The organism is Mesorhizobium sp. B2-4-19 (assembly GCF_006441315.1).
Taxonomy (GTDB): Bacteria; Pseudomonadota; Alphaproteobacteria; order Rhizobiales; family Rhizobiaceae; genus Mesorhizobium.
In genome coordinates this window covers 1-44,814 of the sequence record NZ_VFUV01000029.1, presented here as the reverse complement: position 1 = coordinate 44,814, position 44,814 = coordinate 1, and the positions used below count along the sequence as shown (strand labels likewise).

Annotated in this window: 43 protein-coding genes; 17 read left to right on the top strand and 26 right to left on the bottom strand. The window is 63.9% G+C overall.

The window, feature by feature from the left end; genetic code table 11:
• The first annotated feature begins 341 nt into the window (after nt 1-341).
• Entirely contained in the window at nt 342-1,328 is a 987-nt protein-coding gene (locus FJ546_RS30070; protein WP_140892837.1) for a sulfate ABC transporter substrate-binding protein, read from the top strand.
• Nucleotides 1,329-1,575: 247 nt separating this feature from the next.
• Nucleotides 1,576-2,025, top strand: a complete 450-nt coding sequence (locus FJ546_RS30065) for an Rrf2 family transcriptional regulator (protein ID WP_140892835.1) — start codon at nt 1,576-1,578, stop codon at nt 2,023-2,025.
• A gap of 80 nt (nt 2,026-2,105) precedes the next feature.
• Here FJ546_RS30065 and FJ546_RS30060 read toward each other — a convergent pair whose 3' ends face one another.
• The 7 genes from FJ546_RS30060 to FJ546_RS30030 form a co-directional block, all read right to left on the bottom strand.
• On the bottom strand, nt 2,106-2,588 hold the full coding sequence (locus FJ546_RS30060) for a gluconokinase (protein ID WP_246687020.1): 483 nt from the start codon (nt 2,586-2,588) through the stop codon (nt 2,106-2,108).
• Between the two features lie 164 nt (nt 2,589-2,752).
• Nucleotides 2,753-3,739, bottom strand: a complete 987-nt coding sequence (locus FJ546_RS30055; protein ID WP_140892832.1) for an ABC transporter permease — start codon at nt 3,737-3,739, stop codon at nt 2,753-2,755.
• Nucleotides 3,736-4,716: an ABC transporter permease gene (locus FJ546_RS30050; protein WP_140892830.1), complete on the bottom strand. Its 981-nt coding sequence runs from the start codon at nt 4,714-4,716 to the stop codon at nt 3,736-3,738. Before FJ546_RS30050 ends, FJ546_RS30055 begins: the two co-directional genes overlap by 4 nt.
• The gene (locus tag FJ546_RS30045) at nt 4,713-6,260 is read right to left on the bottom strand and encodes a sugar ABC transporter ATP-binding protein (protein WP_140892828.1); all 1,548 of its coding nucleotides are present in this window, start codon (nt 6,258-6,260) and stop codon (nt 4,713-4,715) included. Before FJ546_RS30045 ends, FJ546_RS30050 begins: the two co-directional genes overlap by 4 nt.
• 77 nt (nt 6,261-6,337) lie before the next feature.
• Nucleotides 6,338-7,465, bottom strand: coding sequence for a sugar ABC transporter substrate-binding protein (locus FJ546_RS30040; protein ID WP_140892827.1), 1,128 nt, complete (start codon nt 7,463-7,465; stop codon nt 6,338-6,340).
• A 307-nt stretch (nt 7,466-7,772) separates the two neighbouring features.
• On the bottom strand, nt 7,773-8,801 hold the full coding sequence (locus FJ546_RS30035; RefSeq protein ID WP_140892825.1) for a LacI family DNA-binding transcriptional regulator: 1,029 nt from the start codon (nt 8,799-8,801) through the stop codon (nt 7,773-7,775).
• Nucleotides 8,802-8,939: 138 nt separating this feature from the next.
• A complete protein-coding gene (locus tag FJ546_RS30030) occupies nt 8,940-10,169 on the bottom strand; it encodes an MFS transporter (protein ID WP_140892823.1) in 1,230 nt (409 codons plus the stop codon).
• Nucleotides 10,170-10,347: 178 nt separating this feature from the next.
• Here FJ546_RS30030 and FJ546_RS30025 point away from each other — a divergent pair, with 178 nt between their 5' ends.
• Nucleotides 10,348-10,638: a DUF3175 domain-containing protein gene (locus FJ546_RS30025; RefSeq protein WP_181168147.1), complete on the top strand. Its 291-nt coding sequence runs from the start codon at nt 10,348-10,350 to the stop codon at nt 10,636-10,638.
• Between the two features lie 29 nt (nt 10,639-10,667).
• Here the strand turns inward: FJ546_RS30025 and FJ546_RS30020 are convergent, their stop codons facing one another.
• On the bottom strand, nt 10,668-11,444 hold the full coding sequence (locus tag FJ546_RS30020) for a FadR/GntR family transcriptional regulator (protein ID WP_140892820.1): 777 nt from the start codon (nt 11,442-11,444) through the stop codon (nt 10,668-10,670).
• A 107-nt stretch (nt 11,445-11,551) separates the two neighbouring features.
• A complete protein-coding gene (locus FJ546_RS30015; RefSeq protein ID WP_140892819.1) occupies nt 11,552-12,442 on the bottom strand; it encodes an NAD(P)-dependent oxidoreductase in 891 nt (296 codons plus the stop codon).
• Nucleotides 12,443-12,560: 118 nt separating this feature from the next.
• Between FJ546_RS30015 and FJ546_RS30010 the strand changes: the two genes are divergently transcribed.
• Entirely contained in the window at nt 12,561-13,499 is a 939-nt protein-coding gene (locus tag FJ546_RS30010; protein WP_140892817.1) for an NAD(P)-dependent oxidoreductase, read from the top strand.
• 170 nt (nt 13,500-13,669) lie between these two features.
• On the opposite strand, the gene FJ546_RS30005 is transcribed toward FJ546_RS30010, so the two are convergent.
• Both FJ546_RS30005 and FJ546_RS30000 read right to left on the bottom strand, forming a co-directional pair.
• Entirely contained in the window at nt 13,670-14,452 is a 783-nt protein-coding gene (locus FJ546_RS30005; RefSeq protein ID WP_140892816.1) for a FadR/GntR family transcriptional regulator, read from the bottom strand.
• Between the two features lie 184 nt (nt 14,453-14,636).
• Nucleotides 14,637-15,626: a sugar-binding protein gene (locus tag FJ546_RS30000; protein ID WP_140892814.1), complete on the bottom strand. Its 990-nt coding sequence runs from the start codon at nt 15,624-15,626 to the stop codon at nt 14,637-14,639.
• Between the two features lie 440 nt (nt 15,627-16,066).
• Between FJ546_RS30000 and FJ546_RS29995 the strand changes: the two genes are divergently transcribed.
• The 11 genes from FJ546_RS29995 to FJ546_RS29945 all read left to right on the top strand — a co-directional run bounded on the left by FJ546_RS29995 (nt 16,067) and on the right by FJ546_RS29945 (nt 26,109).
• On the top strand, nt 16,067-16,810 hold the full coding sequence (locus FJ546_RS29995) for an ATP-binding cassette domain-containing protein (protein WP_027047043.1): 744 nt from the start codon (nt 16,067-16,069) through the stop codon (nt 16,808-16,810).
• A gap of 61 nt (nt 16,811-16,871) precedes the next feature.
• On the top strand, nt 16,872-17,870 hold the full coding sequence (locus FJ546_RS29990) for an ABC transporter permease (RefSeq protein ID WP_095773852.1): 999 nt from the start codon (nt 16,872-16,874) through the stop codon (nt 17,868-17,870).
• A gap of 217 nt (nt 17,871-18,087) precedes the next feature.
• A complete protein-coding gene (locus tag FJ546_RS29985; protein ID WP_140892812.1) occupies nt 18,088-18,915 on the top strand; it encodes an AraC family transcriptional regulator in 828 nt (275 codons plus the stop codon).
• Nucleotides 18,916-19,022: 107 nt separating this feature from the next.
• Entirely contained in the window at nt 19,023-19,466 is a 444-nt protein-coding gene (locus FJ546_RS29980) for an SRPBCC family protein (RefSeq protein WP_140892811.1), read from the top strand.
• Nucleotides 19,467-19,493: 27 nt separating this feature from the next.
• Entirely contained in the window at nt 19,494-20,288 is a 795-nt protein-coding gene (locus FJ546_RS29975) for an FAD binding domain-containing protein (RefSeq protein WP_140892809.1), read from the top strand.
• Between the two features lie 60 nt (nt 20,289-20,348).
• Nucleotides 20,349-20,831, top strand: a complete 483-nt coding sequence (locus FJ546_RS29970; RefSeq protein WP_140892807.1) for a (2Fe-2S)-binding protein — start codon at nt 20,349-20,351, stop codon at nt 20,829-20,831.
• 10 nt (nt 20,832-20,841) lie between these two features.
• Nucleotides 20,842-22,209 (top strand): xanthine dehydrogenase family protein molybdopterin-binding subunit, encoded by a 1,368-nt coding sequence (locus FJ546_RS31975; protein ID WP_140892806.1) that lies wholly within the window; start codon nt 20,842-20,844, stop codon nt 22,207-22,209.
• Between the two features lies 1 nt (nt 22,210).
• Entirely contained in the window at nt 22,211-23,215 is a 1,005-nt protein-coding gene (locus FJ546_RS31970) for a molybdopterin cofactor-binding domain-containing protein (protein WP_140892804.1), read from the top strand.
• Nucleotide 23,216: 1 nt separating this feature from the next.
• Complete coding sequence (locus FJ546_RS29955) at nt 23,217-24,098, top strand: MoxR family ATPase (RefSeq protein ID WP_140892802.1); 882 nt, start codon at nt 23,217-23,219, stop codon at nt 24,096-24,098.
• Between the two features lie 5 nt (nt 24,099-24,103).
• Nucleotides 24,104-25,222 (top strand): VWA domain-containing protein, encoded by a 1,119-nt coding sequence (locus tag FJ546_RS29950; RefSeq protein ID WP_181168148.1) that lies wholly within the window; start codon nt 24,104-24,106, stop codon nt 25,220-25,222.
• Nucleotides 25,222-26,109, top strand: coding sequence for an amidohydrolase (locus FJ546_RS29945; protein ID WP_181168146.1), 888 nt, complete (start codon nt 25,222-25,224; stop codon nt 26,107-26,109). Before FJ546_RS29950 ends, FJ546_RS29945 begins: the two co-directional genes overlap by 1 nt.
• A 172-nt stretch (nt 26,110-26,281) precedes the next feature.
• Here the strand turns inward: FJ546_RS29945 and FJ546_RS29940 are convergent, their stop codons facing one another.
• The 12 genes from FJ546_RS29940 to FJ546_RS29885 form a co-directional block, all read right to left on the bottom strand.
• Complete coding sequence (locus tag FJ546_RS29940; protein WP_140892797.1) at nt 26,282-27,547, bottom strand: ABC transporter substrate-binding protein; 1,266 nt, start codon at nt 27,545-27,547, stop codon at nt 26,282-26,284.
• A 24-nt stretch (nt 27,548-27,571) separates the two neighbouring features.
• Nucleotides 27,572-28,402, bottom strand: coding sequence for a carbohydrate ABC transporter permease (locus tag FJ546_RS29935; RefSeq protein ID WP_140892795.1), 831 nt, complete (start codon nt 28,400-28,402; stop codon nt 27,572-27,574).
• Nucleotides 28,399-29,322 (bottom strand): sugar ABC transporter permease, encoded by a 924-nt coding sequence (locus FJ546_RS29930; RefSeq protein WP_140892794.1) that lies wholly within the window; start codon nt 29,320-29,322, stop codon nt 28,399-28,401. Before FJ546_RS29930 ends, FJ546_RS29935 begins: the two co-directional genes overlap by 4 nt.
• Nucleotides 29,315-30,466, bottom strand: a complete 1,152-nt coding sequence (locus tag FJ546_RS29925; RefSeq protein ID WP_140892792.1) for an ABC transporter ATP-binding protein — start codon at nt 30,464-30,466, stop codon at nt 29,315-29,317. Before FJ546_RS29925 ends, FJ546_RS29930 begins: the two co-directional genes overlap by 8 nt.
• Nucleotides 30,463-31,311 (bottom strand): metallophosphoesterase, encoded by an 849-nt coding sequence (locus FJ546_RS29920; RefSeq protein WP_140892790.1) that lies wholly within the window; start codon nt 31,309-31,311, stop codon nt 30,463-30,465. The genes FJ546_RS29925 and FJ546_RS29920 overlap by 4 nt, the downstream gene beginning before the upstream one ends.
• Before the next feature lie 240 nt (nt 31,312-31,551).
• Nucleotides 31,552-31,959, bottom strand: coding sequence for a carboxymuconolactone decarboxylase family protein (locus FJ546_RS29915; protein ID WP_095773837.1), 408 nt, complete (start codon nt 31,957-31,959; stop codon nt 31,552-31,554).
• A 193-nt stretch (nt 31,960-32,152) separates the two neighbouring features.
• A complete protein-coding gene (locus tag FJ546_RS29910; RefSeq protein ID WP_140892789.1) occupies nt 32,153-33,649 on the bottom strand; it encodes a sugar ABC transporter ATP-binding protein in 1,497 nt (498 codons plus the stop codon).
• Nucleotides 33,649-34,704 (bottom strand): hypothetical protein, encoded by a 1,056-nt coding sequence (locus FJ546_RS29905; protein WP_140892787.1) that lies wholly within the window; start codon nt 34,702-34,704, stop codon nt 33,649-33,651. Before FJ546_RS29905 ends, FJ546_RS29910 begins: the two co-directional genes overlap by 1 nt.
• Nucleotides 34,701-36,824 carry an SMP-30/gluconolactonase/LRE family protein gene (locus FJ546_RS29900; protein ID WP_140892785.1) on the bottom strand — a complete coding sequence of 708 codons (2,124 nt, stop codon included), beginning with the start codon at nt 36,822-36,824 and terminating at the stop codon, nt 34,701-34,703. Before FJ546_RS29900 ends, FJ546_RS29905 begins: the two co-directional genes overlap by 4 nt.
• 75 nt (nt 36,825-36,899) lie before the next feature.
• Complete coding sequence (locus FJ546_RS29895) at nt 36,900-37,925, bottom strand: sugar ABC transporter substrate-binding protein (RefSeq protein WP_140892783.1); 1,026 nt, start codon at nt 37,923-37,925, stop codon at nt 36,900-36,902.
• A gap of 87 nt (nt 37,926-38,012) precedes the next feature.
• Entirely contained in the window at nt 38,013-38,999 is a 987-nt protein-coding gene (locus FJ546_RS29890; protein ID WP_140892781.1) for an ABC transporter permease, read from the bottom strand.
• Between the two features lie 271 nt (nt 39,000-39,270).
• On the bottom strand, nt 39,271-40,704 hold the full coding sequence (locus FJ546_RS29885) for a DHA2 family efflux MFS transporter permease subunit (protein ID WP_140892780.1): 1,434 nt from the start codon (nt 40,702-40,704) through the stop codon (nt 39,271-39,273).
• 119 nt (nt 40,705-40,823) lie between these two features.
• Between FJ546_RS29885 and FJ546_RS29880 the strand changes: the two genes are divergently transcribed.
• Together FJ546_RS29880 and hutH are read left to right on the top strand one after the other, a co-directional pair.
• Nucleotides 40,824-41,825, top strand: coding sequence for an ornithine cyclodeaminase family protein (locus tag FJ546_RS29880; RefSeq protein ID WP_140892778.1), 1,002 nt, complete (start codon nt 40,824-40,826; stop codon nt 41,823-41,825).
• On the top strand, nt 41,822-43,330 hold the full coding sequence (gene hutH / locus FJ546_RS29875; protein WP_140892777.1) for a histidine ammonia-lyase: 1,509 nt from the start codon (nt 41,822-41,824) through the stop codon (nt 43,328-43,330). Before FJ546_RS29880 ends, hutH begins: the two co-directional genes overlap by 4 nt.
• Here the strand turns inward: hutH and FJ546_RS29870 are convergent, their stop codons facing one another.
• From FJ546_RS29870 to FJ546_RS29860, 3 genes are all read right to left on the bottom strand, one after another.
• The gene (locus tag FJ546_RS29870; RefSeq protein WP_140892775.1) at nt 43,331-44,134 is read right to left on the bottom strand and encodes a 3-methyl-2-oxobutanoate hydroxymethyltransferase; all 804 of its coding nucleotides are present in this window, start codon (nt 44,132-44,134) and stop codon (nt 43,331-43,333) included.
• 40 nt (nt 44,135-44,174) lie between these two features.
• Complete coding sequence (locus FJ546_RS29865; RefSeq protein WP_095787828.1) at nt 44,175-44,486, bottom strand: MocE family 2Fe-2S type ferredoxin; 312 nt, start codon at nt 44,484-44,486, stop codon at nt 44,175-44,177.
• Nucleotides 44,487-44,513: 27 nt separating this feature from the next.
• A partial coding sequence (locus tag FJ546_RS29860; protein WP_181168145.1) for a fatty acid desaturase occupies nt 44,514-44,814 on the bottom strand: 301 nt, incomplete at its 5' end.

Here is a 44,814-nt window from a genome sequence, read left to right as displayed (position 1 = left end):
CCCAACCAATCCCGGATCCAGCCCAGTCAGAAACAGACATCCCCAAAGCTCTCCTCAAGCTGTCCTAAACGCTTGAGAAGAATCATGATTTGCTAATAATTGCAACTGTAGTACTAGGACCACGGCGACTTTGGTACGCCAAAGGGACGTCTCGCCCGATGGCCGTGACCTAATCTTTCATCTGCTACAGCATGACCCACTTGAAAGAAAATCCTACGATCCACCTGCTGGGGCAACAGTTTTTCTAGCAACGAGCCCCAGGCCCTCGCCTCGATGCCTCGCCCCGCCCCGTGCGTCACGGCTATGGTCGAGCCATAACGCATTGCATCCGGAGCCCTTTCATGAAGCGGTTTTTCCTCGGCGTTGCCGCCGCAGCCGGCCTTATCCTCGCATCCTCCCAAGCCTGGTCGGCCGACAAGTTGCTCAACGCCTCCTATGACGTCGGCCGCGAACTGTTCGTCCAGGTCAACAAGGCCTTCGTCGCCGGGCATCCGGGTGTGACCGTCGACCAGTCGCATGCCGGCACCTCGGCGCAGGCGCGCGCCATCGCCGAGGGCCTTGGCGCCGATGTCGTCACCTTCAACCAGGTCACCGATGTCGATTTCCTGGTCAAGAAAGGGCTCGTCTCCGCCGACTGGCAGAAGGACTTTCCCGATAATGCCTCGCCCTTCTATTCGCTGCCTTCGTTCCTTGTGCGCGCCGGCAATCCCAAGCACATCAAGGACTGGAACGATCTGGTGCGCGACGACGTGCAGGTGATCTTCCCCAACCCGAAGACCTCCGGCAATGCGCGCTACACCTATCTGGCGGCCACTGCCTACGCCAAGGAAGCCTTCAAGGGCGACGATGCCAAGGTGAAGGAGTTCATCACCAAGCTGTTCAGCAACGTGCCGATCTTCGACACGGGTGGCCGCGCCGCGACCACCACCTTCGTGCAGCGCGAGATCGGCGACGTGCTGATCACCTTCGAATCCGAGACGCGCGGCATCCGCAAGGAGTATGGCGACGACAGGTTCGAGCAGGTCACGCCCTCGGTCAGCCTGCTCGCCGAATTCCCGGTGGCGATCGTCGACAAGGTCGCCGATCAGCACGACACGCGCGATCTGGCCAAGACCTATCTCGATTTCCTCTACACGCCGCAGGGCCAGGACATCCTCGCCCAGAACGGCAACCGGGTGCGTGATGCGGCCGTCGCCGCCAAATACAAGGCCGATTTCCCACAGGTACGCCTGCTGACTGTGGAAGACGTCTTCGGCGGCTGGGACAATATCCAGAAAGAGCATTTCGCCGCCGGCGGCCTGCTCGACCAGGCCTATGGCAGCCGCTGACGGTTTCAGCATCGATTGAGTAGATGAGGAAGCCGGCAATGAGCCGGCCTTCTTCGTCTTGCCATCCGCCAGGACGAATACGGCGCCATCCCGGCAAAACGTTACAAAGAATCAACGCGTTTGTGCCTAACGTGCCATTCGGCGCGTTGTTTTCGCGAAATATCATCGCGCGGCGAAACCGTCATTATTTGCACACAAACAGCCGCCAGATGCGGTGTGGTTGGGGCTTCAACGGGTTGACTCGGGCATGCTGACAAAAAAAGGCAAATACGGCCTCAAGGCCCTCGTGCATCTTTCCGGCTTGCCGGTTGGCCAATTGGCCTTCGTCAACGACATCGCGGTCGCCAACAACATCCCGAAGAAATTCCTCGACGCCATCCTGGGCGAGTTGCGCAATGCCGGCTTCGTCCAGAGCCGCAAGGGCAAGGAAGGCGGCTATCGCCTCGCCCGCCCGGCCTCCGATATCAAGATCGGCCATGTCGTACGCGTGCTCGACGGCCCGCTGGCGCCGATACCCTGCGCCAGCCGCACGCAGTACCAGCGCTGCGAGGATTGCGACGAGGCGACCTGCCAGGTCCGGCACATGATGCTGGAAGTGCGCCAGGCCATTGCCGAGGTGCTCGATAACAGAAGCCTCGCCGCCATGCGCGATGCCGATAACGACGATTTTCCGGTCGAGCTGTCCTCGCAGATTTAGATCGACGGCTGGGCGGCGTTTGTCATCGTAAGTTTCCATGATCGCCCATGGCGATGCCATGCCAGGCGACGGTTGCCGGCTCATGAATTGGCCAGCAGATGCATTGCGTCCGCAACGACATCGGCTACGGGACGCGTCGCGTCGCTCGTCAGCGCCCGCTCTTCGCTGCGCGGCGGCTCAAGGATGGCGAACTGGCTGTCGACCAGGCTTGCCGGCATGAAATGGCCCTTGCGGCTGGCGACCCGCTGCCTTGCCGTCGCCGGGTCGATCTCCAGATAGAGGAAGACGAGGTCGGGACAATAACCGCGCAGGCGCTCGCGATAGCTGCGCTTCAGCGCCGAGCAGGCCGCGACCACGCCCTGTCCTTCGCCGATCGACGTCGCGATGCGCTCGCCGATGGCGTTGAGCCAGCCTTCGCGCAACTGGTCGGTGAGCGGCTCGCCGCTTGCCATGCGCGCCACATTCTCCGGCGGATGCAGCCTGTCGCCTTCGATGAAGACGGCATCCAGCGCGGCCGCCAGCGCGATGCCGACAGCCGACTTGCCGCAACCGGCGACACCCATCACCACGATGGCCGGCGGCACCGAACCGGGAGCGCCTTCTTCGTCCACGGCTAGAGCATGATGCCGAAAAGTGTGAAGTGGTTTTCGGACGACATCATGCCCTATCTCCTTGATTTAGAAGCGGATTCAGATTTCAGCTCGATTCGACCTGAAATCATCCGGCTCTAGCGGCTTGCCGGCGCGCGGCCGTAGAGCAGCAGCATGGCGACGATGACGACGCCATAGATGATCTGCCGCCCCGCCTCCGGCATCTGCATGACCGACAGGATGGATTGCAGCAGCGTGATCAGGATGACGCCGGCGACGGTGCCGAGATAGGAACCGCGCCCGCCCAGGATTGAGGTGCCGCCAAGCACCACGGCGGCGATCGACGGCAAGAGATAGGCATCGCCCATCGACTGCGCCGCCTTCGAGGCATAGCCAGCCAGCAGCACGCCGCCGAAGGCCGACAGCCCGCCGGAGACGGCGAAGGCGATCATCACCACACGCCTTGTGTCGATGCCGGAGAGATAGGCGGCGCGCTCGCGGTTGCCGATGCCGTAGACGGTCCGGCCAAAGCCGGTGCGGGTCAGCGCGAAGACCATCGCGGCCCCGATCAGCGCCCAGATGATGACGGCGTTGGGAACGCCCGGAATGGCAAAACCGGTGGCGAGGTAGCGCATCGCACCCGTGGCCGAATCCTGGGGCGAGAAGCCGCCGGTGTAGACCACCATCAGCCCTTGCGCGACGGCGTTGGTGGCGAGCGTGATGATCATCGAGGGAATGCGCAGATAGGCGACGCCGATGCCGTTGACGATGCCGATCAGCACGCCGCACAAGATGCCGAACGGAATGGCCAGCGCCACGCCGAGCGGACCGTAGGCCGCCGCCGCGCAGGCCATCATCGCGCCCGCAGCAACCGACCATGGCACCGACAGGTCGATCTGGCCGAGCAGGATGACCAGCATCATGCCGGTGGCGATGACACCGAGGAACGAGGCCACCTTCAATTGCTGCAGCAGATATTCAGGCGACAGGAAGCTTCTGGAATAGAGGCTGCCGAGGAACAGCAACAGCACGATGCAGGCGAACGCGGTCAGCACCGCCGGATCGGCGCGGCGGATGAATTTCGGCATGCGGCCGGCAATGCCGCCAAGCGTCGTTTCGCTCACAGGAACCACTCCAGCCGGTTGCGGACCCGAAACAGGGCGAAGGCGCCGAGGCTGACCGCGATCAGCAGGATAACGCCCTGGAACAGCGGCTGCCAGAGCGGATCGAAATCGAAAACGAACAACAGATCGCCAATGGTGCGAAAGGCCAGCGCGCCGAAGATGGCGCCGATGGCGCTGCCCTTGCCGCCGAACAGCGAGACGCCGCCCAATACGACGGCGGCGATCGAAAACAGCGTGTAGGCGTTGCCGCTGGCATAGGCAGCATCGCCCGTATAGGTGAAGAAGGTCAAGAACAGCCCGCCGATCGCCGCCAGCAGCCCGGCCAGCGTGTAGGCGGCGAACTTGCCGCGCCTGATCGGCACGCCCGACATATAGGCCGCCGTCTCCGACGATCCCGCCGCGTAGGCAGCGCGGCCAAGCACCGAGCGGCTGAACGGCACCCAGATCAACAACACGATGGCGAACAGCACGACGAGGCTCGCCGGCACCACATCGAAGACGCGTCCGGTCATCGCATCGGCCAGATCCTCATTGACCGAGCCGCCCGGGAAGGGCCGCAGCAAAAGGCCGATGCCGTAATAGACGGCCCCGGTGGCGATGGTGGCGACGATCGGCTGCAGCCGGCCGTAGATGACGATGGCGCCGTTGATGGCGCCGCACAGAAGACCGGCTGCCAGCACGGCGATGACGCCGAGCGTCGTCTGCATGGGCGAGCCCACCACCAGCCAGGAGGCCAGGCAGTTGGTCAGGAGAAAGATCATGCCGACGGACAGGTCGATGCCGGCGGTGATCACCACCAGCGTCTGCGCCATGGCGACGAAAGCGAGCAGCACGCCCTTGTTCGCCGCCGTCTGCACCACATTGGCGGTGAAGCCGGCCGGATGGTTCGAGGTGTAGATGATGAACATGACGATGAAGATGCCGAGTGCCAGCAGCGTTCCGCGCTGCTCCGCCAGCCAGTAGCGCCAATCCTTCACGCGCTTGCTCCCAGGCCCACCGGGCTCTCCTCGCCATGGATGTTGAGCGCGCTTGCAATCAGCGCCCGCTCGGTGATCTCGGCGCCGACCAGTTCGCGCTTGACCGCGCCGTCATAGAGCACCAGCACGCGGTCGCAGCAGCCGATCAGCTCGTCATAGTCGGTCGAATAGAACAGGATCGCGGCCCCGGCGTCCGCCAGCTTGCGCATCAGCTGATAGAGCTCCTGCTTGGTGCCGACATCGATGCCGCGCGTCGGATCGTTGAGCAGGATGATGCGCGGCTGGCGCATCAGCCATTTGGCGATGACCACCTTCTGCTGGTTGCCGCCCGACAGCGCGCCGACCGGAATATCGAGACCCGCCGTCTTGATCGCGAGCAGGCCGACCATGTCGTCGATCAGCTGCTGCTCGGCGGCGCGGTCGATGATGCCACCTTTGGACAACCGGTCGAGCGCGGCGAAGGACAGGTTCTCGCGCACCGTCATCGGCAGCATCAGTCCTTCGGTCTTGCGGTCTTCGGGAATGAGCGCCATGCCGATACGGTCCTCGCGGGCCGCCGCGGGACTGCTGATCGCCACCGGCTTGCCGTCGATCAGCACCTCGCCGGAAAGGCCGCGCAGGACGCCGAAGAAGGCAAGCAGCAATTCGCGCTGGCCCTGGCCGTCGAGACCGCCGAGGCCGACCACCTCGCCTGCCCGGACGGTCAGCGAGATGTTGTGCAGCCGGTCGGTCCAGGAGAGCTTGCGGGCTTCAAGCCTGGGTGCGGCTGTAGCCGGCACAGCCGCCGGCTTGGGCGGGAAGATGTGACTGTATTCGCGGCCGATCATCAATTCGACCACCTCATTGTCGCTCTTGGAGCCGGCCTTGTAGCTGGCGACATTGCGGCCATTGCGGAACACCGTGCACTGATCGGCAAGTTCGGCGATCTCGTTCATGCGGTGCGAGATGTAGAGCAGCGCCAGCCCTTCCGCGCGCAGCCGCTTCAGGACGCCAAAAATCTTCGAGACATCCGCCGCCGCCAGCGCCGAGGTCGCCTCGTCGAGGATGAGAATGCGCGGCTTCCTGGCCAGCGCCTTGGCGATCTCGACCATCTGCCGGCGCGACAGCGGCAGATCCTTGACCAGCGCCAGCGGGTGGATGTCGCCCGCGCCCGCGCGCGCCAGCGCCTCCTCGGCGATGCGTCGCTGTGCCCCGCGGTCGATCATGCCGAAGCGTTTGGGCGGATCGGAAATGACGATGTTGTCGGCGACGCTGAGATCTGGAACCAGCGACAGCTCCTGAAAGATGCAGACGATGCCTGCCTGGTTGGCGGCGGCCGGCGACAGGAAGGTCACCTCCCGGCCATCCAGCGTCATGCGGCCCTCATCGGGCGCCACGACGCCGGCCATGACCTTGATCAACGTCGACTTACCGGCGCCGTTTTCGCCAAGGATGGCGTGGATGCTGCCGGATGTGACGACAAGCTCCGCCTTTTCCAGAGCTCGCACGCCACCATAGCGCTTGGATATGCCTTCCATCCGGAAGAGCGGAACCGCACTGTCCATCGGCCCTCCCCGGGGCGCTTTGATCGGCGTGTCAAGTGACCGGCGCCGCGGGAGATCTCACGGCGCCGGGAGTGCAGCTACTGGTCCGCCTTGGTCTGGCCCATGATTTCCTGCGCGGTGAAATTAATGCCGCAGGTCGGGAAGGAATTGCCGACGAAGAAATTGTCGGACTGGTCGGGGAAGAAATCCTGACCTGCCTTGAAGTTCGGATCCTCGACGATGGCAAGCGGCAGCTTGACCGACTGCGGGACGACATTGCCTTCAAGCGCTGAGATCGCCGTCTTGATGGCGACCGCCACCTGCGCCGGACCGGTACCGGCTGACGAGCATTTCAACCCGTCGGCCGCGTGGGCCGCGCAGAATTTGCGGAAGCCGTTCTCGGTCTCGCCGCCGAACGGCACGAAGGGATGCTTGGCATCGATCATCGCCTGCACGATACCGGTGTCGCCGCCCTGCCCGGTAACGCCGTCGAAGGGGCCGTTAGTGGCGATCGCATCGGCCGAAGCTTTTTGCGCGACGCCGTCGTCCCACTTGCCGACGACCTCGGTGACGGCCCATTTCTTGCCGGAGGCATCGAGAGCCTCGTGGATGCCGTTGTGGCGATCAGTGTCGACCGAGGTCCCCGCAACGCCGCGCACTTCGAGGATCTTGCCGCCATTCGGCACATGGGAGATCAACCATTTGCCCCATAGTTCGCCAAGACCCTTCTGGTCGACATTGACGTTGATGGCGTCCTTGGTGTCGAGAATGTTATCGAAGGCAACCAGCACGACGCCGGCTTCCTTGGCGCGCTTGATCACAGGCCCGAATGCGGTCGGGTTCTGCGCGTTGACGACGATCGCGTCATAACCGGAATCGATGAAGTTGTTGATCGCCGAAATCTGCGCCGGCACGTCCTCACCGGTCGAGACGACCTTGAATTCCTTCAGTTTCGCGGCAACGTCCTTCTGTGCCGCATAGGCCTTTGCGGTCTGCACCATCTGGATGCGCCAGGTGTTGGCGATATAGCCGTTAGCCAGCGCGATGCGGTACGGCCCAGCCTTCTTGGGGAACTTGAAGAATTGCGTGTCGGCGGCCCAGGGTGCGAAACAGTCAGGCTCGGCAGCCGGACCCTTGACGATTTCGGGACCCGCGGCAATCGCCGACGAGCTCAACATTACGAATGCAGTGGCGGCAACGATGCCACCGACGAGTGACTTGATCATCGATAATCCTCCCGATTGCAGTTCTGATTTGTTGCTTCAGTTTTATGCAATTCCCGCGTTTCCGGCAGACCCTCCCGCCTTGCCCAGTCACGCCTGCCAGGTGCCAACGACCTTCGCGCCACCTCCCCTTTGCCGTCCCCATCGACCGAAGAAAAACTATCATATTATACATAATAAACAAGCATCAGCTGTCGCTTATGTATAATAAACAAACCCGGCACTTCAGAGACGAGCCTCGCTTGGAAAAATGGTAGCGCTACCATAGCGTTGTGTAAAGCGCCATTTGAGCGCCTTCTAAAAAGCGGGTTCAGCGTGCTGTACTCTCGCGGCGCTTGAGCTCGAAGCCGAGATCGACAATCCGCTGTTCCGGCCTGTTGCCGGCGATCGCCGACAATGCCATGGCCACCGCCCGCCTGCCGATTTCATAGCGATGCGTGCGTATGCTGGTGATCGAGGGAAACGCCACCTGCATCATGTCGAGGTCGTTGAAGCCAACGATGCCGATGGTCTTGGGCACATCGATCGCGGCGCGATGGCACTCGAACAGCACGCCGAGCGCGATATCGTCATTGTTGCAGAACACGCCGTCGAGCGTCGGCATCTTGGCCAGGGCATCGCGGAACAATTCGCGGCCGAGCGGCACGCTGGACAGCACCGGCGTGGTGGTGATCAGGCGCGGATCGAACAGTCCGGCCTTCTCCATCGCCGCGCGGTAGCCGGCAAGGCGTCGCTGCGAGCGCGGGTCCATGCGCGCACCGATGAAGCCGATGCGGCGATACCCCACCTCGATCAGGTGCCCGGTCGCCGTCCTGCCGCCGTCGAGATGCGAGAAGCCGACCATCATGTCGACGGGATCGGGCCCGGTCTCCATCACCTGCACCACCGGGCAGCCGGCATTCTCCAGCAGTTTTCGCGAGGTTGGCGTCTGGTCGATGCCAGCGACGATCAATGCTGCCGGCCGCTGCGAGCCGAACAGCTGCAAGAGTCGCTCCTCCTCGAGCCCGGAATAGTGGGTGTTGCCAAGCTGGATGCGGAACGGACTGTCCGACAGGCTATCATAGATGCCGCGCACCACTTCGGCGAAGACGTTGTTGGTCAGCGACGGCACCAGCACGCCGAACACCTCGGCACGCGCCGAAGCCAGGGCCCGCGCATTGGGGTCCGGCACATAGCCGAGTTCGTCGATGGCGGCCTGGATCTGGCGGCGCAGATCCTGGCTGACGCGCTCCGGCTCGCGCAGCGCCCGCGACACGGTGATTGCGCCGACGCCGGCCTTGCGCGCGACATCCGATATGGTCGGGCGGCCGCCGCCCCGGCGCGCGCGCGGCTTGATCAAGGCCACTGCCCGCGCATATGGCCGCCGAAGCGCACCCGCAATACGATCATCTGAGCTGTCGCCATCTCACCGGCCTGTTGCCGCAACCCTTGGCCTCTGGGGTCGCGCAGCCCTTGCCCATTGTCAAGCCGAGGCGCCTCAGGCTGCCATGACCGCCCTGCCCCTTGCCTTCCACATGAACAGCCCTATCGCCGCTATGTTCAGCAAATTCCAGGCGATGCCATTGAGGAAGGCTACGGCGTAGGAGCCGGTCAGGTCGTAGATCCAGCCCGACATCCAGCCGCCGATCGCCATGCCGAAGATCGTCGCCATCATGACGATGCCGATACGCTGGCCGGCCTCCTTGGCCGGCAGATATTCGCGCACGATGATCGCATAGCAGGGCACGATGCCGCCTTGCGACAGGCCGAATACCAGAGACACGACATAGAGCGAGGCGAGCCCGTCGAACGGAATATAGAACAGCAGCGACAGGCATTGCAGCACCGAGCCGATGACCAGGGTCTTCGCGCCGCCGATGCGATCGGCAATGAAGCCCGAGGCAAGCCGGCTGACGACGCCCGCCGCCATCATGATCGACAGCATGTCGGCGCCATGCGCGATGCCGTATCCAAGATCCATGCAATAGGCGACGATGTGCACCTGCGGCATCGACATCGCCACGCAGCAGCCAAGGCCGGCGATAACCAGCAGCGCCTGCAGCGCCGCCGGCGACATTGGAATCGGTTGCACGGACCGGCTTCCCGGCGACCCGGCGGCGGCAGCCTCCGGAGCGCCGCGCCGCAGCATCAGCACCAGCGGCACCATGGTGACCAGGCAGAAGATGCCGATGGCCGCATAGGTGAAGCGCCAGCCTTCCACCTTGATCAGCGTCGGCATGATGGTCGGCCAGAGCGCGCCGGCGAGGTAATTGCCGGCCGCCGCTGCCGTTACCGCGACGCCGCGCCGGCGATTGAACCAGTGCGAGATGTCGGCGATCAGCGGCCCGAAGATCACTGACGTGCCAACACCGATCAGCACACCCTGGGCAAGGGTGAATTGCAGGATCGAGGTCGAAAGTGCGGCTAGCAGGAGGCCAGCCGAGAGTGCTATGGAGGAAATCAGCGCCGGGATCCAATAGCCCATGCGATCGATGGCGCGGCCCACCAGCACATTGCCGGCGGCGAAGCCCACCATGGTCGCGGTGTAGGGCATGGATGCCGCTGCTCGGTCGACGCCGAACTCGGCCTGCACCGCCGGCAGCACCACGACGACGGCCCACATGCCGACCGCACCGATCGTCGCCAGCACCATCGAGATGGCCAGACGCATCCAGGCGTAGGAACTGTCGATCCCGGGGCTCGGCCGGCTCAAGTCGGTTCGGGTCAAAGGCGTTTCCTGTCGACGGTTACGAAAACCGGCTGCCGTTTGCGCCACTATCGGCGCATTCTCGGGACGCAGCAGCGCCACGGTGGGCAAATCCGTGGCTCCAGAGCGGACAAGAAAGCGGGAACCGACGCCGATGTCTGGAGTTTTCCGATCATCAAGCCGCAAAGGAGTCCCAGCCATGACCGCTGCCAGGCAGAAATGGTCGGCCGAGGTGACCGAGCACAGCGACGCCATGGATCTCGAGGATCACATCTTCGAGTCCGACGATGCCAAGAAGATCGCCGCCTCGCTCAAACGGTCGGCCGAACACAGCCACCGCCGCAAGGCCGAACCCTTCCAATCCGCCATGTCGATGCTGAATTTCTATATCAACCGTGCCGGCAAGAACCTGCCCGCCACGCGCAGACGAGTGCTTGAGCGCGCCAAGGACGAACTGCGCGTGGCCTTCGGGCGCGAGAAGGAAGATTAGCTCTGGCCAGGGGTGTGTTGAGATTCAGGTCAGGCCGAGCCGATCACGTTGTCGGTGTTGGCAAGCAGCTTGCGCACCGCGGCGCGCGCCGCGTCCGGGCGTTGCAGCCGGATGTTCTTCTCGATCGCCTCATGCAGCTTCTGCACGTGATTGAGGTCGTCGACCGCCCGTGTGGTGAAGGTGAAGAGATGGTCGAAGGCCGACTCGATGAGCACGCCGAGCGGCACCAGGAGGTCGTTGCCGGAAGCCCGCAGGATGGCCAGGTGAAAACGCGTGTCGGCGCGCGTGCGCTCCTGCAGGCTGGTCGCCTCCCCCATCTCGCGGCAGGCCTGGCTGATCTCGGCCATCTGCTCGTCGGTCCGCCGCATGGCGGCGAAGGCGGCGGCTTCCGGCTCGATGATGTGGCGGAACTCCTGCACCGTCTTGAGGAACACCTCGCGGTCGGGCGACGTCGCGTACCAGGCGAGCACGTCGCGGTCGAGCAGGTTCCAGCGCTCCTTCGGCTCGACCCAGCTGCCTATCTTCGGGCGCGAGGCCAAGAGGCTCTTGGCCATCAGCATCTTGATCGCCTCGCGCACCGCCGACCGGCTGACGCTGAAGGTTTCCGACCATTTCGCCTCATTGGGCAGGATGGTGCCGGGCGGATAGTCGCCGCGCACGATCCGCAGGCCAATTTCGCTGGCCAGCGACGTGTGCACGCTGGCGCCGGGAATGCGCGCCGCATCGGATCGGCGAACGCCAGGCTGGCGCTCGGCGGATGCCGGCTTTTTCGGCGATCTTTCCTTGTTCGGCTTTGCGTCCCGCATGGACTTCAGAAAGGCCGGATTGCGGAACCTGTCAAGCGCGGCGCGGGGGTTGGGCCGCAAAGCCCGCTTCTATGCACAACCCAGCCGCGATTTTATCCCCGTTCGGCCTATTTGACATATTTGCGCCAGCTATGCTCCGGACGGAAGTCGAGCATGTCGCGCGCCTTGCGATTGGAAAGCAGCGTCTCGTATTCGCCGAGTTCGGCCTTGACCGGCACATCCGGATAAAACCGCCTCAAAAGTTCGGCCGTCGGCAGGTCGGACGAAGTGTCGTCATTGGCGGCGTTGAACACCTGGTAGCCGAGCCCATCCTTCTCGATGGCGCGCAGCGTGATCTGGCCGAGATCGCGCGCGTCGACATAGCTCCAGGCGATGCGCTTGCGGAAACCGGGATCGGCGAACCATTTCGGGAACAGCGAATATTCATGCGGCTCGATGACATTGCCGATGCGCAAGGCATAGATGTCGGTGCCATTGCGCTGCGCGAAGGCTCGCGCCGTCTTCTCGTTGACGATCTTGGACAGCGCATAGCTGTCCATTGGGTCGACGTCATACTCCTCGTCGAGCGGGAAATATTTGGGGTCGCGCGGCTCGTTGGCGAACACCAGGCCATAGGTCGTCTCCGAGGAGGCGATGATCACCTTGCGGATGCCGAGTTTCACCGCGGCCTCGATGACATTGTAGGTGCCCATCGCATTGATGCGGAACACTTCATTGTCCGGCGTGATCATGATGCGCGGGATGGCGGCGAAATGCACCACCGCATCCACCGGTTGCGGGCGCAGCGACGGGTCGAATTCGTGCAGTCCCATATAGCTCGACAGCGCGTTGAACACCTGCCCGCTATCGGTGATGTCGGTGATCAGCGTGCGCACCTTGGGATTGTCGAGGGGCTTGGTGTCGATGTTGAGCACCTGGCAGCCCTGTTCGACAAGATACTGCACGACATGACGCCCAGCCTTGCCGCTGCCGCCGGTGAACATGATCCGCTTCGTCATTCTGGTCTCCATGACAGGCTCTGGAATTGCCGTCTATTGTCAGACAATATTGCTTTCTGCAACCGCATATGGCTAAAACAGCGGCACAATTATCGATAATCCAGGACAGGACGACGACATGAACACCACCACCGCGCGCGAAAAGATCGGCTTCATCGGCCTTGGCCTGATGGGGCACGGCATTGCCAAGAATATCGTCGACAAGGGCCATCCCCTGACATTCCTTGGCCGCAAGAACCGCAAGCCGGCAGAGGACCTTCTCGGCCGCGGCGCCAGGGAAGCATCGACCTCGCGCGATGTGGCAGTGGCGTCCGATATCGTCTTCATCTGCGTCACCGGTTCGCGCGAAGTGGAGGCCATCATCCGAGGCCCCGGCGGCCTCAAGGAGGGCTTGAAGAAAGGCTCGGTCGTCGTCGATTGTTCGACCTCGGACCCGGTCTCGACGGTGGCGCTTGCGGCCGAACTCAAGGCGCTGGGCATCGATTACGTCGACGCGCCGCTGAGCCGCACGCCGAAAGAAGCCTGGGAAGGCACGCTCGACGCCATGGTCGGCGCACCCGACGCCGTCTTTGCCAGGGTCAAGCCGGTGATCGAGACCTGGGCCGGCCGCATCGTGCATATCGGCGACACCGGCGATGGCCACCGCATGAAGCTGCTCAACAATTTCATCTCGCTGGGCTACGCCGCCCTCTATTCCGAGGCGCTTGCCCTGGCCGAAAAGGTCGGCATCTCGCCACCGCGGTTCGACAGCGTCATCCGCAATGGCCGCATGGATTGCGGCTTCTACCAGACCTTCATGCGCTGGACGCTGGAAGGCGACCGCGACGCCCACAAATTCACCATCGCCAACGCCTTCAAGGACCTGACCTATCTGGAATCGATGGCGGGTGCCGCCGGCATCGCCAACCCGCTCGGCAACGCCACCAAGAATTCCTTCGCCGGCGCCCATGCCACCGGCCCGGCCGAACAGTTCGTGCCGATGCTGGCGACCCATATCGGCAAGGTCAACGGCGTCGACCTGATGCCGACCAAGGATGGCAAAAAGCAGACGATCTAAGGCTGTAACTCTTTGTTTTGATGCAATTCCCAAGGGAAAGCGCTGCGCGCTTTCCCTTGGGAAAACCGTTTCACACTTTTCCTGGAATTGCTCTGACTCTTTGTTTTGACGCAATTCCGGGCGGAAAACCGTTTCACACTTTTCCTGGAATTGCTCTGACGGCCGGACGGCTAACGCCGCCGGCTTCCGATCCCGTCATCGGTGTCGGCGAGCAGCTTGTGCACGGCATTGCGCGCCGCCGCCGGCCGTTGCAGGCGGATGTTCTTCTCGATCGCCTCGTGCAGTTTCTGCGCCCGGTTCTGGTCGCTGACCTGGCGTGTCGTGAAAACGAAGAGATGGTCGAGCGCGGACTCGATCAGCACGCCGAGCGGCACCAGAAGGTCGTTGCCGGAAGCCCGCAGGATGGCGAGGTGGAAGCGCGTGTCGGCACGGATGCGTTCCGGCAGGTTCGCAGCCTCGCCCATCTCGCGGCAGGCCAGGCTGATCTCGGCCATCTGCTCGTCGCTGCGCCGCATGGCGGCAAAGGCGGATGCTTGCGGCTCGATGATGTGGCGGAACTCCTGCACGGTGCGCAGGAAGGTTTCACGGTCGGGTGCGGTCGCGTACCAGGCAAGCACGTCGCGGTCGAGCAGGTTCCAGCGCTCCTTCGGTTCGACCCAACTGCCGATCTTGGGACGTGATGCCAAAAGGCTCTTGGCCATCAGCATCTTGATCGCCTCGCGCACCGCCGAGCGGCTGACATTGAACGTTTCGGCCCATTTGGCCTCGTTGGGCAAGATGCTGCCGGGCGGATAGTCGCCGCGCACGATCCGTAGACCAATCTCGCTGGCGAGCGAGGCATGAACACTGGACCCGGGAAAGTGCGCCGCATCCGCCCTGCGCACGACGGCCGGATCGCGGCTGGCTTGCGCCTTGGCCCGGCTGGCTTGCTTCTTCGCCTTGTCCTGGGGCATCCACGTTCCAATACGGTCGACCGCCTGTCGCCCGGAGATACTCCGAACCCTGTGGCGCGCCGATTCCGTCACCGAAAAATCCAAACCACGGACGCGTCGAGGCCGGAGCCTGTTGCCCCTTGCCATGGCGTCTCGCTCAGGAATTGACGGGGCGCCCGTTGCCGAGCGCCCCGGATCGAAAGACCTATTTCTGGATGCAGGTGTCGACCGTGTCCTTGGTGCACTCATCGAGGCCGGTGAAGACCGGATCGTCGACCTTCTTGCCCGTGATCAGGTCGATCATCACCGACGGCGCCTTGTAGCCCATTTCAAAGGGCCGCTGGCCGACCAGCGCGGTGACCAGGCCATCCTTGGCGATCGCCACTTCGTCGCCGATCGTGTCGGCGGCGCCGATGACGAAGTCGTTCTTGGCCAGCCGGTCCTTCAGCGGTCCAACCAGGTCACGATAAGGCTGCGGCGCGCCGAACAGCGGCCAGCCGCCCATGATGCCGAAGGCGTCGAGCTTGGGGTTGGCGGCGAGAATGTCGGTCATCGCCTGAACGCCCTTGGCGCCGTCGTCGTTGGTGAACACCGGGCAGCCGGCGACTTCCGTCCATCCGCCCTCACCGGCAAGCGTCGCAAGGCCTTCCTTGCCCGTCAGAGCATCGCGCATGCCTTGCGCGCGGCGCAGGATGTTGTCGGCAGCCGGATTGCCTTCGATCGTGCAGATCGTGCCGCCCTTCGGCTTGGCCTTCTTGATGTACTCGCCGATCTTCTTGCCCATCAGGTAGTTGTCGGTGCCGAGATAGGTCTTGCGCAGTGCGGCGTCCGCCTTGGCAAGGTCGGCGTCGACGGTCATGATCGGGATTGACGGATTGGCGCTCTTGATCGTCTGCGCGATCAGCGGCGCATTGGACGGCGAAATCGCCATCGCCACCGTGTCGGGCTTGCTCAGCATATCCTGGACGATCTGTGCCTCGCCGGCCTCGTCGGAAGTCGACGCCGGACCGGTGTAGAAGCACGCATATTCCGAGCTGGCGTTCTCCTTGTTCCATTTCTCGCAGCCCTGATGGATCGCTTCGAAGAATGGATTGTCGAGACCTTTCACCACGATGACGAGCTGCTTCTTGGCCAAAGCCGGCCCGGCGCCCAGCGCCATGGCGGCGACGGCGGCGAGCAATACTGTTTTCCTCATGTCAGTCCTCCCTTGGAAACGGACGGACACGGCGTGCCCGCCATACAAATCGACCTGATGCGAGATGGCAGAGCCAACGCTCGTGCCGGCGGGCAAGGCCGATAAGCATTTTCAGATGCGACCGGACCGGAAACGTGCCGGAACGGCCGATAACCTCCCACCGGTCCCGCCGCAACAATGGTTTGGGACCGGATATCTTTCTCCGACCATCAACTAATAACGGCGCGGCGCCAACGTCAATTGCTATTTGTCCTACAAAACGGATTTTTCAGAAGCACATGTCACTATTCGTCTGACAAATAGCCCATTTCGACAATTGACGCCCGTGCGGGCGTTCGCGTAAATGCCGAAGATCGTTGCTTCCGGGAGGAATGGGGAGCACGATATCGGAGCTGCGACCTGGAAAAGGCATGCGGCAGGACATGGGAGGCAACAGGCTGGTGGCGGTTCTCGAACTCACCAACATCTCGAAGCATTTTGGCGCCATCCAGGCTGTCAACGACGTGTCGCTGTCGATCGAACCCGGCCAGGTCGTCGGCCTGATGGGCGACAATGGCGCCGGCAAGTCGACGCTGGTCAAGATGATCGCCGGCAATTTCCATCCGAGCCATGGCACCATGCGCATGGACGACAAGGAATTGATCCTGAACAAGCCGGCGGAAGCCCGCCAGCACGGCATCGAGATCGTCCACCAGGATCTTGCGCTCTGCAACAATCTGACAGCGGCCGCCAATGTCTATCTCGGCCGCGAGTTGCGGCGCGGCGTCGGCCCCTTCCGCATCCTCGACTATGCCGCGATGTACAAGCGCGCCGGCCAACTCTTCGCCGAGTTGAAGTCCGAGACCCGCCCGCGCGATCTCGTCAAGCAGATGTCGGGCGGCCAGCGCCAGGCGGTTGCGATCGCCCGTACAATGCTGTCGCAGGCCAAGATCGTGCTGATGGACGAACCGACGGCGGCGATCTCGGTCAGGCAAGTCGCCGAAGTGCTCAACCTGATCCGCCATCTGCGCGACCAGGGCATAGCGGTGGTGCTGATCAGCCACCGCATGCCCGACGTGTTCGACGTCGCCGACCGCGTCATCGTCATGCGGCGCGGACGCAAGGTCGCCGACAAGGCAATCGCATCGAGCTCGCCCGAGGAGGTCACCGGGCTCATCACTGGCGCCATCGAGCAGGTCTCGTGAGCGCGGTTAATCCGGATTTCACCAGGCCGGCGTGCATCGCCGCCGGCAGGAAAGGTCGATAATGGCAGTCACCCTTGATCAGACGATCGCGCAGAAGCAGCACACTTTCCTGTCGCGGCTGTTCTCCACCCAGACCTTCTGGGTGGTGATCGCCGTCATCCTCGCCTGCATCTTCCTGTCGTTCGCCACCGACGCCTTCGCAACCTCGAAGAACCTCTACAACATCACCCGTAACATCACCTTCGTCGCCATCGTCGCGCTCGGCATGACCTTCGTCATCATCACCGGCGGCATCGATCTGTCGGTCGGCTCGGTTCTGTGCCTGTCATCGATGGTGCTGGCCGTCACCATGCATGCCGGCTATTCGATCGAAATCGGCATCCTGGCCTCGATCGCCACAGCGCTCGCCATCGGTGCCTTCAACGGCATCCTGACCGCCTATCTCGGCTTTCCACCTTTCGTGGTGACGCTCGGCATGCTGTCGATTGCCCGCAGCCTGGCCATGGTCGCCTCCAACAACACCGTCGTCTTCCAGTTCGGGCCGGACCACGACAAGCTGCTGGCGCTCGGCGGCGGCGCCTGGGTGTTCGGCATCGCCAATCCGGTGCTCTACATGATCCTTTTGGCGCTGATCACCGGCTTCATCCTGCGCTGGACCAAGTTCGGCCGGCACATCTTCGCCATTGGCGGCAACGAGCACGCGGCAACGCTGACCGGCGTCCCGGTGAAGCAGATCAAGGTAGCCGTCTACATGATATCGGCGCTGTCGGCGGGAATTGCCGGGATCATCCAGACCGGCTGGCTCGGCGCCGTCACCACCAATCTCGGCACCGGCATGGAGTTGCAGGTCATCGCCGCCACCGTCATCGGCGGCGCCAACCTGGCCGGCGGTGTCGGCACCGCCTTCGGCGCCATTGTCGGCGCGGCCCTCATCGAGGTCATCCGCAATAGCCTTGGCCTGCTCGGCATCAATGCCTTCTGGCAAGGCACCTTCATCGGCGGCGCCATCCTGTTGGCGGTGCTGTTCGACCGCATCCGTAATTTCAGGCGCAACGACTGACATTTAAGTGCCTGTCCTTCTCCCTCATGGGCCCTCATGGGAGAAGGACATTGCCAAGCGCTGTTCGTTCCAGTTCCTATCGCTCAGTCTGAAAATCAGCCGGAGCGAGCCGCCACCGCTCGCCGCCAACAGCCCATGTCTTGACGGAAACAGGCAACCGGCAGCACAATCTCCAGGCAGGCGAAGGGAGGCCAGTCGTCTGCGGGAGGATATACCCATGACGGAAGCGATCAGGCTCTACTGGGGCCGGTTCGGACATGTTTCTGTCCTGAATGTCGCAAGCGACTTCGTCACCCATGCCCATGTCGAGGCGCATCTGATCATCTGGCTCGAAGGCACCGCCGGCGAGATGACCATCGGCCGCGAGACGGTGCGGCTCGGCCCCTGCACCGCCGCCGGCATCAATTCCTTCCAGCCGCACAGCCACGTCCTGTCGCAAAACGGGACGCCGGGTCTGTTCCTCGCCTTCTACATCGATCCCGACTGGGCGCGCCGTCGCCGCGACCTGCTCTCCTCCGCGCCGCTGTTCGCCCAGGCGGCGATCACGCTGGAGCCCTGGCTGCACCAGGCCGCCGCCAGCCTGCTCGACCATCTGACCGACAATGAAAGCATCGACGACGTCGCCAATTACGAGATCGAGCGCTTCATCGATTCGGTGCTCGATGCCGCCGACGCGTGGGCGCCGCAGGAGGCGCGCACCCGCATCAACACCATGCAGGATTTCCGCGTTCGCAAGGCCATTCAGCTGATGAAGGCCAATGTCTGCGAGCGTATTTCCTTCGATGACGTGGCGCGCAGCGTCGGCCTGTCGCGGCCGCATTTCTTCGCCCTGTTCAAGGAACAGACCAATCTGACGCCCAACGTCTACTGGAACACGCTGCGCATGGAGGAGGCCGTGCGGCAGCTGCAATGGTCGCAGGAGCCGCTGATCTCGGTCGCCTGCAATCTCGGCTTCACCACGCAGGGCAATTTCTCGCGCTTCTTCCGCGACCATGTCGGCGTGCCGCCGACGCTTTATCGCGAGGCCGCGCGGGCAACCGCCTGAGCCTGCTTTTTCAGACTCCTTGATACGCGCACAAGACGCATTGATAAGCGTCAGCCAGGCCACCGCCCTACCCTTGCCCGACTGTCGCATTCGCAAGGGAACGTCCTATGGCAAAAGTCACCATCTCCAGCGTCATCGACGCGCCGGTCGAAAAGGTCTGGGCGCGCATACGCGACTTCAACGGCCTGCCGGGCTGGCATCCGCGCATGGTCGAAAGCCATATTGAGGATGGCAAGGACGCCTCGACGATCGGCTGCGTGCGCAATTTCGAGCTGATCACCGGCGCGCGGCTGCGCGAAAAACTGCTCGACCTTTCCGATGAGAACTTCCTCGTCAGCTATTCCATCCTGGAAACGCCGCAGCCGCTGACCAACCACAAGGCGACGCTGCAGCTCAGGCGTGTCACCGATGGCGACCGCACCTATGCCGAATGGACCGCCAGCTTCGATGCATCCCCCGAAGAAGCCGACAAGATCGCCGCCGGCATGGGCGCCAACGTCTTTCAGGGCGGTTTCAACGCCCTGAAGAGCCATTTTGCCGGCCAGAGCTGAATTTGGGCTTCAGAACAGGAGCGTTCCATGGCGCTTGCCCTCCAGACTTTCCTGACCGTGCAGGACGCCAATGCGGCGCTGAAGGCGGCCGGCACCCGCTATCTTGGCGGCGGCACGCTCGTGGTCCGCGCGGCCAATGAAGGCGATGTTTCGGTCTTCGGCCTTGTCAGATCGACCGACCCGGCCCTCACGGCCATCACGGTCGCCGACGGCAAGGTCCGCATCGGCGCATCGGTGACCATGGCGGCGATCGCCCGCCATCCGGAGCTCGCCATCCTTGCCAAGGCCGCGCGCGCCGTCGGCGGTCCGGCGATCCGCAACATGGCGACTGTCGGCGGCAATCTGTTCGCGCCGGCGCCCTATGGCGATTTCGCCGTGGCCTTGCTGGCGCTCGACGCCATGGTCGGCACCGAAGATGGCGAATTGCCGATCGAGACTTTTCTCGCCAGGCGGGACGGCAGCCGCTCCGTCGTCACGTCAGTCGGTTTCACACTGCCAAAGGCCGACGGCTTCCGTTTCCTGAAAGTGTCGCGGGTCAAGCCCAAAGGCGTTTCGGTGCTCAGCATCGCCGCCGTCCTGGAACAGGCCGCCGACGGCACCGTGTCCTCGGCGCGGATCACGCTTGGCTGCATGGCCGACCGGCCAATGCGGGCCAAGGCGACGGAAAAGGCGCTCGAAGGAAAGAAACTCGACCAGAACGGCATCGCGGCAGCATTGGCCGTCGCCACCGAGGGCATTGCGCCGATCACCGATCCGATCGCCAGCGCCTGGTACCGCGCTGAAGTCCTGCCGGTCCATCTCGGCCGGCTGCTGCTGGCCTGAAATCATCGTTGGGGGGCGCGCGTCTGTCCGATCCGTCGGGCAGGCACGCAAGGAGGAAACATGGCGAAGATCCCGGTTCAATTCACGCTCAACGGCTCCGAGAAAGCCGAATTCATCGACAGCGGCACGACGCTGCTCAACGCTCTGCGCGACAAGATCGGCGACACCTCGCCGAAGGGCGGCTGCCACCAAGGCACATGCGGCGCCTGTTCGGTCATCATCGACGGCGAACTCAGGCTGTCCTGCCTGACCTTGGCCGAAACCTGCAATGGCGCTGCCATCACCACGACATCGGGCCTCGCCGAAGGCGGCGTGCTGCATCCGCTGCAGCGCGCCTTCCTCGACAGCTTCGCCACGCAGTGCGGCTTCTGCACGCCGGGCATGATCATGGCCGCCAAGGTGCTGCTCGACCGCACGCCAAACCCCAGCCGCGACGAGGTGGTGGAGGCGCTGTCCGGCAATATCTGCCGCTGTACCGGTTACGAACCGATCATCCAGGCGGTGCTCACCGCGGCCAGTGCCAATTCGCAGAACGCGGCCTGAGGGACCGACGATGGAACTGCGCAAGAACTACTTCGCCGATGTCCGCAAGGACGATCTGCACGAAATCGGCCAGCCCCGGCCGCGTTCGGATTCGCCCGGCCATGTCACCGGCAAGACCGCCTTTTTCGCCGACCGCAACTTTCCCGACATGCTGCACCTGAAGATGGTGCGCAGCCCGCACCACCATGCCCGCATCCGCTCGATCGACACATCCGAGGCCGAAAAGCATCCAGGCGTGGTCAAGGTGCTGACCGCCAAGGACGTGCCGCACAATGTCTACACCATCCTGATCCTCATCCAGATCGGCCCTGAGGACGAGACGGTGCTGGCCGACGGCAAGGTGCGCTGGAAGGGCGAGGCCGTGGTGGCGCTGCTGGCCGAGACCGAGCGCGCCGCGCAGGAGGCCGCCGCCAGGGTCAAGGTCGACTACGAGGTGCTGCCGGCCGTCTTCGATATGGAGGAAGCGCTGAAGCCCGGCGCGCCGCTGGTCAACGAATATCATGGCCAGAACTACTATCTCTATGACAGCGGCGAGTGCCGCAAGGTCCGTTTCGGCGATGTCGAGGCGGGCTTTTCCGGCGCCGACCACATCCTTGAGCAGAGCTACCAATCCTCGCCGATCGAGCATGCGCCGACCGAGACCACCGGCTGCGTGGTGGTGCCCGAAGGCAATGACCGCTTCACCTGCTACACCAACACGCAGGCGATGTTCTTCACCCTCGACAACACCTCGATCATCCTGCAGATGCCGGGCAGCAAGCTGCATTTCGTCGGCGGCACGGTCGGCGGCGGTTTTGGCGGCAAGGTCGACGTCATCGTCGAGCCCATCGCCATCCTTGGCGCCAAGCTCACGGGCCGGCCGGTCTCCTTTGTCTACAGCCGTGAGGAGGAAATGCAGATATCCTCGCCCCGCGCGGCCGAAAAAGTCGTCATCAAGGACGGTGTGATGAAGGACGGCCGTATCGTCGCCCGAAAGGTCACCGGCTACACCGATGCCGGCGCCTATTCGCGCCACTCGCCCTATGGCGCGCAGAAGGGTGCCGGACACTATCCCGGCCCCTACACCATCCCCAATGTCTGGATCGACACCTATTGCGTCTACACCAACCGCACGCCGTCCTCGGCCATGCGCGGCTTCGGCGTCACCATCGGCGACTTTGCGCTGGAGGTGCAGATGGACAAGCTGGCGCGGCTGATCGGCATGGACCCGCTCGAATTCCGCTTCATCAACGCCTATCGCGACGGCGACATGAAGGCGCATCGCCAGCCGACGGAAGGGGCAGCGCTCATCGAGTGCATGCAGGAAGCCTCGCGCGCCGCCAACTGGCCGGTGGCCGAGAAATATATGGCGATGTCCTCCTACAAGAAGGGAGCCTGATATGGCGATCCGGCGCGGGCGCGGCGTTGCCGCGATCAACTATCCCACCGGCATGAATCTCGGCGGCGACCCGACCCAGGCGCTGGTCCATTCGACGCCGACCGGCAATTTCATGGTGACACTGTCCTCCGTCGATCTCGGCCAGGGCATGAAGCAGATCATGGCGCAGATCTGCGCCGAGACCATCGGCGTACCGACCGACCGCGTCGTCGTCGACACCGCCGACACCGACACCGGCCCGCACTGCATGGGCACCTTCGCCTCGCGCGGCACGCACCGCGCCGGCAACGCCGTCATCCAGGCGGCCAGGGAAGCGCGCCAGGTGATGCTGGAAGTCGCTGCCGAGGAACTGGAGGTCAACGCCTCCGACCTCGAGACCGACGGCCAGGGCAACATACTGGTCAAGGGCGCACCGCAGAAATCGATCTCGATCTTCGATGTCGCGCTGTCGGCGCATTTCAAGCGCGGCCGGTCGATATCGGGCCGCGGCATGTTCCTGATCCCGCGCTCCTACCCGGAGAAGGAGACCGGCGCGATGAAGCCCTCGACCTGCTACGCCCACGCCTGCACCGTGGCCGAAGTCGAGGTTGATGACGAGACCGGCGAAGTCACGGTTCTAACGGTCAAGAACGTGTTCGAGATCGGCCGCGCGCTGAACCCGAAAATGGTCGAACAGCAGCTGGTCGGCGGTTCCTGGATGGGCATCAGCCACGCGCTCTATGAGACCACCGAGCCCTATTATCCCAACCGCGACCATGGCGGCACCGACTTCAACCAATATCTGATGCCGGGTCCCGGCGATCTCGCGAAGACCGAGATCATCGTCCTGGAGCGACCTTCGGCGGATGGTCCTTACGGTGCCAAGGGGCCGGGGGAAATGTGCGCCAACCCGCAGATACCGGCGGTCGCCAATGCCGTCTTCGACGCGGTCGGCGTACGCATCGACACGCTGCCGATCACGCCGGAACGCATCCTGCGCGCGCTCAAGGCGCTAGCGGCGAACTGACATGCCCGAGCTCAACGCCGAGACTGTCGCGACCTCGCCGGAGGCGGTGGCGCAGCACCTTGCCGCCTCGCGCTACCTGGCCGACGACAGCCTTTCCACCGCCGTCTTCCTGGCGATCCGGCTGGGCAAGCCCCTGCTGCTCGAAGGCGCGCCGGGCGTCGGCAAGACCGAAGCGGCCAAGGCGATCGCCGAGCTGCTCGGCCGCGATTTGGTGCGGCTGCAATGCTATGAGGGTATCGACGCCGCGCACGCGCTCTACGAATGGAACTACCAGCGCCAGCTGCTCGCCATCCGTCATGCCGGCGAGCATGAGATCGACATCTATGACGACCGTTTCCTGATCGCCCGCCCGCTCCTGCAGGTCTTGCGGGCACCGGAACAGCGCGTGCTGCTGGTCGATGAGATCGACCGTTCCGACCATGAATTCGAGGCGCTGCTGCTGGAATTCCTCTCCGACTTCCAAATCAGCATTCCCGAGCGCGGCACCATCCGCGCCGCCGCCCAGCCGATCGTCATCCTGACCTCGAACCGCACCCGCGAACTCGCCGAAGCGCTGCGCCGGCGCTGCGTCTACCACTGGATCGGCTATCCCGACGCCGGGCGTGAGGCCGCCATCATCATGCTGCGCGCCGGCGATGTCGCCGAGGCCACCGCGCGCGCCGTGGCGGCAGCCGTCCAGACCATCCGTGCCCGGCCGCTGGCCAAACCGCCCGGTATCGCCGAAGCGGTCGAATGGGCGAATGCCGCAACCATCCTCGAAAAAGGCGGCAGCCCGTGGCCCGAAGCCTTCCGCCGCGCCATCGGTGTGCTGATCAAGGACGAGGAGGACCTCTCCTACATCGCGCCCGAGCTCGGCCGCATCGTCGAGGAGGCGCTGGCGTGAGGGCGCTGCCTAGCCCGGCCGCGCACTTCCTCGGCTTCAGCCGCCTGCTACGCCGCCATGGTTTCGCCGTCGCACCCGAACAAATCTCCGGCTTCATGCAAGCGGTGACATTACTTGGCCCACGCTCGATGTCTGACATCCGCGAGGCCGCCCTTGCCACACTGGCGCCGCCACCCGATCGCCGCGACGAATTCGAGGTCCACTTCCAGAGCCATTTCTACGGCAACACTTCAGTCGTGGTCGAAGGCGAAGCGGACGAGGAAACCCGCATCAAGGATGATGGCAGGGCCGACGACGAGCGGATCGAAGCCGACCAAAGCCAGGAAGGTGGCGAGCTATCCTCGGCCCTTGAACAGTTGAGCACACGCGACTTCCAGCGCGACGACGACAGGCTGACCGCCTTTCGCCGAAAACTGTCCTCCGCGTTGCCCGCCCGCCGCTCCTTCCGCACCGTGCGCACCCCTTCGCGCGGCAAGCTCGATCTGCGCCGCTCACTCAGGGAAATCGTCAGCGCCGATGGCGACGTGCCCTCGCCGTTGCTGCGCCGCCGCCAGACCGTGCCGCGCAAGCTGCTGCTCTTGATCGACGTCTCCGGCTCGATGAAGCTGCACACGGCGGACTATCTCAAGCTGGCGCACGCCGCCGTGCAAGGCGCCGGCCGCGCCGAGATCTTCACCTTCGGCACGCGGCTTACGCGCATCACGTCGGCCCTGCGCATCCGTGACCGCGATCAGGCACTGGCTCGCGCGGCAGCCCAGGTCGACGACTGGGACGGCGGCACCCGCATGGGACCGGCGCTGCTTGCCTTTCTCTCCGTGCCGCGCTTCTCGTCCTTCGCGCGTGGAGCAGCAGTCATCATCCTGTCCGACGCGCTGGAGCGCGGCGATCATGCCGAACTGGAGACCGCGATGCGGCGGCTGAGCGCCCGTGCCTTCCGGCTGTCGCTGGCCACGCCTTTGGCCGGCGACGCGCGCTTCCGGCCGGCAACGGCAGCGCTCCGTGCCATCCTGCCTGATCTCGACGATCTCATCGACGGCTCGTCGCTGACCAGCCTCACCGATTTCATCCTGTCGCTCGCCCGCCCTGCCCCCACGGCATCGACAATCTGGAAAAGGGTATCGTGATGCAGAAAGCCATCGACGCGCATTTCCACATCTGGCGCCAGAAGGATCAGCCCTGGCTGGTCGGGCCGATGGTGCCGCGCATCTTCGGCCCCTACGAGCCGATCCGCCGCGACTATCCGATCGGCGAATTCCTCGAGGACCAGAAAGGGTCAGGCGTCGAGAAAGCCGTGTATGTCCAGACCAACTGGGCCAAGGAGGATTTCGAGAAGGAAGTCGCCTTCCTGCAGACGACCGCTGACGAGACCGGCTGGCCGCATGCCATCGTCGGCTATGCCGACATGACGGTCGACGATGTCAGGCCTCAGATCGACCGGCTGATGAAATACAGGCTGCTGCGCGGCGTGCGCATGCAACTGCACTGGCACGAGACCTCTGCCTTCCGCTTCGCCGCCTCGGCCGATCAGGTCGTCGACCCCAAGGTGCGGGCCAATGTCGCGAGACTAAAGGATTACGGCCTGTCCTTCGACCTGCAGCTCTTCCCCGCCCAGATGAAGGACGGGCTGACGCTGGTCGGCGAGAACCCCGAGACCAACTTCATCCTCACCCATGCCGGCATGCTGACCGGCGTGGATCAGGAAACCACCGAGGCCTGGAAGGCCGGACTTCGCACGCTGTCGGCAGCGTCCAATCTCTATGCCAAACTGTCCGGTCTCGGCACCTTCGTCCACCGCAACGACCCGGCGCTGATTGCCTATATCGTCGACAACGCCATCGATATTCTGGGCGCGGATCATCTGATGTTCGGCTCGAATTTCCCGATCGAGAAGCTCTGGACCAGCCATGCCGAGTTGATCAAGGCGCACCGCGATGCCGTGGCGAAACATGGTGAGGAAGCCGAGGCCGACATTTTCTGGAACACGGCCGAAAAGGTTTATCGGCCGGTATAGCGCTCTCTTCCCTTCTCCCCTTGCGGGAGGTGGCCTCGCGAAGCGAGGTCGGATGAGGTGCTCGAGGGAACACCAACGCCTCACTCCGCTGGAATATCCCTCATCCGTCCCGGCGCTGCGCGCCGATCCACCTTCCCCCACAAGGGGGAAGGAAGACGCCGCCACAGAACCCTTACTGCGTCGGCAACATGCCTTCGACGTCGCTGGCCGCGTCATTGATCGCTTCCTTGGGCGAGGCCGACTGGTCGACGATGCGCGACAGATTGTCGACGATCGTCTGCGTCACCTTGACCCCATTGGTGCCCGGGAAGGCATACCACGGAATCATCCGCGGCATCTGGCTGAGCCCGGCCTGGAACAGCGGGTTCTTCTTGTAGAAATCGCCGAGATACTCGGGAGACTTCGCCGCCAGCTCGTTGTTGGGGACATAGCCGGTACCCGGCACCACGACGGAGGCGCCATAGGGGCCGGCGGCGAATTTCGCGAACTTCCAGGCGGCCTCCTGCTTGGCCGGGTCCTTGGTCAGGATGACCACGGCATTGCCGCCGGTCGGCAGATGGCCGTTCACCGGATCGATCAGCGGGATCTTGGCCGTGCGCAGCGTGAACTTGTCGCCGACATTCTTGATGGTGTTGACCAGCGCACCGGTGGTCTGGAATTCGAAGCCGACCTTGCCGGCCGCGAACGCCTGTTCGCCCGCCGGCTTGGTGAAGACCGGCATGCCGCCTTCCTTCGCCATCCGCTCGAGGGTCTCCACCGCCTTCTCGCCTTCCTGCCCGTTGAAGGCGACCTTGCTTTCGTCCTCGTTCAGCATCTTGCCGCCGGCGCCGAACAGCAGCGCCGAGAACATCCAGTCGTCGCCCTGCCAGCGGAAGTCGATGCCGTCGATGCCATTGCCGAGAGCCTTGATCTTGCCGCCGAGCGCGATGACCTCGTCCCAGGTCTTGGGCGGATTGTCCGGATCGCCGCCCGCCGCCTTCACCAGGTCGGCGTTGTAATACATGATCGGATTGGAGGTGGCGAAGGCGAGGCCGACCTGCTTGCCGTTGACCTGCGCCAGCTTCAGGATCGTGTCGGAGAAGCCGAGCTCCGCCATGTTGCCTTCCTTCTTGACCAGCGGGCCCAGGTCGACGGCAACCTCGCGCTCATTGAGCATGCGCAGGCGGTTGAGACCAATGAAGGTGATGTCGGGCATCTCGTCGGTGCCGGCTTGGCGAAGGATGGTCTGGATGCCCTCTTCATAGGTTGCCGACGGGCTGGCGAACTGGATCTTGATGTCGGGATTTTCCTCCATGAACTTCTTCGAGATCGTGTCCATCACGTTCTTGAAGAAGCCGGGCATCGGGTAGTGAACCGTCAGCGTCGTCTCGGCATAGGCGGGAAGGGCCGCCGCCAGCGACACCGCTGCGGCGGCGAAGATCCTGGAAATATGCTTCATCGTTCGTGCTCCTTGTTGGTCCGGTCAGCCTTTGAGACCGGTCATGGTGATGCCCTCGACGAAGCGTTTCTGCGCGAGCAGGAAAGCGGCGGCGAGAGGAAGGGTTATGATCAGCGTGGCGGCCATCAGCGCGCCGTAGTCGTCGCCGGCCTCGGCGGCGCGGAAATACATCAGGCCGAGCGGCGGCGTGGCGTAGGCCTGCTTGCTGACGACGATCAGCGGCCAATAGAGATCATTCCAGTGCGCAACGACGGAAAAGATCGCGAAGGCGGTGACCGCCGGCCATGCATTGGGCACGATGACGCGCGCCACGATACCGAGTTCGGACATGCCGTCGAGCCGTGCCGCGTGCAGCAGGTCGTCGGGCATGGCGCGGAAGAACTGCAGGAACATGAAGATCGCGAACACCGATATGGTGAAGGGCGCGACCAGCGAGGTGTAGCTGTTCAAGAGCGACATCCTGTCGAAGGCGACGTAGAGCGGCAGCGCCGTCGCGTGGATCGGCACCAGCAGGCCGAGCATGACCAGCACCATCATCAGCCGCGCGGCGCGGAACTTCAGCTTGGCCATCGCATAGGCGCAAGGGATCGCCACCACGACCTGGAAGAAGAAGATCAGGCCGCAGACGATGACGCCGTTCCACAGCAGCGTCGCCATCGGCACCTTGGCAAACGCCTTGGCGAAGTTCTCGGCGAAGTAGAAATGCTGCGGGATGAGCGCCAGCGATGAGGTGAAGATGTCGCTCTGCGTCTTGCCCGCGGTCGAGATCATGAAGATGTAAGGCGCAAGGATCATCAGCGCGCCGAGCGAAAGCAGCGCGAAGCGGATGATGCGGCCGGCCGGGATGCTGCTCATGTGTAATGCACCCGCCGGTCGAGCACGCGGTATTGCAGAAGCATCAGCACGACCAGGATCGCCAGGAAGACGACCGTCATCGCCGAGGCGTAGCCGACGCGCAGATAGACGAAGCCCTCCTGGTATATGGTGAAAAGCAGCACTTCGGAGGCCTTGTTGGGGCCGCCGTCGGTAAGCATCTTCACCGTTTCGAAGACCTTCACCGCATTGGTGATGCTGATGGTGACGACGAACAGTGTCGTCGGCCCGAGCATCGGCCAGGTGACGAGGAAAAACCGGTCGAGCGCCGATTTCGCGCCGTCGACATGGGCGGCGGCATAGAGCTCGCGCGGGATCGCCGTCAGGCCTGCCAGGAACAGCACCATGTTGAAGCCGACCGACTGCCAGATGCCGATGATCGACAGGCTGTAGAGCACGGTGTTCGACGCGCCGAGCCAGTTCGGGCCGGGAATGCCGGCAAGCGAAAGCAGCGCGTTGAGCGGCCCGATCGTCGGGTGGAAGATGTATTGCCAGACGGTCGCCATGGCGACAATCAGCGAGGCGACCGGCAGGAAATAGACGGTGCGGAAGAAACCGCGCGCCCGCACCTCGCCTTCGATCAGCAGGGCAACCCCGAGGCCAAGCACGATCGACACCGGCGCGACGATGGCCGTATAGACCGAGGTGTTCCACAGCGACCGGCGGAAGGTGCGGTCGTTCAGGAGATGCGCGTAATTCTCGAAGCCGACGAAGCGAAACTTGCCATAGCCGAGCTCGAAATCGGTGAAGCCGAGAAAGATGACGGCCGCCACCGGCAACAGCACGAACAGCAGCAACAGCACGATGGCCGGCGCCGCCAGCAGCCAGGCGGTCCTGTCCTCGCTGCGCGCACGCAGTGCCGCGGCCCTCGCGACATTGCCCGCCAGCGCGACGCTAGACATAGGCCGGCTCCTGCCGCGCACCCGCCGCGACGCGCAGCCGCTTTCCTTCCGGCCCGAAGACCATCGCCTGCTCAGGGGCCAGGACGAGGCCCACCTTCATTCCTGCGATCAGGTCCTTCGCCTCATGCGGTGCCAGCTTGGCGACGACGGCGTCGCCGGAGGCCTCGAGCCGGCAATGGGCAATGACTTCCGAGCCGAGGAACTCGAGCCGTTCGATCATCCCGGCAAGGCCGCTCCGGCCGCTGGGAGACAGTTTGACGAATTCCGGCCGGATGCCGAGGCTGACCGGGCCATTCGCCACCTTCTCCAGCAAAGCCAGCCGGATGCCTTCGAAGCCGACACGGCCGTTTTCCGCCCGCGCCGGGATGATGTTGATCCGCGGCTGGCCGACGAAACGCGCGACCTCGATATGGGCGGGATCGTTGTAGATCATGTCCGGCGCGGCGAGCTGCAGCAGATTGCCGCCGATCATCACCGCCACCCGGTCGGCCATCGAGAGCGCCTCGGCCTGGTCGTGCGTCACATAGAGCGTCGGCACGCCGGCGCGGCGGTGCAGTTCGACGATCTCGCCGCGGGCATGGACGCGCAGATTGGCATCGAGGTTGGAGAGCGGCTCGTCCATCAGGAAGATGCTGGGATGGCGCACCATGGCACGCGCCAGCGCCACGCGCTGGCGCTGGCCGCCCGACATCTGCCCCGGCTTGCGGTCGAGCAGATGGTCGATCTTGAGCAAACCCGCCATCTCGCGGACATCGCGCGCGATGCCGGTGCGAATATCCTTTTGGCCGGGCAGCAGGGGGCCGACCAACGGCAGGCGCTGCGACCGGCTCAGCCGCTTCATGGCGAGCGGCACGGCGATGTTCTGCCCAGCCGTCAGATGAGGGTAGAGCGCGTAGGACTGGAACACCATGGCGATGTTGCGGTCGGCCGCGGCGACCGGCGACATGTCCTTGCCGCCGACGAAGATTTCGCCGCTGTCGGCATGGTCGAGCCCCGCCAGAATCCGCAGTAAGGTGCTCTTGCCGCATCCGGAAGGGCCGACGAGCGCGATGAATTCGCCGGCTTCGACATCGAGGCTAACGCCATTCAGAATGGCGTTGCCGCCAAAGGATTTTTTCAGGCCGCGAAGCGACAGCGCGCTCATGACGCCACCCGCTTTCGAACCTTGTGCGCCTCGTGCGGATAGACCTCGGCCACCACGTCATCGAGGACGTAAGCCGTCAAGCCGGGTATGGCGACGATCTCGCTGGCGACGGTGTCGCCGAATTGATGTCCGAGTTGATGGATGACGGCGCCAAGCAGCCGCTCCCCCGGCATGTCGCGCTCCATGTCACCGACCACGAAGGCGGCCGACGGCCCCCATACCAGCGAGGTGTTCTCGTAGTGGCTTTGCCATGCCCGGTGCAGGTGGCCGCTTGCGAACAGCGCGACATCATGCGCGGCGATCAGATCGTAGAGGCGCTGGCGCTGCGCCGGCCTGACGCTCCAGTAGCCGGTGTCGCCCTCGCCGGGCGCATCGACGAACAGCGGCTTGTGGGCGAAGAGCGCGACGCTCCGGCCGCCGCGACTTTCCAGCGCGATGCGCAGCCAGTCGAACTGCCCCTCGTCCTCCGCATCGTCAAAACCCATCAGCAGGCTGTCGAGGCCGATGAGGCGCCAGCTCCCGGTGTCCTCCATCCAGTAGTCGGGCCCAACCAACCGGCGCCAGCGCTCGAGGCGTCCGGCATTGACCGGCTGCAGCGAGCCCGGCAGATGGCCGACATCGTGATTGCCGGGCACCAGCAGCATCGGGGTGGAGATTTCCCGCATCAGATCCATGCAGAAGGCGATGTCGTCATCCTTGTCGGCACCGTCGACGCTGAGGTCGCCGGTGTGGATGACAAGGTCGGCGCCGCTCTGCTCGATCCAGGCGGCGAGCGGCGCCCAATTGCCGTTGAAATGCGGCTTGGTCGGACTGAAATGGGTGTCTGTGATCTGAACGATTTTCATGCCGGCTCCACCACACGAGCCGCGCCCCCAGGCAAGCGGCATCGCATGGGGCTTCCTTAGTGCCGTTCCATGTCACTTCCTTAACAGCGGCCGGGATAAACCGCGCAATTGCAGGCAACGGTCGTCGAAGAGCGCCGGAGGCACGCGCCGTAACGCGGAAACCGAAAAGATTTCAGCTACTTACCGCCGGTGCGCGACACATTGGCCGCCCTCACAATCTTGTGACGGCGCGCGAAAAGCTCACTTCACTTCGAATTGCGGATCGACAGGGATCTGCATCGCCGTCACCAGATGGTTGGTCTGGCCCGCCAGTCCGATGATCGAGATCAGTTCGCCATGCTGCGCGTCGGTCATGCCCTTGGCCCGGGCCGCCGCCGTATGCGAGTGGACGCAGTAGGAGCAGCCATTGGCGGTCGACACCGCGATGTAGATCATTTCCTTGGTCAGCGGATCGATGGCGCTGTCCGCCACCATCACCGCCTTCAGCTGTTCCCACACCCGCTTCAGCGACGCCGGATCATTGGCCAGCCCGCGCCAGAAATTGTTGACGAAATCCGACTTGCGCGTCGCCCTGATATCGTCGAACACGGCCTTGACCGCCGGGATTTTTTCGACCTCGGCATCGCTGAGCAGTCTTGTGGTGGCCATGGAGGGGTCCCTTCGTTTTTGAATCAGATTCTGAGCAGACACGCCCAATCGATTGGCTCGATTCACTTTCCCGGCGCCGGCGTCGAGATTCAGGTCAGGCCGAGTCGAAAATGGTGGCTTTCGAGAACCGGAGCGGAGCGTACTGAAGTACGTGAGCAGGAAGCCGCCATTTGCAGGCCGGCCTCACCTGAATCTAATGCACCGCCGCATACATGATCTTCTCCTCCGTCGCCTCCGCCGGCGAAAACTCTTCGACGATGCGGCCCTGTCGGCACACCAGAATCCGGTCCGACAGGTTCATGATCTCCGGCAGGTAGGACGAGATGACGACGACGGCCAATCCCTCATCAGCCAGCCGGTTGATGATCTGATGGATCTCGGCGATGGCGCCGACATCGACGCCGCGCGTCGGCTCGTCGAAGATGACGATGCGCGGCTGCTGCACCAGCCCCTTGCCGATCACCACCTTCTGCTGGTTGCCGCCGGACAGTTCGACCACCCTGGCATTGTCGTTGATAGCCTTGATGTTCAGCGTCTTCGTCCACTCGGCCGACAGCTGCCGCATCTCCTGCTGGTTGATCACCCAGGCCTTTTCGCGGCCCGCGGCGAGCAGCCCGCCGAACAGGTTTTCGGCAATGCCCATTGTCTCGAAGATGCCTTCGCTCTTGCGGTCCTCGGTGACGTAGACGATGCCATCGGCTACCGCCTCGCTCGGCACGAGATAGCGCACAGGCCGATCGTCGAGCTCGATCGCGCCGCCGCGCAGAAAATCGCGCTTGTAGATGCCCGACACGATCTTGAAGGTCTCGGTGCGGCCGGAACCGATCAGCCCGAACACACCGGTGATCTGGCCTTCGAAGATCGAGAAGGAATTGTTGCGCACGACATTGCTCATCGAAATGTCCTGCACCGACAGCACCTTCTTGCCGGCCTTGCGCAGTCTGGCCTCGTCGCGCTGACGGTAGATCTGCCCCGACAATGTGCGCCCGACCATGGCGGCGACGATCTTGTCGCGGTCGAAGGCCGACGTGTCGTCGGTGATGACCAGTTCGCCGTCGCGCAAAACGGTGATGCGATCGGCAATGGCCAGCGCCTCTTCCAGCGCGTGGCTGATGAAGACGATGGAGACGCCGCTCGCCTTGAGCCGACGGATCAGCGCGAAGAAGTGGCGTTTTTCCTCCGGCGTCAGCGTCGCCGTCGGCTCGTCGAAGATGATGATCTCGGCATTGTGGTGGACAGCGCGCGCGATCTCGACCATCTGCCGCTTGGCCGCGCCCAGCGTCGCCACCATGGCGTTGGGATCGACGGGGAAATTCAGCGACTGCAGGAATTGCTGTGCTGAAATATACGTGCCGCGCAGCCGGTTGAGGAATTTCTCAGTGCCGAGATAGAGGTTTTGCGCCACCGTCATCGACGGCACCAGGCTGGTTTCCTGGAACACCATGGCGATGCCGGCCTCGAGAGCCGCGTGCGGCGAGGCGTAGGCGATCTCGCTGCCCTTGTGGAACATCTTGCCGGAGGTGGCGTCGACCACCCCTGCGATGATCTTGGTCAGCGTCGATTTGCCGGCGCCGTTCTCGCCGAGCAGCGCGTGGATCTCGCCCTTGCGCAAGTCGAAGCTGACATTCCTGACCGCGGGCACGCCGCGATAGTTCTTGGTGACGTTCTCCAGATGGACGATCGGTTCCATCAAAAACCTCCCGAAGCGAGGTCGACAGCCAGAACGCAGTCGCCGCCCTTGGAGGCGATGAACAGCCGGCCGGCCTTTTCCGTCACGCTGCAGATGCCGTGGCGTGTGCCGTTGGCGCGGCTGTGCAGGCTGAATTGCGGCTGCATTTCTGCGTCGAGCTTGACCACCAGCCCGTAGGAGCGGCTCGGCGACCATGGCTTGTGGATGCCCATGGTGCGGATGCCGCCGCACTGCAGCGGTTCGAGGAAGCTGCGATTGGAGGCCAGCGCCGGTGCGATCCAGTAGGCCGGCGGCACCTGGCCGATCATGTCCTGGCGATAGTGCGTTTCCTGCAGAACGAATTCGATCAGCCGGTTGCGCGGCGCAAACAGCGCCAGCCAGGCGCCACCGTCGCCGGCCGGCGCAAGCCGCGCGGGATAGCCGGGCAGATGCGTCAGCACGGTTGACCGGCTGCCCGTAGCGCCGTCGAAGCGGATGAGCTGATGGCGCCAGCTTTCGCTGACTAGCACGTCACTGCCAATTGGATGGAGCCCATAGGGAAAGGCGAGATCGGCGGCCACCTTGCGGAACTCGCCGCCTGTCGCGTCGCGTTTCCAAAGCGAACCGGACGCACCCTTCTTCATCAGGTCGGCCGCCCATTGCGACGGCGCATGTTCGGCCGAACCGTTGGCCAGCCACAGCGTGCCGTCTTCGGCATAGGCAAGTGCTGTGATGCAGCTGAGATCAGCCGGCAGCGAAAGCTCCTTGCCTGATACCAGCAGCTTGCCGCTTTCGAGCGCCACCGTGACTTCGCCCGATGGCGACCCGGCCAGCGCCGCGATGGGCGACGGAAAGGTCTCGATCACCTTGGGCTCGGCTCCGGCGGCAAGCGAGTAGACCGCGTTGCCGCTGGAGGCGAGCAGCCGATCGCCGGAGACCAGTAGATTGTCAGGCTCGCTCAGCTCGGCAAACGACGATGCATGATCGAGCCGCGTGTTGGGCCGGAAAGCGCCATCCAGCGGTGGGATGGTGACCGCCTTGCCGCGAAACATATCCAGGATCGGATCGAGGATCATGGTTTTGCTCCCCAATAGGAAGCCGGGCTGGTCCAGTTCGGGTCGGCGCCCGATATTTTGTAGCGGCCGACGCGGTTGTTGAGGATGCCGCCGACAAAGAGAAAGCCCTTGTGTTCGCGCATTGAGGTGACCATCGGATGCGCGGCGCCGGAGAGATCGCCCAGTGCCTCGACGATGCCGCCCTTCTCGTTGAATTTCACGACGCCGCCGGTGTTGATATTGGGAAACAGCCACTCGTCCTGCGGCAGACGGCGCGTCATGCGCTTGCGCATGTCGGGATGGCGCAGCGACAGGTCGAAGCTCGGCGTGCGCATGCCGAGCCACGCCATCCAGTAATTGCCGTCGGAAGCGCGGTTGATGTTGTCGGGATAGCCCGGCATGTCGCGGATGACGCATTCGGCGGTGCCGGCCTTCGGCCCTTCCAGCCAGTAGCGATGCACGCGGCAGGCCCAGCTTTCGGCGAAGAACAGCGATTTGCCGTCATGCGCCATGCACACGCCGTTGGTGTAGCGGAAGCCGTCGAGCAGGGTCTTCGTCGACCCGTCCCTGGGGTCGTGGACCAGCAGCCGCCCGGTGGCGCGGTTCTCGATCGAGTCCAGCGCCCAATCATGGGCGTCGTAGCGCTTGGTCGAGTCGGTGAAATAAATGCGCCCGTCGGGCGCGATGTCGCAATCGTTGGGATCGCGCAGCCGCGCATCGTCGACGATCGAGGTCCAGGAGCGCGCGGTCTCGGCCGACAGCCGTTTTACTTCCCGCTGCGGCGAGACGGAATAGAGCCCCATGGCGCCGACGCAGCTGATCAGATTGCCTGTCTTGTCGAAGGCCAGGCCCAGCGGGAAGCCGCCAATATGGGCGAACACTTCCGACCTGACATAGTCCGGCGCGAAGAAACGGACGATCTCGCCATGACGGGTGCCGCAATAGAGATGGTCGTCGCGGTCGAGGATGACGTCCTCCGGCCCTTCCAGTTCGCCAAGCCCAATATGGTCGGCCGCCGACAGCCGGTTGTCGAGTTCGTAAGGCGTGCCGGAGCCCGGTACCGCCGATTGTGTCAAGCCCATCTTGAGGTAGACCGGCGCGACATAGACTTCGTTCAGCACCTTATGGCGGTTCTTCAGCCAGCGGATGTCGATGGTCACCGCCACCGCCAGCATGATGCCGAGCACCATCTGGTTAGTGCCGGTGCCGTAGCCCAGCCGGATCAGCCCGTTGGTCATGGTCAGGACGATGATGGCGCCCATCAACCCCTTGATCACCGAGCCGCGCCCGCCGCCCAGGCTGACGCCGCCGACCACCGCCGCCGTCAGCGCCATGATCTCGAGGTTGAGCCCGGTGCCCGGCCCTGCCCCGCTCAAGCGGCAGGCGATGAGAAAACCGCCGATCGAAGCGCAGAAACCGGAAAAGACATAGGTCATGAACACGGTGCGGCGCACGCGGATGCCGGCATTGTGCGCCGAGCGCCTGGAGCCGCCGACCGCCAGCACATGCCAGCCCGGCCGCGAGCGCGTCAGCGCGATATGAGTGACGATGGCAAGGATGATGGCGAGCCATACCGAGACCGACAGGCCCCAGAAAGTGCTGTCGCCGATGAAGTCGAGCACGTCCGAGGCGGCGGTCGAGAGCTGCACGTCGGCGGCATAGCTGGTGACGAGGATGTCGAACAGCGCCCGCCCGAAGATGAAGGTGACCAGCGTGGTGAGAAAGGCGCGCAGCCTGAGGTAGCCGACGAGGTAGCCGTTGATGGCGCCGAAGATCAGGCCGGTGGCGAGCGAGGCGGCCATCGCCAGCCAGATCGACTGTTCGACAATGAAGAAGACATAGACGGCGGAGAAACAGGACAGCGCGAAGATTGAGCCGACCGACAGATCGATGCCGCCGCCCAGCATCACCACCGTCATGCCGGTGACGACCATGGAGAACTCGCCGAGCTGGCGGGTCGATTCCTGCAGCGCGTTCAGCTTGAAGAAGCCGGGAATGATCGAGCCGAAACTCGCCAATGTCACCACCAGCGCCAGGAACGGAATGGCGTTGTCGGTCCAGCGTTTGGTCAGGATCTCGCCGACCAGATGGTCGGGCACGAGATTGTAGCGCCAGGACTGCAGGCGTTCGCGAAAGGACATTGGCCGCCGTTGATCAAGAGAAAGAGGTGGCCGAACTGATCCGGCCACCTCGTGGAGTCTATTCGACCGCGTCGCTTACTTCGCCGCCGCTTCGGCCTGCAGCGCCTTCAAATCCCAGCAGCTGTCGGGCTTGAGGTCGGCCTTGGTCGTCGCCTTCTCCAGCGTGTAGATGTAGGTGTGCGAGGTGCCGGCCGGCTGGCCGCTCTGCAGCAGGAACTTGATGATGGCGTTCATGTCGCCCGACTGGCGGGCAAGCTCGGTCATCACCACGGCGCCATAGGTGCCGTCCTGAAGCTTGTCGCAATCGGCGGCTTTTTCACCGCCGCCGGTGGTGACCAGGAACACCTTGCCGTCGAGCTTGGCGTCGCGGATCGCGGCCGATGCGCCGGTGGCGTCACCATCCCAGAAATCGATGATGGCGCAGATGTCCGGGTTCTGCTGCAGCATCGTCGTCGTCACATTGCGCGAGGTCGTCGCGTCCCAGTTGGAGTCGGGCTTGGCCACGACCTTGAAGTCGGGATGCTTGTCCAGCACCTTCATGATGCCGGCATACTGATAGAGGCTGGAAGAGTTCGCCTGGTCGCCCTGCACCAGGCCGATTTTCTTCGACGAGTTTTCGCCGCAGCCCTTGATCGCCGCTTCGGCCTCGAGTTGGCCCAGGCGGTCCCAATCGCTGCCGACGAAGGCGTCGGCCGGGAAGTTGGCGGGGTTGTCGACCAGAAGCACATAGGTGCCGGCGGCCTGCGCCTTCTTCATCAGCTTGGAATAGGAGTTGAGGTCTGGTGCGTGAATGATCAACACGTCGGGCCGGGTGTCCGACGAGATGGCATCGGTGATCGCCTGCGCGCCGGCGTCGACCACCCAGTTCGGATCGCGCGTCTCGAACGTGCCGCCCCAGACCTCGACCTCCTTCTTCAGATAGTGCGCCCAGCCTTGCGCCAGATCGAAGCCCATCGCCAGCGGCACCAGCATGACGCGCTTGCCCTTGAGCGCCTGTGCGTAGGCCGCCGGACCTGGATCGTCGGCGGCAAAGGTCGGCGCCACGAAGGCGGCAACGGCGAGCGCCGTTGCGGCGGCCATAAGTGTCTTGATCAGTCTCATGTCACGTCCTCTGGTTCGGTTTTCATTGCCGGCCGATCGTCGCGATCGCGCCGGGTACCCCGAGCAAGATGGGCTAGCCCATCTGCTCTAAATGTCGCCCTGTTGTGCGGTCTGTTCGTCGCGCGGATTGATGATGCCGTCGACGATGATGGCCCCGAGCAGGATCGCCGCTTTGATGAGGTTCTGGTAGAGCAGCGGAATGTCGATGATGGTCATGGCGTTGAGCAGGATGCCGATCAGCGCCGCCCCTACCAGCACATTGCGTACCCCGCCCCTGCCGCCAGACAGGCCGATGCCGCCGATCACCGCCACCAGCACGATGTCGTAGAGCAGCGTCGAATTGACGATGCGGGTGTTGATCGAATGCAGGCTGGCCGCGGTCAGCAGGCCGGCGATCAGCGCGACGAAAGCCGAGAGCACGTAGCGCAGCACCAGCATCGGCCGCACCGGAATGCCGATGTTGCGGGCGGCGACCGGATTGTCGCCGGCGAAATAGATGTAGCGGCCCCATTTGGTGTAGCGCAGGAACAGGAAGAACAGGAAAGCCAGCCCGGCGAAGACGAACACCTCGATCGGGATATCGAGAAAGCGCAGGCCGCCCAGCAGCTCGACCCAATGGCCCTGCGGCACCGGCACGGCGTCCTGCGTGATCAGTTGCGAGCGCACATAGCCGAAGACGAAGGAGCCGGTCGCCAGCGTCACGAAGATCGCCGGCACGTCGGCATAGGCGACGAGAAAGCCGTTGAGCAGGCCGATGGCGAGCACGCCGGCCAGCACGTAGGCGAAGGCCAGCCCGTCCGAGGTTCCGGTGTTGAGCAGTTGCAGATACCAGGCGACCGACATCGCCATGATCGCCACTGCCGACAGGTCGATGCCGCGCCCGATGATGACGACCGCCATGCCGAGCGCCAATATGCCCAGCACCGACACCGACCTGACGATGGCGACGAGGTTGTTGGGGTCGATGAAGCCCGGCAGGCCGATGGCAGCTGCAACGAACAGCACCACGGCGATGGCAAAGACAATGCCTTCCTGATTCAGGCTCCTGAGATTTAGCCAGCCGATCGCATTCATGTCTGCATTTGCCCCGATGGCAGCGCTGCCATCCCGAAAGCAAAAGCTAATCGGCTCTGCGCCACTTCGTCAAATGAATCCGCGTTCAGAACGCGGCCTTATGCCGATATTCGCCGAGTGGACGCATCGATTGCCAAAACTGGCGCAATGCCCGGAAACTCCTGCATTTTTGGCAATCGATTGCGCCATCGCAGCCATTCGCGAGAGTGCAGCGTCAAGGCGAAAGGATGAGGCGGAATTTATCTCCGCATCAGGCGAGAAAATCCGATTTTCAATTCCCCGGCGCGTGGCCGGAAACCTCGGCGCCCGCAGCTGGCGGCAGCACCAGAAAACGCAGCGCCGCCACCAGCCCGATGGCGCCGATCACGAAAAAGGCGATTCGAAAATCGACGAGGTCGAGCGACGGTTGCGCCCTGGCGATCTGCGACAGGTTGAGGATCGCCGCCGCCACGGCCACGCCGAACAGCATCGCCACCTGCTGCAGCATCGAGGACAACGTCGCCGCCGAGCTGCGCTGCGCGGCGTCGATATCGGCGAAGGCCAGCGTGTTGAGCGCGGTGAACTGCATCGAGCGCGACAGGCCGGCGATCAGCATCAGCGCCACCACCAGTGCCTGCGGCGTCTGCGGCGAGATCACCCCGCAAGCCATGATCGAGGCCGAGGCGATGATGCCGTTGACCACCATCACCAGGCGGAAACCGAAACGCCGCAGCGTTGGCGTCGTTACCGTCTTCATGCCGAGATTGCCGAGGAAATAGGCCAGGATCATCAGGCCGGCATCGACAGGCGAGAGGCCGAAGCCGAGCTGGAACAAAAGCGGCAGCAGGAACGGCGTGGCGTTGATCGCCACCCGGAAGATGGTGCCGGCGGCAAGCGTCGAGATGGCGAAGGTCAACACCTTGAACGAGGAGAGGTCGAGCAGCGGATGCGGAGCGCGCCGCAGATGCCGCACCGCCAGCCAGCCGATGACGACCCCCACCGCGATCAGCGCCGTGGTCGGCAGCACGCCATCCTCGGGATGCGCGATGCGCTCGAGACCGTAGAGCAGGCAGGCGAGCCCGAGCGACGTCAGGAAAAATCCCGGCCAGTCGAGCGGCTTCGGGTCCGCCTCGCGGTCGCCTGGGATGAAGCGGGCGACCAGTGCCAACCCGATCAGCCCAAGCGGGATATTGATGAAGAAATTCCAGTGCCAGGACAGATAGGTGGTGATGAAGCCGCCAAGCACCGGACCGACCACCGGCGCGAACAGCGCCGGCCAGGTGATCAGCGCGGTGGCGTTGAGCAGCTCGGATTTCGACGCATTGCGCAGGACGAGAATGCGGCCCACCGGCGTCATCAGCGCGCTGCCCAGCCCCTGCACGGCACGTGCGGCAACGAATTCGGTCAGATTTTGCGAGAAACCGCAGGCGAGCGAGGCCAGCGTGAACAGCGCGATGGCCAAGAGGAAAATGTTGCGCGCGCCGAAACGGTCGGCGAGCCAGCCCGACAGCGGCACGAACACCGCCATGGTCAGCATGTAGACGGTGATGCCGATGCTCATCGCCACCGCCGGCACGCCGAAAGACTGGCCCATCTGCGGCAGCGAGGTCGAGATGATCGTCGAGTCCAGCAGTTGCATGAAGAAGGCGATGGCAACGATCAGCGCCACGCGGCGCGCATTGGTGGCCGTTTCCGGCAAGGCCTCGGTCTCGGGAATGGCAGTCATTTCGGTGCGGTTTGAACAGCATTTAGCCGGCGGCGTCCAGACACAGCGCAACAAACTTTCGTGTCGCGTCGCGGCCTGCTATGGGATGCGCGGGTGATCGAGGAAAGTGCGCGCGCAAAATGAAGCCCATCTATATCGACTATCTCAATGCCCTCGACATTGAAGCGCTTGCCATGACCGACGGCGAAATCATTGCCGCGGTCGAGGCTGGCCTCGTCGCCCAGGGCAAGGGCCAGGCGGTGATCGAGCCGCGCGTCCATCTCGAACCGGACCCATCCTTCCACGGCCATTTCAATGTCTTGCGCGGCTATGTGGCGCCGCTCGACACGGCGGGCGTGAAGATCGTCGGCGACTATGTCGACAACTATCTGCATGGCCTGCCCTCGGAATTCGGCATCCTCAATCTGTTCGATCCACGCACCGGCACGCCGCGCGCCATTCTCGACGCCACCATCATCACCGACATGCGCACCGGTGCGGTCACCGCGATCGGCGCCAAGCATCTGGCGCGCAAGAGTTCGAAGGTGCTGGCCCATATCGGCGCGCGCGGCACCGCCTACTGGAACGTGCGGCTGCTCGATCATCTCTTCGACTTCGATGAAATCCGCGTCCATTCGCGCCGCTCGGAAAGCCGTGACGGCTTTGCCGCCAAGCTCTCCGCCGATCTCGGCAAGACGGTCACGGCCGTAGCCGACTGGAAAAGCTGCGTCGAGGGCGCCGACATCGTCGTCGAGGCCTCACGGCTGCCGGAGCCACAACCGCTGCTCAAGACCGAATGGATCAAGCCCGGCGCGCTGGTCGTGCCCTATGGCACGATGAGCGCGGTGGAACTGTCGCTGACCGACATCATGAAGAAGATGGTCGTCGACGATTGGGGCCAGTGCAAGGGCGGCAAGTTCGGCTCGCTGCGCGCCCATGTCGAGACCGGACGGCTCAGCGAGAAAACGCTGCATGCCGAGCTCGGCCAGATCGCCGCCGGCCTCAAGCCGGGCAGGCAGAGCGACGACGAGACCATCCTGTTCTGGCATCGCGGCCTGTCGCTCTCCGACATTGCACTGGGCAAGGCGATGCTCGCCAAGGCAGGAGAAAAAGGCATCGGCCAGAGGCTGCGTTTCGCATGAGCGCGCTGGTCCTCACCGGAGCCGGCGTCAGTGTCGGTGATGTCGCCACCGTCGCCCGCCAGGCGCGCAAGGTAGAGATCGGACCCGAAATCATCGGCAGGCTGGACAAGGCGCGAAAAGTGCTCGACCAGGCCGCCGCCTCAGGCCAGCAGATCTACGGCCTGAACACCGGGCTTGGCGCCAATCTTGGCACCTCCGTCGAAGGCGACGCCAGCGCCTTCCAGCGCCAGTTGCTGCAGGGCCGCAGCGGCGCGGTCGGCGAAACTCTGCCGGTCGAGGCCGTGCGGGCCACCATGGTCGCCCGCGCCTCGATGCTGGCGGTCGGCGGCTCCGGCCTGTCGCCCATGGTCTTCGTCGCTCTGGTCGACGCGCTCAATGCCGGCGTCCATCCGGTGATGCCGTCGCTCGGCTCGATCGGCGCCGGCGACCTTTTGCTTATGACCGCGCTTGCCCGCCTGCTGATCGGCGAAGGCGAAGCCGACTATCAGGGCCGGCGCATGCCGGCGGCCAAGGCGCTGATGATGGCCCGCCTCGCGCCGATCAGCCTGCCTCCCAAGGACGGACTGTCGCTGATCAACGCCTCGGCGGTCTCCGCCGGCAGCGGTGCCCTCGCGATCACGGATGCGCTGTCGGCGCTCGCCCAGCAGCAGCAGGCCGGCGCGCTGACCATGGAAGGTTTTGGCGCCAACCGCACCATTCTCGATCCGCGCCTGCAGATGGCGCGGCCGGCTGCCGGGCAGCAGGAGGCGGCGAAGGCCTTGCACGACCTTCTCGCCCGCGACGAGATGCCGGCGCCCACGACGATTCAGGACCCGTTGTCGATCCGCTGCATGCCGTCGATCCACGGCGCGCTGATCGAGGCGATCGGCCACGCAAAGAGTGCTGTCGAGATCGAACTCAACGCCGCCGCCGACAACCCGCTGGTGATCGGCGACGACGAACTGGTGATGTCGACCGGCAATTTCCACACGGCCTCGCTCTCGCTTGCCTTCGAGACGCTCGGCCTGGCCATCGCGCAATGCGCCGCTGGCAGCGTTGCCCGCTTCATCCAGCTCACCGGTTCGGGCCGCAACGGCTTGACCAAATATCTGTCGCCCATCGGCGGCGCCTCGGCCGGTTTCGTGCCGCTGCAGAAGACGGCGACATCGATCCTGGCTGCCATCCGCCACAAGGCCAATCCGGTGATGCTCGACTTCCTGCCGGTTTCGGAAGGCGTCGAGGACCACGCGACCCAGTCGCCCCTCGCCGTTTCGAAATGCGCCGGAATGATCGCGCTGTGGCGGCGGCTGATCGCCTTCGAATTGATGGCTGCCGCCCAGGCCGTCGACCTGCGTGAAGGGTTGACGCTCGCGCCGCGCACTGGCGCGATCTATGCGGCGGTGCGCGCGCATGTATCGATGCTGAAGGACGACCGGCCGCTGGGGGCCGACGCCGAGGTGCTCCACGCCATGCTCGCCGACGGAGCATGGCAAGGCGCTGCGGCGGTCGGCAAAGAAATCGAATAGTCAGCTCTTTGCGTCTACCCTTTTCATGAACAGGCTGAGCTCGGCCGGGTCCATGCGCATGACGTGCCTGTCCTCGGGATAGGCGCCGCTGTTGACGTCGGCGACATATTCGGAGAACGCCGCCACCCGCTCCGCCTGCAGCCGGTCATACTCGGTGGCGAAATTGCGATAGACCTTGGAGTGACGCGGCATGTGGCCCCGGTTCTGGCCGAGAATGTCGTCGGCGAACAGATATTGCGCGTCGCACCCGGTGCCCGCCCCCATCGACAGCATGATCAGCGAGGTGCGCTCGGAAATCGCCTTGGCCACCTCGACCGGCACCACCTCGATCTCGGCGCCGACAGCACCGGCGGCCTCCAGCTGCTTCACCGCTTCGAAAACCTGGATGGCTGTGTCGGCGGTTTTGCCGACCGCCTTGAAGCCGCCGGTCCATGTGGCGCGCGACGGAATGAGGCCGACATGGCCGATGACGGGAATGGCATCGTCCGCCATGCGCTTGATGGTGGCGTAGCCGGCGCTGCAATAGACCGCGTCGGCGCTTGCCTTGTAGAGCCGGAAGGCCCAGCGCACGAAATCATCCGCCGTGCCGATCTCGAAGAAATTCTCGCCCGGCATGGTGAACAGGCTGGGCGCGGCATCGCGATATTGCGGGTTGAGCACCAGTTCGGGTGGCACCGAGACGATGTCGACCCCTGCCCGCTCGGCGGCCTCCGCCTCGTCTAGGGTGAGCACGCGCAGCATGGTCAGCTGGCGCTTGCCCTTCATCGCCCGCAGATCGGCGACGGTCGGTCTCTTTCGGCTCATTAATACGTCCCCTTTGAGATGCTGGATCGGTTGCCGCGCGTCAAATCTGGATCATCACCTTACCGGCCTCGATCTTCACCGGATAGGTCACAAGATTGACGCAGACCGGCGCGCCCTTGGCGGCACCTGTCTTGTAGTTGAACCGGCCATTGTGCTTGGGGCATTCGATGATGTCGTCCATCACCAACCCGTCGGCCAGATGCGCCTTCTCATGCGTGCAGTAGCCGTCGGTGGCGAAGAACTCGTCATCGGGCGAGCGGTACACCGCGAAGGTGCGGCCGCCATGGTCGAAGCGGATGACATCCTCTTCCTCGACATCATCCACCGCGCACGCTTCAACCCAATCGGCCATCTCGTTCCCCTGCAAAATTCGCGATCGCTATTCGGCCGCAGCCGACATATCGACCTCGTGGAACTCGCCGCGATAGGGCCTGGCCGTCGGCGGCAGTTCGCGCTTGAGATAAAAATCCTCGTATTTCAGCTGCCTGAGCAGCACCGGCCAGACCTCGCGATAGGCGTGCCACATCGACGGGTTCGGTTCGGGCAGATCGTGTTTGATCAGCTCATGCAGCCTGGGCAGTGCGTGATACGGCACCATCGGGAACATGTGATGTTCGACATGGTAGTTCATGTTCCAGTAGATGAAGCGGCTGACCGGGTTCATGTAGACGGTGCGGGTG

Coding starts and splice junctions, on each gene's coding strand:
- FJ546_RS30070 (WP_140892837.1), top strand. CDS start 342: ATGAAGCGGTTTTTCCTCGGCGTTGCCGCCGCAGCCGGCCTTATCCTC.
- FJ546_RS30065 (WP_140892835.1), top strand. CDS start 1,576: ATGCTGACAAAAAAAGGCAAATACGGCCTCAAGGCCCTCGTGCATCTT.
- FJ546_RS30060 (WP_246687020.1), bottom strand. CDS start 2,588: ATGGGTGTCGCCGGTTGCGGCAAGTCGGCTGTCGGCATCGCGCTGGCG.
- FJ546_RS30045 (WP_140892828.1), bottom strand. CDS start 6,260: ATGGACAGTGCGGTTCCGCTCTTCCGGATGGAAGGCATATCCAAGCGC.
- FJ546_RS30040 (WP_140892827.1), bottom strand. CDS start 7,465: ATGATCAAGTCACTCGTCGGTGGCATCGTTGCCGCCACTGCATTCGTA.
- FJ546_RS30025 (WP_181168147.1), top strand. CDS start 10,348: ATGACCGCTGCCAGGCAGAAATGGTCGGCCGAGGTGACCGAGCACAGC.
- FJ546_RS30020 (WP_140892820.1), bottom strand. CDS start 11,444: ATGCGGGACGCAAAGCCGAACAAGGAAAGATCGCCGAAAAAGCCGGCA.
- FJ546_RS30015 (WP_140892819.1), bottom strand. CDS start 12,442: ATGACGAAGCGGATCATGTTCACCGGCGGCAGCGGCAAGGCTGGGCGT.
- FJ546_RS30010 (WP_140892817.1), top strand. CDS start 12,561: ATGAACACCACCACCGCGCGCGAAAAGATCGGCTTCATCGGCCTTGGC.
- FJ546_RS30005 (WP_140892816.1), bottom strand. CDS start 14,452: ATGCCCCAGGACAAGGCGAAGAAGCAAGCCAGCCGGGCCAAGGCGCAA.
- FJ546_RS30000 (WP_140892814.1), bottom strand. CDS start 15,626: ATGAGGAAAACAGTATTGCTCGCCGCCGTCGCCGCCATGGCGCTGGGC.
- FJ546_RS29990 (WP_095773852.1), top strand. CDS start 16,872: ATGGCAGTCACCCTTGATCAGACGATCGCGCAGAAGCAGCACACTTTC.
- FJ546_RS29985 (WP_140892812.1), top strand. CDS start 18,088: ATGACGGAAGCGATCAGGCTCTACTGGGGCCGGTTCGGACATGTTTCT.
- FJ546_RS29980 (WP_140892811.1), top strand. CDS start 19,023: ATGGCAAAAGTCACCATCTCCAGCGTCATCGACGCGCCGGTCGAAAAG.
- FJ546_RS29975 (WP_140892809.1), top strand. CDS start 19,494: ATGGCGCTTGCCCTCCAGACTTTCCTGACCGTGCAGGACGCCAATGCG.
- FJ546_RS29970 (WP_140892807.1), top strand. CDS start 20,349: ATGGCGAAGATCCCGGTTCAATTCACGCTCAACGGCTCCGAGAAAGCC.
- FJ546_RS31975 (WP_140892806.1), top strand. CDS start 20,842: ATGGAACTGCGCAAGAACTACTTCGCCGATGTCCGCAAGGACGATCTG.
- FJ546_RS31970 (WP_140892804.1), top strand. CDS start 22,211: ATGGCGATCCGGCGCGGGCGCGGCGTTGCCGCGATCAACTATCCCACC.
- FJ546_RS29955 (WP_140892802.1), top strand. CDS start 23,217: ATGCCCGAGCTCAACGCCGAGACTGTCGCGACCTCGCCGGAGGCGGTG.
- FJ546_RS29945 (WP_181168146.1), top strand. CDS start 25,222: ATGCAGAAAGCCATCGACGCGCATTTCCACATCTGGCGCCAGAAGGAT.
- FJ546_RS29940 (WP_140892797.1), bottom strand. CDS start 27,547: ATGAAGCATATTTCCAGGATCTTCGCCGCCGCAGCGGTGTCGCTGGCG.
- FJ546_RS29935 (WP_140892795.1), bottom strand. CDS start 28,402: ATGAGCAGCATCCCGGCCGGCCGCATCATCCGCTTCGCGCTGCTTTCG.
- FJ546_RS29930 (WP_140892794.1), bottom strand. CDS start 29,322: ATGTCTAGCGTCGCGCTGGCGGGCAATGTCGCGAGGGCCGCGGCACTG.
- FJ546_RS29925 (WP_140892792.1), bottom strand. CDS start 30,466: ATGAGCGCGCTGTCGCTTCGCGGCCTGAAAAAATCCTTTGGCGGCAAC.
- FJ546_RS29920 (WP_140892790.1), bottom strand. CDS start 31,311: ATGAAAATCGTTCAGATCACAGACACCCATTTCAGTCCGACCAAGCCG.
- FJ546_RS29915 (WP_095773837.1), bottom strand. CDS start 31,959: ATGGCCACCACAAGACTGCTCAGCGATGCCGAGGTCGAAAAAATCCCG.
- FJ546_RS29910 (WP_140892789.1), bottom strand. CDS start 33,649: ATGGAACCGATCGTCCATCTGGAGAACGTCACCAAGAACTATCGCGGC.
- FJ546_RS29905 (WP_140892787.1), bottom strand. CDS start 34,704: ATGATCCTCGATCCGATCCTGGATATGTTTCGCGGCAAGGCGGTCACC.
- FJ546_RS29900 (WP_140892785.1), bottom strand. CDS start 36,824: ATGTCCTTTCGCGAACGCCTGCAGTCCTGGCGCTACAATCTCGTGCCC.
- FJ546_RS29895 (WP_140892783.1), bottom strand. CDS start 37,925: ATGAGACTGATCAAGACACTTATGGCCGCCGCAACGGCGCTCGCCGTT.
- FJ546_RS29890 (WP_140892781.1), bottom strand. CDS start 38,999: ATGAATGCGATCGGCTGGCTAAATCTCAGGAGCCTGAATCAGGAAGGC.
- FJ546_RS29885 (WP_140892780.1), bottom strand. CDS start 40,704: ATGACTGCCATTCCCGAGACCGAGGCCTTGCCGGAAACGGCCACCAAT.
- FJ546_RS29880 (WP_140892778.1), top strand. CDS start 40,824: ATGAAGCCCATCTATATCGACTATCTCAATGCCCTCGACATTGAAGCG.
- hutH (WP_140892777.1), top strand. CDS start 41,822: ATGAGCGCGCTGGTCCTCACCGGAGCCGGCGTCAGTGTCGGTGATGTC.
- FJ546_RS29870 (WP_140892775.1), bottom strand. CDS start 44,134: ATGAGCCGAAAGAGACCGACCGTCGCCGATCTGCGGGCGATGAAGGGC.
- FJ546_RS29865 (WP_095787828.1), bottom strand. CDS start 44,486: ATGGCCGATTGGGTTGAAGCGTGCGCGGTGGATGATGTCGAGGAAGAG.